This is a genomic window from Micromonospora sp. HK10 (genome assembly GCF_000982955.1).
Lineage (GTDB): Bacteria > Actinomycetota > Actinomycetes > Mycobacteriales > Micromonosporaceae > Micromonospora.
In genome coordinates this window covers 115,344-173,014 of record NZ_KQ058829.1, presented here as the reverse complement: position 1 = coordinate 173,014, position 57,671 = coordinate 115,344, and the positions used below count along the sequence as shown (strand labels likewise).

The 57,671-nt window shown below is 67.7% G+C and carries 38 protein-coding genes and 2 pseudogenes (2 of these 40 cut by a window edge); 32 read left to right on the top strand and 8 right to left on the bottom strand.

The genetic code is table 11. The features are described 5' to 3' along the window. Positions 1–184, bottom strand: the 5' end (the start) of a protein-coding gene (locus LQ51_RS16860) for a hypothetical protein (protein ID WP_231605775.1). 353 nt of this gene lie to the left of the window's left edge; only the first 184 of its 537 coding nucleotides appear in the window; it begins with the start codon at positions 182–184; its stop codon lies beyond the left edge, outside the window. Between the two features lie 1,408 nt (positions 185–1,592). On the opposite strand from LQ51_RS16860, the gene LQ51_RS16855 reads away from it, so the two are divergent. From LQ51_RS16855 to LQ51_RS16825, 8 genes are all read left to right on the top strand, one after another. Further along, a complete protein-coding gene (locus LQ51_RS16855) occupies positions 1,593–1,946 on the top strand; it encodes a hypothetical protein (RefSeq protein WP_231605774.1) in 354 nt (117 codons plus the stop codon). Positions 1,947–2,024: 78 nt separating this feature from the next. Further along, a complete protein-coding gene (locus tag LQ51_RS16850) occupies positions 2,025–2,747 on the top strand; it encodes a tryptophan 2,3-dioxygenase family protein (RefSeq protein WP_082159482.1) in 723 nt (240 codons plus the stop codon). A gap of 125 nt (positions 2,748–2,872) precedes the next feature. Beyond that, a complete protein-coding gene (locus tag LQ51_RS16845; protein WP_052744939.1) occupies positions 2,873–3,901 on the top strand; it encodes an aminotransferase class V-fold PLP-dependent enzyme in 1,029 nt (342 codons plus the stop codon). Then, positions 3,898–5,127 (top strand): tryptophan 2,3-dioxygenase family protein, encoded by a 1,230-nt coding sequence (locus LQ51_RS16840; RefSeq protein ID WP_046566890.1) that lies wholly within the window; start codon positions 3,898–3,900, stop codon positions 5,125–5,127. Before LQ51_RS16845 ends, LQ51_RS16840 begins: the two co-directional genes overlap by 4 nt. 105 nt (positions 5,128–5,232) lie before the next feature. Next, positions 5,233–6,162 (top strand): nitric oxide synthase oxygenase, encoded by a 930-nt coding sequence (locus tag LQ51_RS16835; protein WP_231605772.1) that lies wholly within the window; start codon positions 5,233–5,235, stop codon positions 6,160–6,162. Between the two features lie 187 nt (positions 6,163–6,349). Beyond that, positions 6,350–6,817, top strand: a complete 468-nt coding sequence (locus LQ51_RS16830) for a hypothetical protein (RefSeq protein ID WP_046566822.1) — start codon at positions 6,350–6,352, stop codon at positions 6,815–6,817. 686 nt (positions 6,818–7,503) lie between these two features. Further along, entirely contained in the window at positions 7,504–8,541 is a 1,038-nt protein-coding gene (locus LQ51_RS32090; protein WP_082159480.1) for a tyrosine-type recombinase/integrase, read from the top strand. A 180-nt stretch (positions 8,542–8,721) separates the two neighbouring features. Further along, positions 8,722–10,158 (top strand): IS1380 family transposase, encoded by a 1,437-nt coding sequence (locus tag LQ51_RS16825; RefSeq protein WP_082159479.1) that lies wholly within the window; start codon positions 8,722–8,724, stop codon positions 10,156–10,158. A 1,043-nt stretch (positions 10,159–11,201) separates the two neighbouring features. On the opposite strand, the gene LQ51_RS31355 is transcribed toward LQ51_RS16825, so the two are convergent. Together LQ51_RS31355 and LQ51_RS31350 are read right to left on the bottom strand one after the other, a co-directional pair. Beyond that, complete coding sequence (locus LQ51_RS31355) at positions 11,202–12,656, bottom strand: argonaute/piwi family protein (RefSeq protein WP_052744931.1); 1,455 nt, start codon at positions 12,654–12,656, stop codon at positions 11,202–11,204. Further along, positions 12,643–13,920, bottom strand: a complete 1,278-nt coding sequence (locus LQ51_RS31350; protein ID WP_197087790.1) for an HNH endonuclease — start codon at positions 13,918–13,920, stop codon at positions 12,643–12,645. The genes LQ51_RS31355 and LQ51_RS31350 overlap by 14 nt, the downstream gene beginning before the upstream one ends. A 404-nt stretch (positions 13,921–14,324) precedes the next feature. On the opposite strand from LQ51_RS31350, the gene LQ51_RS32085 reads away from it, so the two are divergent. The 7 genes from LQ51_RS32085 (at position 14,325) to LQ51_RS16785 (ending at position 32,297) form a co-directional block, all read left to right on the top strand. After that, positions 14,325–14,429 (top strand): hypothetical protein, encoded by a 105-nt coding sequence (locus tag LQ51_RS32085; RefSeq protein ID WP_231605777.1) that lies wholly within the window; start codon positions 14,325–14,327, stop codon positions 14,427–14,429. Between the two features lie 138 nt (positions 14,430–14,567). Continuing rightward, positions 14,568–18,785, top strand: a complete 4,218-nt coding sequence (gene pglW / locus LQ51_RS16810) for a BREX system serine/threonine kinase PglW (protein WP_046566818.1) — start codon at positions 14,568–14,570, stop codon at positions 18,783–18,785. Positions 18,786–18,787: 2 nt separating this feature from the next. Next, on the top strand, positions 18,788–22,339 hold the full coding sequence (gene pglX / locus LQ51_RS32080) for a BREX-2 system adenine-specific DNA-methyltransferase PglX (protein WP_082159477.1): 3,552 nt from the start codon (positions 18,788–18,790) through the stop codon (positions 22,337–22,339). A 31-nt stretch (positions 22,340–22,370) separates the two neighbouring features. After that, on the top strand, positions 22,371–26,114 hold the full coding sequence (locus LQ51_RS16800) for a DUF6079 family protein (protein WP_046566816.1): 3,744 nt from the start codon (positions 22,371–22,373) through the stop codon (positions 26,112–26,114). Further along, positions 26,111–28,876, top strand: coding sequence for a BREX-2 system phosphatase PglZ (gene pglZ / locus LQ51_RS16795; protein ID WP_156313123.1), 2,766 nt, complete (start codon positions 26,111–26,113; stop codon positions 28,874–28,876). Before LQ51_RS16800 ends, pglZ begins: the two co-directional genes overlap by 4 nt. Continuing rightward, complete coding sequence (gene brxD / locus LQ51_RS16790; RefSeq protein WP_046566813.1) at positions 28,873–30,180, top strand: BREX system ATP-binding protein BrxD; 1,308 nt, start codon at positions 28,873–28,875, stop codon at positions 30,178–30,180. Before pglZ ends, brxD begins: the two co-directional genes overlap by 4 nt. Further along, positions 30,177–32,297 carry a DEAD/DEAH box helicase gene (locus tag LQ51_RS16785; protein ID WP_046566811.1) on the top strand — a complete coding sequence of 707 codons (2,121 nt, stop codon included), beginning with the start codon at positions 30,177–30,179 and terminating at the stop codon, positions 32,295–32,297. The genes brxD and LQ51_RS16785 overlap by 4 nt, the downstream gene beginning before the upstream one ends. Before the next feature lie 398 nt (positions 32,298–32,695). Here LQ51_RS16785 and LQ51_RS34570 read toward each other — a convergent pair. Beyond that, positions 32,696–32,892: pseudogene (locus LQ51_RS34570) on the bottom strand (hypothetical protein). Positions 32,893–33,007: 115 nt separating this feature from the next. On the opposite strand from LQ51_RS34570, the gene LQ51_RS34565 reads away from it, so the two are divergent. The 4 genes from LQ51_RS34565 (at position 33,008) to LQ51_RS16770 (ending at position 40,631) form a co-directional block, all read left to right on the top strand. Beyond that, positions 33,008–33,886 carry an O-acetyl-ADP-ribose deacetylase gene (locus LQ51_RS34565; protein ID WP_046566809.1) on the top strand — a complete coding sequence of 293 codons (879 nt, stop codon included), beginning with the start codon at positions 33,008–33,010 and terminating at the stop codon, positions 33,884–33,886. A gap of 1,252 nt (positions 33,887–35,138) precedes the next feature. Then, entirely contained in the window at positions 35,139–35,297 is a 159-nt protein-coding gene (locus tag LQ51_RS32805) for a hypothetical protein (protein WP_156313122.1), read from the top strand. Beyond that, complete coding sequence (locus tag LQ51_RS16775) at positions 35,294–39,043, top strand: GTPase (protein WP_046566807.1); 3,750 nt, start codon at positions 35,294–35,296, stop codon at positions 39,041–39,043. The genes LQ51_RS32805 and LQ51_RS16775 overlap by 4 nt, the downstream gene beginning before the upstream one ends. Then, the gene (locus tag LQ51_RS16770) at positions 39,036–40,631 is read left to right on the top strand and encodes a GTPase domain-containing protein (RefSeq protein WP_046566806.1); all 1,596 of its coding nucleotides are present in this window, start codon (positions 39,036–39,038) and stop codon (positions 40,629–40,631) included. Before LQ51_RS16775 ends, LQ51_RS16770 begins: the two co-directional genes overlap by 8 nt. A gap of 185 nt (positions 40,632–40,816) precedes the next feature. On the opposite strand, the gene LQ51_RS32800 is transcribed toward LQ51_RS16770, so the two are convergent. Further along, complete coding sequence (locus LQ51_RS32800) at positions 40,817–40,963, bottom strand: hypothetical protein (RefSeq protein ID WP_156313121.1); 147 nt, start codon at positions 40,961–40,963, stop codon at positions 40,817–40,819. A gap of 35 nt (positions 40,964–40,998) precedes the next feature. Here LQ51_RS32800 and LQ51_RS16765 point away from each other — a divergent pair, with 35 nt between their 5' ends. From LQ51_RS16765 to LQ51_RS16740, 6 genes are all read left to right on the top strand, one after another. Beyond that, complete coding sequence (locus LQ51_RS16765) at positions 40,999–41,577, top strand: DUF4352 domain-containing protein (protein WP_156313120.1); 579 nt, start codon at positions 40,999–41,001, stop codon at positions 41,575–41,577. Between the two features lie 456 nt (positions 41,578–42,033). Then, positions 42,034–43,452, top strand: a complete 1,419-nt coding sequence (locus LQ51_RS16760; RefSeq protein WP_046566803.1) for a hypothetical protein — start codon at positions 42,034–42,036, stop codon at positions 43,450–43,452. Continuing rightward, positions 43,427–46,183, top strand: a complete 2,757-nt coding sequence (locus LQ51_RS16755) for a phospholipase D-like domain-containing protein (protein ID WP_046566801.1) — start codon at positions 43,427–43,429, stop codon at positions 46,181–46,183. Before LQ51_RS16760 ends, LQ51_RS16755 begins: the two co-directional genes overlap by 26 nt. 601 nt (positions 46,184–46,784) lie before the next feature. Then, complete coding sequence (locus LQ51_RS16750) at positions 46,785–46,970, top strand: hypothetical protein (RefSeq protein ID WP_046566800.1); 186 nt, start codon at positions 46,785–46,787, stop codon at positions 46,968–46,970. Between the two features lie 77 nt (positions 46,971–47,047). Continuing rightward, positions 47,048–47,353 (top strand): hypothetical protein, encoded by a 306-nt coding sequence (locus tag LQ51_RS16745; protein ID WP_231605771.1) that lies wholly within the window; start codon positions 47,048–47,050, stop codon positions 47,351–47,353. Positions 47,354–47,591: 238 nt separating this feature from the next. Continuing rightward, positions 47,592–48,590 (top strand): alkylmercury lyase family protein, encoded by a 999-nt coding sequence (locus LQ51_RS16740; RefSeq protein WP_156313119.1) that lies wholly within the window; start codon positions 47,592–47,594, stop codon positions 48,588–48,590. Between the two features lie 231 nt (positions 48,591–48,821). Here the strand turns inward: LQ51_RS16740 and LQ51_RS16735 are convergent, their stop codons facing one another. Then, positions 48,822–49,193, bottom strand: a complete 372-nt coding sequence (locus tag LQ51_RS16735) for an ArsR/SmtB family transcription factor (RefSeq protein ID WP_046566796.1) — start codon at positions 49,191–49,193, stop codon at positions 48,822–48,824. 165 nt (positions 49,194–49,358) lie between these two features. After that, positions 49,359–49,511: pseudogene (locus tag LQ51_RS16730) on the bottom strand (heat-shock protein HtpX); the annotation flags it as partial. Between the two features lie 63 nt (positions 49,512–49,574). Here LQ51_RS16730 and LQ51_RS16725 point away from each other — a divergent pair. Then, a complete protein-coding gene (locus tag LQ51_RS16725) occupies positions 49,575–49,913 on the top strand; it encodes a hypothetical protein (protein WP_046566885.1) in 339 nt (112 codons plus the stop codon). 151 nt (positions 49,914–50,064) lie between these two features. On the opposite strand, the gene LQ51_RS16720 is transcribed toward LQ51_RS16725, so the two are convergent. Then, positions 50,065–50,844, bottom strand: a complete 780-nt coding sequence (locus tag LQ51_RS16720) for a transposase family protein (RefSeq protein WP_082159475.1) — start codon at positions 50,842–50,844, stop codon at positions 50,065–50,067. Between the two features lie 294 nt (positions 50,845–51,138). On the opposite strand from LQ51_RS16720, the gene LQ51_RS16715 reads away from it, so the two are divergent. From LQ51_RS16715 to LQ51_RS16690, 6 genes are all read left to right on the top strand, one after another. Next, positions 51,139–51,945, top strand: a complete 807-nt coding sequence (locus LQ51_RS16715; RefSeq protein ID WP_046566883.1) for a hypothetical protein — start codon at positions 51,139–51,141, stop codon at positions 51,943–51,945. A 36-nt stretch (positions 51,946–51,981) separates the two neighbouring features. Then, on the top strand, positions 51,982–53,097 hold the full coding sequence (locus LQ51_RS16710) for a hypothetical protein (RefSeq protein ID WP_231605770.1): 1,116 nt from the start codon (positions 51,982–51,984) through the stop codon (positions 53,095–53,097). Then, a complete protein-coding gene (locus LQ51_RS16705) occupies positions 53,094–54,584 on the top strand; it encodes a hypothetical protein (RefSeq protein WP_046566794.1) in 1,491 nt (496 codons plus the stop codon). The genes LQ51_RS16710 and LQ51_RS16705 overlap by 4 nt, the downstream gene beginning before the upstream one ends. Beyond that, a complete protein-coding gene (locus tag LQ51_RS16700; protein WP_046566880.1) occupies positions 54,581–55,897 on the top strand; it encodes an AAA family ATPase in 1,317 nt (438 codons plus the stop codon). Before LQ51_RS16705 ends, LQ51_RS16700 begins: the two co-directional genes overlap by 4 nt. A gap of 93 nt (positions 55,898–55,990) precedes the next feature. Then, the gene (locus tag LQ51_RS16695) at positions 55,991–57,256 is read left to right on the top strand and encodes a metallophosphoesterase family protein (protein ID WP_046566793.1); all 1,266 of its coding nucleotides are present in this window, start codon (positions 55,991–55,993) and stop codon (positions 57,254–57,256) included. Then, positions 57,253–57,671: the 5' end (the start) of an AAA family ATPase gene (locus tag LQ51_RS16690; protein WP_046566792.1), read on the top strand. It continues 2,584 nt past the right edge of the window; the window shows 419 of its 3,003 coding nt (coding positions 1–419); the start codon lies at positions 57,253–57,255; its stop codon lies beyond the right edge, outside the window. The genes LQ51_RS16695 and LQ51_RS16690 overlap by 4 nt, the downstream gene beginning before the upstream one ends.

Below are 57,671 nucleotides of genomic sequence, written 5' to 3'. Positions count from 1 at the left end.
CGGCGAACTCGGCCAGCTGCTTCGTCGGGATGTGGCTGCGATTGACGCTGGCCTGACGCTCGGCGAACGGACCTTCGGCATCGCCTTTGGGGCGGTCCCTTGGCCTCTCCGAGGATGTGGGTGCAAACCAGCTCGCGAGACCGGTGCCGAGCCCGGCGCCGGCAAGGAGCACCGCGAGGATCATGGCCACAAGCCGGGCGCGGCTGGTTCTTGGTCGATCACTGTGCGGGATGGCGGCGTGGGCTGGAGTGGAGACGCCACCTGCAGGGTGTACGGGAGTGACGGCAGGCGCCCGGCCAGGCGCCCTCGCCGGCACGTCGCCGTGACCGATGGGCCAGATCGCCTGGTCGGGGCGCTGCCTCGTCACAGTTGCCCTCCCTGCCTGTGTCGTGAGCGTCAGCCAATCTTGCGTCGACGGCCAGCAACGACCAGACCGACGCCGATGAGGACTGCCCCGGATCCGACCGCCGTGATGGTTGCGACGCGCGCCCCGGTCACGGGCAGCCCTGGTTCTTGATCGGCATTGCCAGTGGCGACGGCGGCGTGGGACGTCGGGGTGGACGTGTTCGAGACGCTGCTGGACGGCCGCGAGGGCTTGAGCGGGGGCGGGGCCGTCGGCGATTTGCTCGGTTCAGGGAGCGGTGGCGTGGGGGGCTCAGGGCCGGGAGGTGTGGTGGGTTCTGGATCCGGCCGCGGGCCGGTGGGATCGGGCTCCGGCGTCGCGGTGGGATCCGGCACGGGCGGGTTCGCGCCGGCGCTGGTCGCCTCCGCAGTCGCGGCCTTCGTCGCAGCCGCGTCCGGAGTGGGAGTGGCATCGGCGAGTGCGGGTGAGGCTGCGACCATCAGGCCGACAGCTGCGCTGGCCGCCGATATTGCCAGCGCGTTCCACGTTCTAATCGATCCAAAATGCACGAGTGATTTCCTCCCCGTTCGAAGTGTTGAACTCGGCCTTGACGGAAGGCGCGACGCCCCGCCGTGCTGTGCGGGAGGAACCGTAGCTTCTTGCTGTGTCCGCTACCAGCGTGATGCGCGCTGGAGGATTGCATTCCGTTGGACATACGCCCAGTTCAGCCGTGCCTAGATGATGCAGTGAGTGGACTGGTGAAAGCGACTAGTGGTGGCCGGAAACGTAGACACTCCGGTTGGGCGTGTGCTGAATTGATCGCGTTGTTGGCGCAGACCTCACAACGGGGGAGCGGGTCTGCGCCCGGAGCCCGCGACATCATCTGCGCCGGCTGCTAGCTCGCACCCCCGGATAGGTGCGTCAAATGACTTCGTCGTCATTTCCCTTCGGCTGTCAGTCGCGTCGTCGCCGGCGGCCGATTCCCTATGGCTTGACACTTCGCGCTGCGGCCGCAATGTGGGGCCTTGCCGCAGTGGCGCTGGCGGTGTCCGGCTGTACCGGCGCCGCTGAGTCTTCGCCTGCTTCCGACGCGACCTCCACCGCCATAGTGAGCGCCTCGGCGACGTCAGCCGTGCCATCCTCGACCGCGACCCTCTACCGCCCGATTGACGCGCTATGCACCAAGCTGGACCTCCGCGCCGTCGCCGACATCATCGGGCCGGTAGGGAGCCGGCAGGACACCTCCCGCGTGAGCGGCAGCACCGCCAACCTCGCGTGCACCGCCACCGTGGGGCGCCTACCCAACGGTGTCGTGATGACGGTGCACGTCGACATCGTGGAGCCCGACTCGGCCCGCCTGATGTATGAGGGCATGCGGCAGGCGCAGCAGGACGCCGGCCCGGTCACCGATCTGCCTGGCGTCGGCGCCGCCGCCTACACCTACACGGACGAGTCGACCGGCTTCAACGTGGCCACCTACGACGCGAACCTCTACCTGACGATCGCGGCCGCACCGCTGCGCCCCGGGGCTGCGCTGCCCGGCGACCTGCCCGCCCGGCTCACGGCCGTGGCGGCCTCGACCCTGGCCGCCCTGCACACCTGATCAGGCTGCCGCGACGTAACCCCCGATCCCGATATCGCCTCGCCTGCGCATCGGTCCGACCGTCCTTGGAGATTTCCTGTGCCAACGACACCTCTACCCGCTGTTTTACCGGGAGCGGGCGACACCGACTACGCCCGCTACATGCGCATCGACGACCTGCTGTCCTTGCAGAAGGGACCGGGGGAGTGGGTACACCCTGACGAACTGTTGTTCCAGGTCGTGCACCAGAGCAGCGAGCTGTGGCTCAAGCTCACCCGCTCGCATCTCGCCCGGGCCCTCGCGCACATGACCGCAGATCAACCGTCCGCGGCGGAACTCCTCCTCGGTCGGGCCGCGGAAGCGCTTCGGCTGATCACCGAGCACCTGCGCATCCTGCGGTCACTGCAACCGGCGCAGTTCGCCGTCATCCGGACCGCGCTCGGCAACGGGTCAGGGTTTGAAAGCCCCGGGTGGCGGCTTCTCCGCGAAGCGACCACGGAGCTGGACATCGCGTTCGCCCGGCTGCTTTCCTTCCTGCGCCTCACCCCCGTCGACTTGTATCGGGGACAGCCGTCGGACCCGCTGTACCGGCTCGCCGAGGCGCTGGTGGAGCTAGACGAAAGGATCGCGCTGTGGCGCACCGAGCACTACAACGTCGCCACCCGCGTCATCGGTCAGGGCGTGCTCGGCACGCGCCGCACCCCGGTTGACAGCCTCACCAAGCTCATCGCCCACCGCCGGTTCCCGACGCTGTGGGAAGCCCGCAGCGAAATCACCGAAGCGGCCTCGCGCGTGGCCTGTCCCCGGCAGGTACAGCCGTGACCGCGGCGGCACTGGCCCGACCCGCGCTGCTCCGGCAGCGGTTGGCCACGCCATCCGGCAGCGCCCACCTGGCCGCGTGCAGCATCGCCCCCCGCACCCTCGACCTGGAACAGGCCGTCGCCCGGATGCTCAACGACCTCTCTCGGCCCGGCTTCTGGCAAGCATGCGAAGAGCAGGTCGCCCACGCCCGCCAGCTGTTCGCACGACTCATCGGCGCCGACGCCGACCAGGTCGCGATCCTGCCCAACGCCAGCATCGCCGCACACCAGGCGGCAGCCGGCCGCCGGTGGCGACGACGCCGGGAAATCCTCACCACCGCCGCCGAATTCCCGGGCATCGCACACACCTGGATGGCCCAACCCGGAGCGCGGGTGCGCTGGTGTGGCACACCGGACGGGGCGGTCCACACCAGCGACTACCTATCGGCGATCACACCCCGTACCGCGCTGGTGTCGGTTCCCGCCGTCACCTACCGCGACGCCACCCGCCTCGACGTCGCACGCATCGCCGATGCCGCGCACGACACCGGTGCTGCCGTATTCGTCGACGCCTACCAGGCCGCCGGCGTCATCCCCCTCGACGTCGACGCCCTGCGCTGCGACTACCTCGTCACCGGCACCGGCAAATATCTGCTCGGACTGCCCGGCCTGGCGTTCCTTTACGTCCGGCATCCGGGCGGTCCGCCGCCGGCGCTCACCGGCTGGCTCGGCCGCACCGACCCCCACGCCTTCCGCACCACCGTCCTGGACTCGCCCCCGCACGCCCGGCGCTACGAGACCGGCACCCCCGCCGCAGCCGCCGTCTACGCCGCCGTCGCCGGCCTGTCCCTGATCGGTGACCTCGACCTGCGGCAGGTACGCCACCACACCCAGCGGCTGATCGCCATGACCGCACAGCGGCTGGCCGCCCAGGGCGAACTCGTGCGCCTGGCCACCAACGTCGACGCGCAAGGCGCCCACCTGGCGCTCGTCGAGCCACACGCGGAGGCGATGGCCGCCTGGCTCGGGCACCACGGCGTCATCGCCGCGCCCCGTAGCGGTGTCCTGCGTCTGGCCATGCACGCCTACACCACGAACGAGGACATCGACGCCGTATGCGAGGCGATCGCCGCGTACCGGTGCCGCAGCCGCACCCGCCCCGGAGCGGCCCGATGAATCCCGAGCTGCTGCACCGCTGGCTGGCCCACCGGCGGCCCACCACGCACCGCTTTCCCTACGACGCTGTCGTCGACGCCTACCTCTACTACGGCAAGCACTTCATCCCTGAGGCGTGGACGACGCTGCTGCGCTCGGCGCGTGAGCGTCTGCCCGAGGTGTCCGGGTCGCGCGCATACCTGGCCGACTTCCTGGCCGTCGCCCTTGACAAGGTCGACGGCAGGTACGACTACCGCACCTACCTCGCCCTGCCCCTCCTACCCATACCCGACCCCGACAGCAACGCCGAACCGGCAGACCAGCTGCTCGCCCGCCGCGACCACCTCCACACCTTGCTCCTGACCGACCTCATCTCCTTCGAGCTTCGCGCCCTCGACAGCACCGGGGCGCCGCTGCCCCAGATGCGTCCCGACGCGCTCGTGGTGAGGAAGCGGGTGCGACACGCGGTGCGCGCCGCTGCTCCCGCACTGCGCCGGCTCAGCTTCGCCCTCCCTGCCGCCGACGATCCGATGGCGCTGGCCCGCCGCCTGATTGCGCTGACCGCAATCGATCGCACCGCAGCTGACCGGCTGATCCTGCGGACCACGATGCTGCCGGTCGAGCGCGTCCACGACGAGTACCTGTTTATCCGGGTCCTGCAAGCCTTTGAGTCCACCCTCGCACTGCTCGCCGTGGACCTCACCGCGGCCATCACCGCCGTGGACGAAGAACGTTTGCCCGCGGCCGGCACGCGCCTGTCCTTCGCGGCCTCGCTCCTGCGCGAGACCGCACCGCTGTGGTCGCTGCTGGCCACCATGCAACCGGAGGCGTTCCACGCCTTCCGCGTCTACACCGACGGGGCAAGCGCCATCCAGTCCCGCGCCTACAAGCTGGTCGAATCGCTGTGCCGCACACCCGACCCACAGCGTCTGCACTCAGTGGCGTACCTGTCCGTGCCCGACGTGTACGCCCGCGTCAGCAACGGACAGCGCAGTCTCGACGACGCCCTGGACGCCATCCGCGCCGACCATCGAGCTCTCGCGCAAACGCCCATTCTGGCCGACGGAATGCGGCAGTTCGCCGCCGCCGTGCACCAATGGCGGCGCACCCACTACCGCCTCGCCGTGCGAATGCTCGGCACCGAACGACCAGGCACCGGCGCCACACCCGGAACCCCCTACCTCCTCCACGGCCGCGACCAACACGTCTTCCGCAACCGCGACGCCCACGATCCTGAGGAGCGGTGACCGATGACTGCCCCATCGACCGTGCGCCGACGAGCGGACATGCCCCACGATCAGCTGCCAACCCAAGCCCACGCCTTCCTCCGCCAACGGCACAACGAGTTAGGGATGCCCGGCCTCGCGCGCCGCTGGCGAGAAGTGCGCGCCGAAATCCGCGCGAACGGGACGTGGCGGCCGACCTACGACGAGCTGACCTACGCGGCGCGGGTGGCCTGGCGCAACTCCGGCCGCTGCATCGGCAGACTGCGCTGGCCCAGCCTCATCGTTCGCGACCGCCGCCACATCACCACCCTGCAGGATGTGGGCCGAGAACTCGCCGCTCACCTCGACGAGGCCACCAACGGCGGACGGATCCGCTCCATCATCACCGTCCTCGCACCCGCCACACACACCGGCCCGCCACCGGCGCGCATCATCAGCCCGCAGTTGGCCCGCTACGCGGCCTGGCCCAGCAGAGACGGCATCATCGGTGACCCCGCCAACCTGGCCTTGACCAGCCTGGCCACCGACCTCGGCTGGTCAGGACCCACTCGGCGAGGCCCGTTCGACCTCCTGCCCTGGATCGCCGCCACCAACGACGGGGGACTGCACCTGCTGCCGACCGACCCAGCGCACATCCTCGAGGTGCCGATCCACCACCCCGACTACCCGTGGATCGCTGATCTCGAACTGCGCTGGCCAGCGGTACCCGTCATCAGCAACATGGCGCTCCACTTCGGTGGCCTGCGGTTCCCCGCCCCGTTTAGCGGCACCTTCATGGCCTCCGAGATCGCCACCCGGAACCTCGCCGACGAACACCGCTACCACCAACTCCCCGCCATCATCGCCGGCCTGGGCCTCGACGACCGCGACCGCCTGCGCGCCGACAAAGCCCTGCTCACCCTGCACGAAGCCGTGCTGTACAGCTTCGAAGCGGCGGGCGTGTCAATCACCGACCACCACCGCGAAAGCCGGCCTTCGCCCGCTTCGTGCAGCACGAGGAAGCCGCCGGCCGCGTCGTGGTCGGCGACTGGAGCTGGCTCAACTCCTACCCGATGACGCCCCAGGACCCCTCCTGGAGCCGCTACTACAACACCAGCCAGCCCACCCCGGCTCTTCTTCCGGACCCGTACTGCCTCGCCCTCACCGCCGGCCACCGCAGGACCGGCCATGAACCCTCACCGCGTCAGCGCGCCGACGTCCCCCCGGCCGCTGCCGCCACACCCAACCAAGCAAGGGAGGACACGTGTCCACACGCACACCCGCCAAGGCACACCGGCGACTGACGCGCCTGGCCGCGGCAGTTGTCACTCTGGCAGCCGTCACCGCCGGTCTCGTCGGCGTCTCCGGTGGGCCCGCCCAGGCCGCCGGCTGCCGCGCCGCGCCCTACAGCGCCAAGTTCGGCGCCGCCGACGCCTTCATGCAGTACAACGGCGTGGAGATCATCAGCTACCCCAAATACCCCAGCTACTACCGCACCACCAGCCAATGCAAGGACATCCAGGTCCGCAACACCGGCAACGGCAAGGACTACGGCCCGTTCGACGCCTGCATCAACTTCTACGGACGCGCCACCTGCAACTACTGGACGCACGTGCCCGTCGGCCAGTGGCGCAACCTCGCCACCAACGTCAAGGACGGCACCAAGTTCTACGTCTGGGTCCGCATCGACCTGGGCAAGTACTACGGATTCACTGCCGTCGGCGACTGGTAAGCCGAGCTTGGGGCCCGCGCTTGCGCGGGCCCCAAGCTCCCGTGCCGCCAGTAGTCGCTCAAAGGAAGCGTGCTGCATCGATGCGATGAGACCTGAGAGCTCGATTCCTGAGCAGGTCACCAACATCCTAGGATGCCCAGGGGATGTGACCTCCTCGAATCAGCAATTTGGCGGCTGAGGTCGCCGAGAGCCAGATTCAGTGAACTATGTGTGCGGGGAGTCATGGCGATGATGCTTGCGAATGCGGCATCCGGAGGTGGCGAGGACGCGAGGCGGCCGGCCCCGCCATCATCTTTGCTGGCAGCTATCGGTCTCCATGCTCCTCAAAGACGTAGGCCCGCGAAAGGTAGTCATTGGCAATACTGCCTCACCGTCATGGACGCGCGAGGGCGGCTTGCGGATCGAACCCCGGTTCGCGCAATGGGCTGGAGCCCGGACGATTCGCTGAACGGCAAAGTAGGGGAGGGCTTCGTCATAATCCAGCGCGGCGAGGGCGGGACGTGTCTGGTTACAGCACAGGGCCACCTCCGCGTACTCTCTCCTATCAGGCTTTCGGCCGAACTGTCCACAGGCGTACGACTCTTAGCGGTGGCGCGGAGGGAAGAAGGAGTGGTCATCCTTTGCACCATTGATCTTGTGGAATCTGCGCTCGCGGCTGTCATTGACATTGGCTCGGGTGGTGTTACATGACCGGGCCGTTGCCGAACGGATTAACCAACCAAGAGGTAGCCGCCCTGCGGTCGATTCTTGCGCGGATTCCCAATGAAGGGTTGCGTGGACCGTCGGCAATCGGCGAACCGCCGGGAATCCCTACCTTTCGTGACTACATCCAGCGCGTGGCGGTGGCCGTTGCTCCAGGCTCCCGCCGACTTTATGAAAGCTACTGGAAGCGAATCGAGCAGTGCTGGGGCGAGCGCAAACTGAACGACCCAACACCATCCGAAATCTCGGCGCTTGTAGAGCAGATCCGCGCGAGTGCAGTCGTCCGTAGCAACTCACGCGGCGGTCGCTCAGCGGCTGAGCACACGGTCTCTGCCCTTCGCTGCCTCTATGCATTCGCGGTTGCCGACGGCTTGATTGCCGAGGCGGAAGATCCAGCTCGACGAGTGGCAAAGCCCCGAAGGCTGCCGAGCAATCGACACGCTCTAGCGGAGCGTCAGCTTGCGCGGATAGTGGAACTCGCAGGGCGTACGGGAAATGATCCGCACCTAGACTCCCTCATCCTGCGACTTCACATCGAAACAGCCTGCCGGCGGGGTGGAGCACTGGGCCTGGACCGAGCGGACTTGGACCTCGATAATTGCTGCATCCGTCTCAGCGAGAAGGGCGGGACAGTTCGCTGGCAGCCCGTCTCCCCTTCTATGCTGCGTATGCTTGTCCGGCACTACGAAGAGCGTGGGAAGATCGGTGGCGGTACGCAACTGCTCAGATATCGGTCGGGCGCTCCATTGACGAGCCGTCGCTACGATCATCTCTGGCAGCGATTGGGCCGTCGCCTGCCTTGGATCCAGGCCCAGCAGGTTTCTACACACTGGCTACGGCATACCACGTTGACCTGGGTTGAACGGAATTTTGGATACGCCATCGCAAGAGCGTACGCTGGCCATACCGGTCGCTCGGACGCCGGTGTGACGAGTACGTACGTCAAGGCAGATATTTACGACGTTGCTCGGGCGTTATCTGCGCTGTCGGGCGAGCCGCATCCGCTCCTTGCCGAGGAGTAAGCCCCGGGTGCTTCGGTAAGTCGTCGGCAAAGGCTTTATCGACTTCTGTTTGCATCAGGGTCGGCATTTGTGTGCCTGAAGGCAGGTTAACCTCAGCCGTTCAGTAGGGCCGTCCGTGGTTCATGATCAGAAATGAGGAAGTGCCTCCCGATCTGGGATGATCTGGCTTGTCGAAGGCCCATGATCGCCCGCACGGAAGGCACTTACCGAGTGAAGGCTACCGGAGCGCGCCCGAAGGTCATCGTGAGTGCCGACGGGCGTGGCGTGGTCGGCCATGCCGGCGCTCGTCTCCTCGCTGACGTCGCGGAGGTGACCGGGCTGACCGAGGCGTTCGGCGACGCCCTCGCCGGTCTGCGGCGGCGGCGTGGCCGGCACGACCCAGGCCGGGTCGCGGTGGACCTGGCGGTGATGCTCGCCGACGGTGGTGAAGCGATCTCGGACCTGGCCGTGCTGCGTGACCAGGCGGGCTTGTTCGGTCCGGTCGCGTCGGACCCGACGGCGTGGCGACTGCTGTCCGGCGTGGACCGTGAGGCACTGGGCCGGTTGCGTGAGGCTCGAGCACGGTCTCGCCAACTGGCGTGGGCCCAATTGGCCGAGACCCGGGGCGGGATCCCGCAGACAACCGCGGCTGGCCAGCCGGTCCCCGGCCTGGTCCTCGATCTGGACGCCTCGATCGTGCTGTGCCACTCGGACAAGGAATCGGCGACGCCGACCTGGAAGAAGACCTTCGGCTACCACCCGTTGTTCTGCTTCCTGGACAACACCCGCGAGGCCCTGTCCGGCCTGCTGCGGGAGGGCCGGGCCGGGTCGAACACCACCGCCGACCACATCACCGTCCTCGACGCCGCCCTGGCCCAGATCCCGGACGCCCACCGGCACGGCACCCCGATCCTGATCCGCACCGACTCGGCCGGCTGCACCTACGGGCTCCTCGCGCACATCCGCGACCTACGCAAGCAGGGCGTGGACACGACGTACTCAGTCGGAGTCGCCATCACCGAACCGATCCGGCAGGCGATCCTGCACGCCAAGCAGCACGGCACGTGGGTGCCCGCCCTCGACACCGACGGCGAACCCCGCGACGGCGCCTACGTGGCCGAGCTGACCGGCCTGGTCCCCGCCGACGGCTTCCCTGCCGGAACCCGGTTCATCGTGCGCCGCGAGCGGCCGCACCCCGGCGCGCAACTGAGCCTGTTCGACACCATCGAAGGTATGCGGCACCAGGTCCTGGCCACCGACACCCCACCCGGCCACGGCGCCATCCAGTACCTGGAAGCCCGCCACCGCGGTCACGCCCGCGTCGAGGACCGCATCCGCTGCGGCAAGGACACCGGCTTCGGCCGATTCCCCTCCCGCCTGTTCGCCATCAACGCCACCTGGCTGGAAGTCGCCCTCACCGGCATCGACCTGCTCGCCTGGACCCAACTGCTACTCCTGGACGACGAACTCGCCGCAGCCGAACCCAAGAAGCTGCGCTACCGGCTACTCCACGTCGCCGCCCGGCTCACCCGCTCGGCCCGACAGACCCGGCTACGCATCGCCGAGCACTGGCCCTGGGCCAACGACCTCGTCGCAGCGTTCAACCGCCTCGCCGCGCTACCCCGACCGGTCACCTGAACCCCGGCACCCCAACCCGACGAGAACCCTTCGGAGGAACCCGGCCCCGCGCCGGGCCACCACCATGCCCACATCACGACGGATCATCCCGAAAAGATCAACAGCCCGCCCACGGCCCTTGATCAACACCTAACGAAAGACCGAGGTTAACCCGGACCCCTTCGTTAAGGGCTGCCTGGTGGTCACTCAGCACGGCCAGGTCCGAGATCGCCCCACCACCATCGGCGCCCATCACCGCCAGGTCCACCGCGACCTAGCCCGGATCGTGCCGGCCGCGCCGCCGCCGCAGGCCGGCGAGAGCATCGCCGAACGGCTTGCTCAGCCCGGCCACCTCCGCGATCTCAGCGGCAGACGAGCGCCGGCATGGTCCCACGCCATGCCCGTCGGCACTCACGATGATCCTCGGGCGTGCTCCGCTAGTTAGGCGCCACTTCGGCTGCGGGGACGAGGGCGGCCCGGCCTCAGTATGGGCTATCGACCCTGACACCTACGTCTGCGACATGCAGGCGCGCCGCAGTTGGGCTCGCGACCTGCGCGCCTCGGGTTCCTCGTCATCGCCTCCGCGGTTCAGGTACTGCGGCTCGGGTGCCCATACAACTTGAACACGTCCTGTACCTGGCTCGCCCAGAACACATAGGGCTCCCGTACGTCATAGCCAGTGACCTGGCCATATCGTAGAAGCCTGCCCCGGGCTCCTTGTCGCCGTACTTGTGCGTTCCGATTGAGGCAAGGGCCGGCCGGCCGGCAAGACGTTCGTCCTCAGCGCCTTGGGCGAGATACGTGAGGAGATCCGCGGCACGGTCCTGCACGGCTTGGGACCGGCCATGCCCACGAGAAGGCCTCAACAACCGCGGCGGCGCCGGCCGCCGCGGCCGGTCAAACCGCAGCGGCGCCAGGCGGAGGTCCGGCACTTCTGACGGATGAGGACAGTCCTTCCGCCGGGGCGGCCGTCTTGGGCATTGCGGTATTCGGTGGCCGGGTCGGTGAGTGGGCGGGATCCGTAGCACGGGCCATCCTGGGCCCCGCGCTCGTCGCATTCGGGGCTACATGTAGTAGCTGTACTTGGTGGCGGGCTCCTGGTCGGCGGGTACCTCGCGTAGGACTGCGCCGACGAGCCTGCTGAACCTCAGGGTGATGGGCAAGGCCTCGGCGTATTCGGCGGAGTTCCAGTTCATCTTGGTCAAGAGGAGGATCTCTCGGAGTAGCCGGTCGTGCGGGGTGTCGCCGACGTGGTCGGCGACCAGCAACGGTGTGGGCACGTGACCTTGAGGGTAGTAGCCGAGCGCGGGGATGTAGCCGGTCGCGTAGAGGTAGCTGTCGTCGCCGAGAGCGAAGGTGGTTCCGCGCAGCGGCGGGTATTGGCCCTGGCGCATGAGGCGTACATCGCTGCGCGGTGCGAGGCATACCAGGTCGTGTTCGGCGACCTGGTCGAGGCCGTCTTGGAAGCCAGCACGTTCGGGGCCGGTGAACAGCGAACTCTTGTGCACGACCACGCGGCGCGGGGTCTGCTTGCGTTCCTTCCGGTAGCGGTCGAGGACCATGCGGACCAGGTCGGCCGCGAGGTCCTCAGGAAGATGGGGGGACCGGCCGTCGCGGGCCTCATCCCAGCGGAAGTCATGACCCCGCAGGACGAGGCCGTCACCGTTTTCATCGAAGGCTTGCACCACGGAGGTGCGCAGGGTCTTGTCACTGCCCATGGGTCGGAAGAAGCTGACCCCGATGAAGCAGGTGCCGGGGGTGATGTCCGCTGGTGACCACGGCAGTCCGCCCGCTTTGAAGTACAGGCCAGTGAACAGGTTCCAGGCGATTTCGGAGGGATGGTCCATCTGTCGGCGTGTGTCGGTGAGGCCGGTGGTGGATTCGCGCAAGAACTGGGTGGGGATGCGGTACCGCATCGCCATCGCCTTGAATGCCCGGCGGAGGTCGCGTTCGACGAGTTGGCTGTTCTGCCGGTACTTGACTGACCGGCATGCCTTGAACAGCGACTCCGGGATGACGATGAACACGCAATCCAGAGGATGGTCGCGGTCCTGCAGCAGCGCCATCTTCTCATCGAGTAGCGCCAGTGCACGTTCGAACCGCTCTCGGGTCTTGGTGATGTCCAGCAGTGCGTGCATCTCCCGTGTGGTGATCCGCTCGACGAGGTCGTCGTCGAGCCGTAGATCGCTTCGGAAGCCCTCGCCAGGTTCGCATCCAGGGAACGGGTGGTGTTGCGTGTCGCCGTCGACGCCACCCGCTGCTTGAGCAAGGAACCGCTGGGCTCGGTCGACGGCCTCGGCGGTCCCGACGAATCCCACGTGGATCTCGGCCGGGTGCCGGCCGGTGCCGAACGAACGGGGTCCGTACAGCGGGATTCCGACCTTGGGATCGAGGTGCTCGGCGTCGCCAGCGAAGCGGAGAGACGGTTCGGGCAGCCACCGAGCGCCCAGGGTGGGGCGCGCGAGCGTGGGCAGATTCCTCGGCGCAGTGGCCAGCAGGCGCGGGTCAGCCTTCATCATCGTCCCAGTCGTCGTCGAAGTCGTCATCGAGGTCCGAGGCGAAGTCCTCGGCGTCGAGCAGGCTGAGCAAGTCGTCCGGAACCGGCCCGGCGGCCAGCGCAAGCACGTCGTTGGGGACACCGGGCCAAGTGATGTCGCAGCCGAGCAGCTCGTTCTCGATGACTAGGCGCTGGCCACCGACACGCAGCACCCTTCGCGGGCGACCGGCGGTGATGACCTCTCGCCAGAACTGGATGCCGTCGATGTACTGGCCGTTGTAGATGCGGGACTTGCGGCGTGTAACCCGCCGGCCGACCAACGGCCCGTCGAGGGGCTCGCGGCCGTCGTTGGTTAGGTGGTACTCGGGGCGTACCGACAACACGCAGCCCCGTCCGCGAAGTGGGAGGAACCGCAACGCGACCGCTTCGTGCCACCAGAAACCGCGGGACGTGCCGTCGCGGCGCACGGCCTCGCGAACCACGTCTCGGGACATCGCCCGGCCGGTTTTGGACCGGTAGTCCATACGCGGACTGGACCCATCCTCGCGCAGAGTGAAGTAGTACCGGTTGTGCCCCTGGTCGAACCGCATCCCGAGGCTGCGCAGATGCCATGACAGCGTCCGGTTGAGCAGCTCCACGTACCAGCGCTGCCCGTCTGATGTGCTGCACAGGTCCCGGGCCGTCAGTAACTCGACCGCGCCCCGGTCGACTGAGCGGGCGAACGGACCCGACGCCGACCGCAGATCGTGGAAGGCAAACAAGCGCCGCTCACGGGTGATAAACGCGACCGGGCCCTCGTCGGCATCCCAGCGGACCGTGGCGGCCACCTCCTTCGGGCTGGCGGCCACGTACGGCGCCGACCGGATCTGCTGCGGCAACTCCGAGACGACCAGCAGGCTCGACAGCAACGTCTCGGACACAACGGGGGCTGCGGTGGCTTCAGTCGGCGCGGCGAGGAACGGAGCCTCGTGGCGGCGCTTCATTTCTGTCAGCACATCGACCGTGTAGGTGCGCGGCCTACGGTCGACGATCTTGTGGTGCCGTTCGCACAGCAAGATCAGGTTTTCGGCGCTGTTCCGCTCGTCGTCGGTGAGCACCCCGCGCCCGCGCGGTCCCTGCCTGCTCGCGGCGACGATGTGCGCCATCTCGCCGGTGACCACTCCGGGCTCTCCCGAATCGCCCGGCTCGCACAGCCGCTGTTCACAGCCGGTGAAGGCGCAGAGGTTTCCACTGACCGCATAGAGGCGTTTGACTTCCCGGTCCGGTATCGCTCCGCGGCTCGCCAACCGGATCCACCTCCTCAAGGTCGGGCCTGACTGTAACGGGCCGGTACGACACTCCCGCTGCCGCGAACCCTAAGCAGCGGGAGCTGGTCCAGGGCTGCGGCAAGACCGTCAGCAGGCACAAGCACGCCGTCTGCCGCCGAATTGACGGCTATGAGGCACCCGCGGAAACGATGACTGCCGTGGTGCGCCGGCTCCCACAGTTCAATCCATCGGCCGCATGGTCGTCGTTCGGACCACGGAACATGTCGATGGCCGCAGCGGCCCGGCAGGCCGTTGGACTATGCACCGGCTCGCGCGACGGCTACCTTCTGATCCGTGTCGGCCACGCAGGGTGACAACGATCTGCCGGATCCCGTGCCCGTCGCGGGGTGCGGTACCAGCTGACGGTCGTCGTCACTGCTGCCATGTGTGCCGTCGTGGCCGGCTACCGCTCGTGCGCCGCGATCGCTGAGTGGGTCGCTGACGTCCCGGCCGCGACCGCGCTGGGCCGTCCCTTGTCCTGGTGGTGAGGTAGCCGCACTCATCAGCGCTGACCCAACGCTCGGTGAGTCCTGCCGAATGAGACGACGACCGTCGGCTACTGACCGGATATGCTGCTGCGGCCGGAGCGGTGGGGACGAACCGGGCGCGGCGCGGAGGGTGGAACAGTGGCAGAGGCTGGGCAGGACCGGTGGGTCGACGTCTCGCCCTCGCAGTTTCCTCACGAAGCCGAGGGACTGGCCCTGGTCCGGGCGATCATGCCCGACGAGACGCCGTTTCGCGCCTGGTCGAACTTCGAGTTCCGCGATTCGCGGGGCCGATGGCACGAGGTCGACCTGCTTCTTCTCGGTCGTAAGCAGCTGCACCTCATCGAGCTCAAGTACTACTCCGGCACACTCCGGGGTGACGATCAGCGCTGGGCCCGTGACGGTCGGCGGCCGGAAGATTCCCCGCTCAAGCTGACGCGGCGTAAAGCGCAGTACTTCGCGAGCAAGTTGAGAGATGAGCTGCGGCTGTGGGCGCAGGAGCAGAACGTTCAGATCTCCGACGAGCGGGAGGTCATTCCGTTCGTCCAGGAGGCCGTCTTCCTGCACCACCCCGACCTGCGCTGCGTTCTCAGCCCGGCGAGTGCGATCAACCTCTATGGCCTCGACGACCGCGTCTCGCAGAGCCACCTCACCGGCATCTCCGAACTCGTGCTCGAACCTGCAGGGCGGCGGGCGATCGGCCCGAACCAGGAACACATCCTGGTCAAGCTGCTGGAACGCATCGGCCTCGTGCAGCGCCGCGAACGCGAGGCGGGCTCGTGGGTCATCGAGGACCAGGCCATCGACTCCGACGAAGGCTGGCAGGACTGGCTCGCCTACCACCGGGTGGTCCAGCAGGACCGTGCCCGGATCCGTTTCCGGGTGCTGCCGCCGACAGCGAGTCAACCGGAACGAGTCGCGGCCCGTCAGATCGCGGAGCACGAGTTCCGCATCATGTCGCGGCTGCAGCACGACGGGCTGCTGCGCCCTCGCGACCTGGTCGAATCCGAACTTGGCATCGGGCTTGTCTACCCGTACGACCAGCAATGGCAACGTCTCGACCTGTGGCTGGCCGGGCAGGAACAGGGCGTACCGCTGGCGACGCAGCTGTCGATGATCCGCCAGATCGGTGAGGCCTTGCAATACGCCCACAACAACCGGGTCGTCCACCGCGGGCTGATTCCGCCCGCGGTGTGGGTGCGTCCGGTCCCCGGCACCCAGGGTGACGTCAAAGTTCGGGTCGGTGACTGGCAAGGCTCCGGAAGTCTTCAGAGCCTCTCAGCCACCAGCGGCACAGTTCATGGCGTGACGTCGCTGGTCGACGTGTCCTTGGACGATCACGGATCAGGGGCGGCCGAGGTGTTCACCGCGCCCGAGGGGGCCTGGAGCGCGGACGCCGACCGCATCCGGCTTGATGTGTTCGGTCTGGGCAGCCTGGCCTTCTATCTGCTCACCGGGCGATCGCCGGCACCGAGCCGGAGTGCCCTGAAGCAGCGCCTGCGCGACCAGCAAGGCCTCGACTTGGCGATCGAGCTGCCGCAGATCCCCTCGACGCTGCGCTCGCTCGTCCTCAAAGCGACCGATCCGGCACCCAGCCGGCGGACGGCCGACGTCACGACCTTCCTCTCGCAGCTCGGCGCGGCCGAGCGCGACGCCGCCACCGCGAACGAGGAGACCGACCCGCTCGAGGCGGCACCCGGCACCGTTCTCGACGGAAGGTTCCGCTTGATCCGGCGGCTCGGGCAGGGCTCGACGGCCGTGGGCCTGCTCGTGCAGGATCTGCTCGCCGAAGGAAACCCCGAGTGCGTCCTCAAGGTGGCCCTCAACGATACGGCCGCGACGCGTCTCGACGATGAGGCGGAGGCGCTCAAGCGGCTCGACCACCCCCGTATCGTGAAGGTTCTCGATCCGCACGTGGTCGTTGGTGGCCGGCGGGCGCTGCTGCTCGAAAGCGCGGGAGCGGAAACTTTGACCAGCGCTCTGCGGGCGCGTACCCGGCTGTCGTACGACCTGCTTGACCGCTATGGAAAGGACCTTCTCGACTGCCTCGTTGCGTTGGACAAGGCCGGGATCGATCACCGTGACATCAAGCCGTCCAACCTGGGCGTACGGGAGAGCCGCGGCGACCGCACCAAGCACCTGATCCTCTTCGACTTCTCCCTGACCCGCGCTGCAGCCTCCGCCACGCAGGCCGGGACCCCGCCGTACCTCGACCCGTTTCTGACCGGCGCCCGGGATCGATACGACTCGGCGGCGGAACGCTATGCCGCAGCCGTGGTTCTCTTCGAGATGGCGACCGGCAGCGTCCCGGTCTACGGAGACGGCAAGGGCGACCCGGGAAGCACCCGGGACGAGGCCACCATCAGGCCGGAAATGTTCGACCAGACGTTGGCCGGCGATCTGGTCGACTTCTTCCGCAAGGCATTGGCCAGCGACGCCGGCGCCCGGCATCACACCGCCGAGGCCATGCGCACCGCGTGGCTGACGATCTTCGCGAAGGACGACACCATCGAGCCCGGCGAGTCGTACGACGAACTTGCTGCCAAGGCCGCTCTGACCACGCCGTTGCGTGACTCCGGGCTGACCGGCCGGGCCCTGTCGGCGCTGGAGCCCTACGCCGTCGAGACCGTCGGCGAGCTGCTGACCGTCGACCCGGTCAGGCTGTCCCGGCTGCAGGGGGTTGCGAACTCGACTCGCTTGCAGATCACGTCACGCATCAAGGAGTGGCGCGCCCGGCTCGGTTCCGAAGTCCGTACGACCGACCGAAGCGGTCCGGCGCTCACTCCCACGGCCGCCGCCGATTTGTTGCTGCGTGTCGTCGCCACACCGCGTTCACCGTCACGCGGCGGAGTCGTCCGGCTGGTCCTGGGGTTCGACACAGCGCTCGACGCATTCGCCACGCACGCCCAGCTCGGGGCGAACCTGGACGAGCCGGTGCAGCCGTCGCGTATCACGACACTGCTCGGAACCCTGCAGGAGCGGTGGGCGGGGGACGATCACGCGCGGGCCCTCCTTGATCGGCTGGCGGAGGCAGTCTCAACCCGCCTCACCGAGCTCGGCTCCGTCGCGACGGTCGCCGAACTGACCCGTACGGTGCTCGAAACGCTCGCACCCGAGCCCCATGTGGACCAACGGTTGGCACGTGGCCTGCTCCGCTTCGCCCTGGAACGGCGCAAAGCGATGAACAAGGCCGACGGCTCGCAGCTGCCGGTCTGGGTTCGGCGACGTGCCGGCGTCGTCACGCTCCTAGCCGAGGATCAGATGCTGTGTGACGTCGCCGAATCGCTGGCAGCGGAGGCGGACCGCCTTGTCGGTGCAACCGGCGACGCCGCGAACGCGATCATTCCGGCTCAGCGTGTGCAAGCCCGCCTCGAAGCGGCCGTTCCCGCGGAGAGCAGCTGGCCGGCGGCCCTCGCCGATCCGCTGCGCCGCGTGACTCTGGCCGCAGCCGCGTCGACTCACGCAGCCGCCACCGGTGCCGGCGACCTGCACCACCGCGAACTCACCGCGGTGGCGGCCCTGGCTCAGACTTTCGCGGACTTCGGCGGGCAGCAGCTCACCCCGGACGAAATCCGCGAACGAGTACGGGTCCGGTTCCCCGCGGTGCCGGCGCTGCCGCAGCGGCCGGCGCTCGACAGCCTGATCACGGACGCGGGTCTCGGCCTGACCTTCGACGACCGGCTGCGCGTCTATCGAGCCCTGCAGACCGGCGCGGCGACAACCGGGCTGGAGTCCCGGTCGGTGACCAGCCTCGCGGTGACGACATCTCCCGTCGGCACGACCGGCGCATTGGGAGCGAGGCTAGAAACGTCTATCGGCAGCCGGTCGTTCCTCGCGCTCGGCACCCGGGCCGACCGCCTGGGCCGGTTGATCGATGCTGCCCAGGCCCGCTACGGCGCTACCACGGTCGACCTGACGGGCGCGTTGCTGGAGGCGCTGCGGTCGGTGTCCGCGGCTGCCAACATGCCTTGGGATCTGGTACGCGCCGCGGACGCCGAACGCGAGTCGAGCCGTCCCCGCCGGGGTTTGGAAGAGCTGGTTCGTCGGTCCTGGCCCGAGGTCGAGGCGGCCGTCGAGCGAGCCCTTGCCGACGGGAGCGCGGACTCGCCGGTGCTGCTCACGGACGCGTCGCCGCTGGCGCGCTATGACAACATGGCGCTGCTGACCCGCTGGACCGACCTGGCCGCGCCGCGCCGCCGGGCGGTCTGGCTGCTAGTGCCGCAGCTCAACGGCAACCACGGTCCTGTGGTCGACGGCCGGCCGGTCCCGCTCGCCGCACCCAACCAGTTCGTCAACCTCGACAACGAGTGGATCGACAGCATGGCTGCCCTGAGCGCAGCTACGCAGAAGGAGCAGTAGCAATGGCGGTCTCAACGGGGTTGACGGCAGCGCTCAAGAAGGTGGTCCTCGATCTGGAGGACGACCTTCGCGATCGCGTCGCCTCGCAGCCGGACGTGCTGGCAACGTGGAAGCAGGAGCACAAGGCCGCGGAAAGCCGCGAGCGAACGGCTATGTCGTGGCAGGAATGGCGCGACGACCGGGTGACACAGGCCGCCGTCGCCTGGGTGCTGACCACGGTCTTCGTACGGTTCTGCGAGGACAATCGCCTGCTCAAGCCGGTCTGGATCGCCGGACCCGCCGACCGCCGGCAGGAGGCGCTGGACGCAGAACTCTCCTACTTCCGCACCCATCCAGAAGACACCGACCGCGAGTGGGTGCTCCAGGCAGTCGAATACCTGCGGAACACGAAGGCGACCCGGGATTTGGTCGAGTCACATTCGCCGCTGTGGACGGTCTCTCCGTCGGGTCAGGCCGCCAAGCGGCTCATCGCCTTCTGGCGCGAACGCACCGCCGACGGCGAGCTCGTCTGGGACCTCGCCGATCCCGATCTGTCGACTCGATTCCTCGGTGACCTCTACCAAGAGCTCTCCGACTACGCCAAGAAGACGTTCGCGTTGCTCCAGACGCCGGAGTTTGTCGAGGAGTTCATCCTCGACCAGACGATGGAGCCAGCGCTCGCCGAGCGACCGGTCGAAGGTTTCAAGCTCATCGACCCCACCTGCGGCTCCGGTCACTTTCTGTTAGGCGCTTTTGCCCGGTTGAATGACCGATGGTCTGCTTGCGCCCCGGGCATGGAAGCGCAGACCCGTGTGCAGAATGTACTCGATGCGATCCATGGTGTGGACCTCAATCCGTTTGCCGTCGCAATAGCGCGCTTCCGACTTCTGGTCGCGTCATTGCAGGCGTGCGGGCTGAAGTCGCTTGAATCCGCCCCAGCTTTTCAGCTTAACCTAGCCGCCGGTGACTCCTTGTTGCACGGCCGTTCTCAGATGGAACTCGAACTTCCTGGCGTAGCCGATACCGATTCATTGCTAAGTGGATTCACTTACAAGACCGAGAATCTCGCTATCCTTAACTCAATCCTCGAGCCACGTCAATACGATGTGGTAGTCGGCAATCCGCCCTACATCACTGTCCGGGACAGCAAGTTGAAGGCCGCCATTAAGGGCCGTTACGCGACATGCGCTGGATTGTGGGTTCTATCGGTGCCCTTTATGGAGAGATTCTTCCAACTTGCTCGGCTGGATCGCAACAGGCGTCCTGCTGGATGGGTTGGGCAGATTACATCCAACTCCTTCATGCAGCGCGGCTTTGGGCGTCACCTGGTAGAAAACTTTCTTCCGACGCAAGATGTGAGAATGGTTCTGAACAGCGAAGGCGCATGGATTCCGGGCCATAACTCAGATGGTACGCCAACGGTGATTTTAATTGGCAGGCCAGGGCCTCCCTCGTCGAGCGTGGTACGCCTCGTTCTAAGTAAAGGTAGGCGGGAGTCGCGTTCTGTTGGAGATAAGGGCGAGGGGCCCTACTGGACTGCTTTATCGAGATGGTGTGGGATCGTCGGGTACGAGGACCCGTTCATCAAGGTGATTGACGCCCCTAGATCATCCCTCGCGCGGCACCCTTGGGTACTCGCCGGGGATGGCTCCGAGGAACTGCTGAGGTTGATGGACAAGTTCCGGAATCTCAAGCAAATCACCTATCGGGTCGGCTTCTACGGCGATTCTCATGCGGATGAAGCATTTTTTATCCCGAAGCACACCGCCGTCCGGTGGAAAATACCGATTGAGCTGATTGAGGATGCTGCTCGTGGAGACGGAGTGCGCGACTGGAATGTCTCGTATGCAGAGTCCGCGATGCTGCCGAGAATTCTCCCCGGCTGGTCCAGCATCGAGGGTGGTCTCGGCGCTGCCCTCCGCCATTATTGGCCATTACGTACCGAGCTGTGGGCGCGAGCGTTCGGGGAGGGAGACTATCGCTCCGAGGGGCGAGAGTGGCTTGCATGGCACCAGCTCCCGCTGGATCGTCATGCACATCCGTGGAAGATCGCCTTTGCTGAAGTCGCATCTCAAAATAGCTTCTGCCTGGATAAGTTCGGGAGGGTTTTTAACCGAACGGCGCCGATAGTAAAGCTTCCAGCTTCAGCGACAGAGGAGGATTTCGTTTCGTTAGTTGGCCTACTCAATTCTTCCGCAGCGTCATTCTGGCTTAAGCGCAAGTGCAAACCCAAGGGAGGCGCAGCCGACATTCCATGGCTGCGAACCTATCAGATGACCTCGACAATGCTCGCGCAGTTCCCTGTTCCAGATAATCTGCCGACAAATCGAGCGCAGAAACTAGACTTCTTGGCTGCGCGGCTAAATGAGCTGCTCCCCGAGACTGTATTCCTTTCTGGTGGTGATCCTCCAACGCAGCAGCGGATAGATGAACTGCGCGAAGCATATGCAGGCACTCTTGGTGAACTTATCAGTAATCAGGAGGAGCTTGACTGGGAGGTGTACAAGTCTTTCAACTTGACGGTTGACGATAACTTGGTCTTCCTAGATGAACCGCCTGCAATCAATTTGGGTGACCGAGCATTTGAGATAGCGCTAGCTCGGCAGGGCGACAACCTGTCTGGCCCCGATAAGGCATGGTTCGCCCGGCGGGGCATCGCTGTGCAACCGGACCTTCCGGAAAGGTTGCCGGCAGACTATCAAAAACTTTTGAGTGCTCGCCTATCTGAAATAAACAATAATCCTCTCATACGGCTTCTCGAACGGCCGGAGTTTAAGAGGCAATGGGCGCTTCCTTCCTGGGATGAGCGCCTCTCGTCAGCGCTTCGAGCATGGCTTCTCGACAAGTTAGAGGAGCGAAAATACTGGTTCGACATGTCCGGACGGCCAATCGCGCGGTCGGTCGCTCAGCTGGCCGACATCGTGACCCGCGACTCCGACCTCGCCTCCGTTCTGCAGTTGTGGGACGGCCGCAAGGACCGGTCGGTTACCCAGCAGCTCACCACGCTGCTGGATACGGAGAGCGTGCCCTTCCTGGCCGCGTACCGGCTCAACGATTCGGGACTCCGCAAGCGTGAAGCTTGGGAGCACATCTGGGATCTGCAACGCCGTGAAGACAAGGGCGAGAGAGTCGGCGAGATTCCGGTGCCGCCGAAGTACACGACCGCGGACTTCCGGAAGCAGTCATGGTGGCAACACCGGGGCAAGCTTGACGTGCCTAAGGAGCGTTTCATCCTCTACCCGGACGCCGGCCGCGAGACCGACTCCACCCAGTTGCTCGGCTGGGCCGGCTGGGACCACTCTCAGCAGGCCCTCGCCCTGAACGCGGTGATCGCCGAGCGGGAGGCCGAAGGCTGGGCTGACGATAAGCTTGTCCCCCTGGTCGCCGGCCTCGCAGAGCTCCAGCCCTGGGTGCGGCAGTGGCACGACGAGACTGACCCCACCTACCAGCTCAACCTGGCCGACTACCTGGAGGAGCAACTGCGCGGTCGCGCTCACCAGGTGGGCATGACGGTCGAGCAGCTTGGTGCCTGGAGGCCGCCGGCCGCCAGCCGAGGACGCCGATCGAGGTCGTGACAGCCATGACGATGCAGCTTGAGGAGAAGGCGTGAGTACCCCGCTCCGCGACGTCATCACCATTCCCGAGCGTGCCGGCGCGGAGGACTACGTCCTGCGTCTGACCGACTCGGTCGGGCACAACGCGGTCCAGCGCACGCTCGATGAATACGTCGTCACCGATGCGCTGGTCGAGGCATTCGACGCGGCTATGGGCCTGGTGGCCGAGGGAATCACCTCCGGAACGAGCCGCGGCTCGTTCCTCACCGGCTCGTTCGGTTCGGGTAAGTCGCACTTCATGGCCGTGCTGCATGCCCTCCTCGAACACGAGCCGGCCGCCCGGTCCAAGGCTGAGCTTCAGCCCGTTGTGGCGCGCCACGATCCCGTCCTGGCCGACCGGAAGATCCTGCCGCTCGCCTTCCACATGCTCGGGGCGCGGACGATGGAGGAGGCCCTCTTCCAGGGTTACATACGCCAGATCGCCGAGCGCCGCCCCGGTGCGCCGTTGCCCGCCGTACACAAGTCTGACGCCCTTCTCGAAGACGCTGAACGTTACCGGGCCCAGCTCGGCGACCAGCAGTTCTTCGCCGGCCTCAACGGCGAAGCAGGGGGCGAGGGCGGCGCGGCCGATCCCTGGGCTGCTGTGCTGGGCGCGGGGGAGTGGGATGCTGTTCGCTACGCCGAGGCGCGTGCCGCCTCGGCCGCAAGCCCCAGCCGGCAGAAGCTGGTGTCGGCCCTGGTCGAAACGTACTTCCGCTCCTACACGCAGCAGGCGGAGTACGTCGACCTGGACACCGGCCTGGCGGCGATCTCGACGCACGCCAAGAGTCTCGGCTACGACGCCGTGGTTCTCTTCCTCGACGAGCTGGTCCTGTGGCTGGCGTTCTCGGTGCAGGACCGGGAGTTCTTCCGCCGCGAATCGCAGAAGCTCACCAAGCTGGTCGAGTCGTCCATCGGTGGTCGTCCGATCCCGCTCATCTCCTTTGTGGCCCGGCAGATGGACCTGCGGCGCTGGTTCGCCGACTCGGGTGCCAGCGGCGCGGAGCAGGACGCGCTCGACCGCGCCTTCCGCCACCAGGAAGGCCGGTTCGGTGTCATCCCGCTGGGCGACGACAACCTGCCGTACGTGGCCAACCGCCGCCTCCTGCAGCCCAAGGACGCCGATGCTGCCGCCGTGCTCGAGGGCGCGTTCGGTGCGATCGACCGCCGGCCGGCGGTGTGGGACGTGCTGCTCGACGGCGTGAACACCGATGAACGGCATCGGGGCTCCGATGAGAAGGCGTTCCGCCTCACCTACCCGTTCTCTCCGGCCCTGGTGTCGACCTTGCGCAGCCTGGCCAGCGTCATGCAGCGCGAGCGGACCGCGCTCAAGGTCATGCAGCAGATGCTCGTCGACCGGCGCGAGACTCTTACGATCGACCAGATTATCCCGGTCGGTGACTCCTTCGACCTCGTGGTGCAGGGGCAGACCGGGCAGGCGCTGGACGCCGAGGCGGCTGCTCTCTTCCGGTCGGCCAACAAGCTCTACACGGACAAGCTGCGGCCCTTGCTGCTCGGGATCCACGGCATCGACGAGCGGACCCTGCGCGAGGAGCCCGAGAAGGTTCCGTCGGGATTCCGCACCGACGATCGGCTGGCCAAGACTCTCCTGTTGTCGGCCGTCGCCCCGAAGGTTCCAGCCCTGATGGCGCTGACCGCGGCCCGGCTCGCGTCGCTTAACCACGGTTCCATCGTGTCGCCGCTGCCGGGTGGTGAGGCGGCTGTCGTGCTGTCCAAGGTGCGTACCTGGGCCCGGGACATTCCGGAGATCCATCTCGACGGCGACGACCGCAACCCGACGATCCGGGTGCAGCTGTCCGACGTCGACTACGAGTCGATCGTGGAGCGGGCCAAGGCGGAGGATAACGAGGGCCGGCGCCGTGAACTGTTGAAGGACCTTGTCAGCGAAAGCCTGGGCATTACGCTGGCGTCCCAGGACCTGCAAGGCGCCTACCCGTACGACTTCATCTGGCGTGGCTCGAAGCGCAAGGTCGATGTGCTCTTCGGCAACGTTCGCGACCGCAGCTGGTTGTCCGACGACCACTTCCGGGCGGCCCCGGACACCTGGCGCATCGTCATCGACCACCCGTTCGACGACCCGGGCCACTCGACGGCTGAGGACCTGCAACGGCTGGACGAGATGGTGGCGCGGGGCGTGCAGGAGCGGACCGTGGTGTGGCTGCCGCGGTTCCTGTCGGACGACAAGATCCGCGAACTGCGACGCCTCGTCATCCTCAACTGGCTGCTCGACGGCAGCACCGAGCGCTGGCAGGGGCACGCCGACCACCTCAACGAGACCGACCGTGCCCTGGCCCGGTCAATCCTGGAATCCCAGCGCAACACGCTGCGGCGCAGCCTTGAGGACGCGGTGCAGCAGGCATACGGCGCCGCGTCACCGCGCCCGGGTGTCCTCATCGAGGACGCGTCACACGAGCGGACGCTGTTCTCCTTCGAGCGTCGCTTCGCCCCTGTCAATCCGGTCGGCGCCACGCTCGGTCAGGCCTTCAACAACCTGCTCGACCAGGCGTTCAAGGCCCTCTACCCCGCGCATCCGCTGTTCGAGCCAGGCGACGTCGAGATCAAAGTCCGCGACCTCAAAGCCGTTGCTCGGTACGTCGCACAGAGCGCGGCGGACAGCGAGAAACGCGTCGAGCTTCAGGCCGACGCCGCCGTGGTACGACGGATCGCGGAGCCGCTCGGCGTCGGCAAGGCCACGGAGATGCACTACCTCTTCGGCGACGATCGGTTCACCCCGTGGGGTCAGGAGATCGAGCGAGCACTCGGCCGACGAGCGCAGGAACAGGGCAAGCCCGCCGACGGTCCGGTGACCGTCGCGGAGCTGCGACGCTGGATCCGGGACGTCTCGCCCGCCCATGGGCTGCGGGACGAGGTCGCCGACCTGGTTGTCATCGCGTGGGCGGCGCTGCGGCAGCGGGCTTGGTTCCAACAAGGGACGGCCCTTCCGGTCGTACCGGAGCCTGGGTCGCTCACCCCGGTGATGGAGCTGCGCACCCAGGAACTGCCGTCCGCCGGTGATTGGGAGACGGCGCGAACCGTGGCCGGCGCGATGCTCGGCATCACAGCCGGGGCGTATCTCACCGCGCCCGCTGTGGCTGATTTCGTCGGACAGGTCGCCACCAAGGCAGCGGAACTATCGAAGACAGCGCCCGGGTTGGTGGGAGCGATCGAGGCGGCGTACCGACGTCTGGCGATTGCAGAAGGTAGCCGGCTGAGGACCGCCAAAGCCTGTTCCGCGCTGATGCAGCAACTGCGTCACCTGGACGGCGTCAAGCTCGTCCAGGTGTTGGCGAAGGCGGATCTCGGCGGTGCGACTCCAGTCGCCGCGGGTAAATCGCTGGCTTCGGCGGACGCTGTTGACAAGGCACTCACTGCGTTTCCTTGGCACCGGCTCGACCCGCTTCGCGAAGCTATGAAGGGCGAGGGAAACCGCGCCGCGGATGCTGCTGCCGTCGTGAACGGCCTACGGGCCGCTCTGGAGCAGGACGAGTTGCCAGTCCCGATTGGACGGGCGCTTGCCTCCTGTGAGGACGGGATCTTCAGCTGGTTGGCGGAAAGCACCGCGCCCCCGGCGGGTCCTACGCCCAAGCCAAAGCCGCCGGTGGTGTCGGGCCCCAAGGCCGGGAGTTCCAGCCGGGCAGGCGGAGCGGGAAACAGAGACATCATGGACCAGCTGCAAGCCTTCTTGAACGACAACCCTGACGTCACCGTTGAGGTGACGTGGCGAGTGCTGCCGTGACCGTCGCCATGGCCACAACGCGGGTGAGCGCATCGATGGTGCTCGCCATCGTTGACGAAGCCCGCGCCAAGAACTACGGCAGCGGCGTCATCGGCATCCGTGGCGTCCCCGACCGCGCCATCACCGCGGACCTCCAACACCAGGGCCAGACCGTACGGGTCCGAGCGGCCGAGTCAGCGCTGGCCGCCCGCGATCTGCTCGGCGACCACCGCGACGGCGACTGGCTCGTCGTCGTCACCGACCGTGACGACGCCGACCTCGGCGCCGGTATCCTCGCCCACTTCATCTGGCAGCGCTTGCGCAGCCCTGACCCCTGGGAGGCAGTGCGGACTCGATTCGCTGCCACCGGAATCGACCCTGCCCTGACCAGCCGACCGGACAACCGAGAGCTGGCCACCGCGTTGGTCGCTGCAACCCCGCAGGCGGGCTGGCCCGCAGCCCCGGCCGGGGTACTCACCCGCACCCACGCGCTTGGTGCCGTCGCCGCAACCCACCTCGGCTTCGATACGGACACCGCCGACGTCCTCGGCGTCCTCCGCTGGTCGATCGCTGCGCAGAGCGTCGCCTCCCTCGGTGCTTTGCGCCGAAGCGTCGGAGACCTGCTCGCCGACACCACACTTGACTGGATCGCCCAGCGGGCGGGCTCGGCGGCAGGCCCGATACGTGCGCTGCTGTCTCGTGGCGAGCTCGCCGACGTCGTACCGCTCGGTCTGGTCCTTCGCTTGCTGACCGCTGACCGATATGACCCGCCGACAGCGCATCAGGCCCAACTTGCTCTGGTCCGGCTCGAACCGCGGTGGGGCGATCCCAGCCCTTCGCAGACCGCGTTGGCCGCACTCGGGCAAGCAGCGGACACACTGTTGTCCGACCTGATTCACGATCGGCGCGCCGACGACGACGTTGCACGCTCCCTCGACCGGGCCGACGTGATTCTCGCGCAGATCCAGGCCGAGCCGCTGGCCCGCTACTCAGACCTTCTCGCCGGCGGATTACGGGCACGATTTGTCGCGCTTGCCGACGCCCTGCGTCGGGCAATCGCTTCACCTGGCCATCTCGACAATACGAACACCGTCGAGACCGCCTGGGCAGCGGTTCAGACGCACCGGCTCGGAGCGAAAACGCCACTTCGCGTTCCCTTCGAGGCCGCGGTACGACTTGTCCGGTGGCTCTCTGAAGTTGATCCTCCGCCCGGCGCTGCCTCGGATGCCCGTGCGCTCGGCGCTCTCGTGCGCCAGTACCTCGACAACGCGGCATGGGCTGACGCGGCGATCAACGACGCGTTCGGCGGCGTTGACGATCCGAGCCTGTCAAGCGCACTCCACGCCGTCGTCACGGCCGCGCAGAAGCGACGTCGCGCACAGGAACGTCGCTTCGCCCGGGCGCTCGCCTCAGCGCCAATCCCCACCAGCCGCGGCGTGCCCGCCGACTCGGGAACCATCTGGTACCTAGAGCAATTGCTACCAGACTGCGTCATCCCGCTCGCCCGCAAGGCCCCCGTGCTGCTGCTCGTCCTCGACGGTATGAGCGCCGCTGTCGCGACGGAGATCCTGTCCGACGCGACTACACGTCTCGGCTGGCTCGAGGCTGCCCTGCCAGGAGCCGGCAACCGCCGGAGGACCGCAGCGCTCGCGGCGTTGCCGTCAGTCACCGAGGTGAGTCGTGCCTCTTTGCTCTCCGGCCGCCTAACCCGCGGGCAGCAGTCCGAAGAACAGCACGGGTACGCGGAAATCACCGCCAAAGGCGGAAAGATCACTGCAAGGCTCTTCCATAAAAAGGCAGTGGATACGACGGCAGCAGGCTGGTCGGTCAGCCCGGACGTCGGAAGCGCCATCGATGACATCGAGCTGTCGCTGGTGACCGTCGTCCTGAACACGATCGACGACGCACTCGACCGCAGCGACCCTGCGGGAACGGTTTGGACCGCTGACGCTGTCAAGCATCTTGAACCGCTTCTCGCTCGGGCTGCAGCCGCAGGGCGGACGGTCGTCGTGACCTCCGACCACGGTCACATCGTCGAACGCCGCCAAGGCGCACAACGTTCGTACCCGAATATTTCCAGTGCTCGTTCTCGCCCGGCGGCCGCTCCCGTCCAGGACGACGAGATCGAGGTCAGCGGCCCTCGCGTCCTCACCGACGGACACCGAGCCGTCCTGGCCGTCGACGAGACCCTCAGGTACGGACCCCTGAAAGCCGGCTACCACGGGGGAGCGAGCGCAGCGGAGGTCGTCGTCCCGGTGGCCGTCCTCGTACCTGATGAGACCCGCAACCGGGCCGGCCTGGACTTGCTGCCGCCGCAGGAACCCACTTGGTGGCTCACCTCCGCAGCCGCTCCGCGGCTGCCTGCCGAGCCGCCAGCCCCGAAAGCCGTGATCACCAAGAGCCGCGGAGATCGACAGGACAGCCCGGCCCTGTTCGACCTGGGCCCACAGGCCACCGAGCAACCGGCGGTGACACTCGGCCAGGCCATCGTGACCAGCTCGGTCTACAAGGCACAGCGGAGGATCAACGGCCGCCTCATCGTCACCGACGATCAGATTGCGAGCATCATCGACGCGCTGGTGGGGGCAGCTGCCAACCGGCTGGCACCAACCCTCGCAGCCCAAGCCCTAGGAGTGGCACAGACCCGGCTCCGGGGTGCGCTGACGCAGGTTCAGCAACTGCTCAACATTGAGGGGTACGCCGTTCTGTCCGTCGAACCAGCGACCGGCACGGTCACGCTTGACGTCACGCTCCTGTCCGAGCAGTTCGAGGTGCCCTCGTGACACTGGACGTCTCCCAGCGGCGTCGACGCGAGGTGATCGATGCGCTTCGCCGTGGAACCGTTCCGGAGAGCGGACTCGACCTGCTCGCGGTCGGCCTCGACCGTTTTTCCGCCGCTCTCGACGGCGAGCTCGACACGGTCAGTTCTGGCGGCGCCGTGTTCAAGGCGGTGCGGGGCGAATACGGCGCTGGCAAAACCTTCTTTACTCGACACTTGGCCGAGCGGGCGCTCCGCCGCGGTTTCGCCGCGGCCGAGGTGCAGATCTCCGAGACCCAGACGCCGTTGCACCGGTTGGAGACCGTGTACCGGCGCATCACCGAGTCCATGCGGACGGCGTCGATACCATCCAGCGCGTTCCGCGCTGTTCTTGACTCCTGGCTGTTCACGCTGGAGGCCGATGCGCTCGAAGCTGATCCCGCCGCGGAGGCAGACGTGGGCGCGGCGGTGGATCGGCTCCTCGAACAGCGGCTCGCCCAGGTCAGCAAGCACTCCCCGCTCTTCGCACTGGCGTTGCGTGGCTACCGGGCGGCGTTGAGCTCGGGCGACACCGTCGTCGCCGACGGACTGGCCGCATGGACGGCCGGACAGCCACAGGTCGCGGCGTCGGCGAAACGAGCCGCCGGAATCCGTGGCGAGCTCGACCATTTCGGCGCCATGGCCTTCCTCCAGGGGCTGCTCACCGTCCTGCGGGACGCCGGCCATCCGGGGTTGGTCGTTGTCCTCGATGAGGTCGAGACGCTGCAACGGGTCCGTGGCGACGTCCGGGACAAGGCACTCAATGCGCTGCGCCAGCTGATCGACGAGGTGCACTCCGGACGCTTCCCCGGGCTGCATCTCGTCATCACCGGCACGCCTGCGTTCTACGACGGGCAGCAGGGCGTGCAACGGCTCGCCCCGCTGGCGCAACGGCTTGCCGTCGACTTCGGCACGGATCCCAGATTCGACAACCCCAGGGCCGTGCAGATCCGTCTGCCGGGCTTCACGATCGGGTCCCTGGTCGAGCTGGGTGGCCGCGTTCGGGATCTCTACGCCGCCGGGTCAACTGCTCCCGACCGGATCCGGACTCTGGTCGACGGCGCGTACCTTGACCAGCTGGCTCGTGCCGTTGCCGGCGGCCTGGGTGGAAAGGTCGGCATCGTGCCGCGCCTGTATCTGAAGAAGCTGGTGGGCGATGTCCTCGACCGGGTCGACCAGTTCCCGGACTTCGACCCTAGGCAGCACTACGCGCCGACCATGTCCGCAGCGGAGATGACCGACGTGGAACGCAACGCCGCAAGTGCCGACGACATTGCACTAGACGTGTGACTGCCGCCGACCCGCTACATCCCGTGCTGCTGCACCACATCGTCAACTCCCTGCAATGGCCGGGTCTGCGACCCCTGCAGGAAGCTGCTGTGGAGCCGCTTCTGGCTGGCGAGGACACGCTCCTCCTCGCCCCGACCGCTGGGGGCAAAACCGAAGCGGCAGCGTTTCCGCTGTTGTCCCGGATGGCAGCCGAGGGCTGGTCCGGAACCTCAGTGCTGTACCTCTGCCCGCTCAAAGCCCTGCTCAACAATCTGCTGCCGCGCTGGGAACGCTACGCCGACTGGCTGGGACGGCGAGCCGCACTCTGGCATGGCGACGTCACCGCGTCGCGACGGCGGGCCATCCTGGCTGCCCGCCCAGACGTGCTCCTGACCACGCCGGAATCCCTGGAATCGATGCTGGTCAGCCGTAACGTCGACCATCGGGCGTTCTTCGCCGGCCTGCGTACCGTGGTCGTCGACGAGGTGCACGCTTTTGCCGGCGACGACCGTGGCTGGCATCTGCTCGCCGTCCTGGAGCGTCTGACCCACCTGATCGGCCGTCCCGTTCAGCGGATCGGGCTCTCGGCAACCGTGGGCAATCCGGATCGCTTGCTGACCTGGCTGCAGGGCTCCAGCGCGGGTGTTCGGGCAAGACGCGTCATCGCTCCTGACGTGCCGGTCGCCGCGACAGCGACTGCGGCGACACCTCCGCCGGGCGAAATCGAACTCGACTTCGTCGGATCCCTGCAAAATGCTGCCACTGTGCTCGCCGGGCTGCACTCCGGTGAGAAGCGGCTGGTCTTCTGCGAATCCCGCCAAGCCGTAGAACAGCTCGGCAGTCTCCTGCGGGATCGCGGCATCACCACCTTCCTGTCACACGCCTCGCTGTCCGCTGACGAAAGAAGACGCTCGGAAGAGGCGTTCGCCGAGGCGCGTGACTGTGTCATCGTTTCGACCAGCACACTCGAACTGGGAATCGACGTCGGTGATCTCGACCGCGTCATTCAGATCGACGCACCCTCGACCGTGGCCTCATTCCTGCAACGACTCGGGCGCACAGGTCGGCGGCCCGGCAGCATCCGCAACTGCCTCGTTCTCACCCGCAGTGGCGATGCCCTGCTGGAGGCAGCGGCCCTGCTGGTGCTCTGGGGCCGCGGATGGGTCGAGCCGGTCGTCGCCCCGCCAGAGCCACGGCACATCGTCGCCCAGCAGATGCTCGCGCTCTGCCTGCAAGAACAGCGAGTGGGAGATCAGAACTGGCCGCAGTGGTGGAACGGTCTCGACCCCTTCGGCCGCGGCGCCACCCCGATCATTCGCCATCTGATCGATCAGGGCTACCTTGACAGCGACAGCGATATGCTCTATATCGGTCCCGAAGCTGAACGGCGCTTCGGGCACCGACACTTCATGGGCATGACAGCGGTATTCGTCGGAGCACCCGAGTTCACCGTCCTGGTGGGCCGCGATGAGCTGGGCCGCGTCGACCCCGCGCTGCTCACGGAGGAGGTGCAGGGCGACCGTCGACTGCTACTCAACGGGCGAAGTTGGCGGGTCACCTACATCGACTGGCGGCGCCGGCGCTGTTTCGTCGAACCCGCCGAGAGTGGCGGAAAGGCTCGCTGGATGACCGGGGGGTGGGCAGGTCTTGGATTCGAGCTGAGCCGCGCCATGCGGGAGGTACTTCTTGGTGCTGATCCCCCTGTGAAGCTCACTCAGCGAGCAGCGAAGCGGCTCGCTCACGAACGGGATGAACGATCCTCGCTGGTACATCCGGGAGGCAGCGTCATCCTCCGCGATCGGAATGGTGGTGACCTACGGTGGTGGACCTGGGCCGGTTTCCGCGCGAACGCCACCTTGGCGGCCACGTTGACCGAGGTGGTCGACCCGGTCCAACGCTTCGATGACTGCCAGGTCCGCCTACGGGCGAATCTCACTCGGGAAGAATGGCGGACACTCATCGCCGACGCAGATCAGCGTCTGTGCTTGCCCGAGGTCAACAAGAAAGCTCTTGACGGACTCAAGTTCAGCGAAGCGCTGCCGGAGCGGCTCGCGCTGGCGACGTTGGCGTCTCGCCTCGCCGACCTCGGCGGCGCAACCGCTGTCTTGCAGGAGCCGACGCGGTTCGTTCAGGCATAGCCGGGCAGTGTGTCAGCCTGGCTGTGTGACGTGTTCGAGTTCGGCTACGAGGTTCGCGAGTGTGGCCTCTCCAGTCTCGGGCTCGATGGGGACCTCCGACGCGACGCTCTGGCCCTCCAGCGTGCTGAACCTGGCACACCTCATCCTCACCGACCGGGCCCAATGGCTGAGGGACAGCGACGGGGGCCTGCACGTGCAAGCACTCGTGGAGGTGTATCAATAATTGTTATTCCTTCGCCGTGGCGCCCGGTTGGATGGGCCGCACTGATCGTGTCGCCGTTGCTGGCCACCCAAGCCGACCTCTTGTTCCCCAGTGCTGGCCGGCGACGTGGGCGTGCAGCGGCGCGGGGGAGCCAACCATGATCTTGGCTGCCGCTTCGTCTCGGCGGGCTGCCGGGTCATTCGCGGCGGTCCTGGGCGCCTCGGGGGTAGGGCTGGCAACAGTCAGGGCGGTGTCGGTAGACGCGTGGGTCACGGCCGCGCCGGTGGCCGTACGCGGGTTTGATCTCGTGCAGGCAGGCCTGCCACACGGCCTTCTCCCCACGTCGGGCACCACCTGGCCCGCATTGGGCCCGCCGCTCAGCAGCACCTCCACGCACTGACAGTGCGAAACGTAGTCAGCGGTCCGGCTGCACCGCGAGCGGCAGGAGCGGGAAGCTTTGTGCCGGGGTGGTCGCTGCTCTGTCGGTGCCTCCGGGCAGACTGATGCCGTGCCAGTTATCACCCCCGTTCTCGGGGACATCACGACGCAGGACGTTGACGCCATCGTCAACGCGGCGAACAAGGCTATGCGCGGAGGCGGCGGTGTGGATGGCGCGATCCATCGCGGCGGAGGCCCGGCGATCCTGCATGACTGCATCGCCCGGTTTCCTGACGGCCTCGCCACCGGCGACGCCGGATGGACCACGGCAGGCGACCTGCCCGCCCGGTGGGTCATCCACACCGTCGGCCCCAACTACCACGCCGGGCAGCGCGACCGCTCCCTGCTGGAGTCGTGTTACCGGCGCGCGCTGGAGGTCGCCGACGAACTGGGCGCGCGCAGGGTCGCGTTCCCGCTGATCAGCACCGGCGTCCGCGGCTGGCCACACGCCGATGCCATTGAGGCGGCGATCGAGACCATCGCGGCCGCCGAGACGGGCGTCGACGAGGTACGGCTCGTCGCATTCGACGAAGCCATGCACAAGCGAACCCGGGCGGCCGTCTGGGTTCGGTGTCCGCCGCCCGTCGACACAGACAGCGTCGGCTCCTTGTTTGAGCGCGAGCCGATCCAGTACTCGCTGCGCGGCGATTTCTACCTGTGGCGAGAACTTCGCGCGCGGTTCGCCGACACGCCGCTGCCAGACGACTGGTTCGACTTACGGACGCTCATCATGGACACCATCGAGCAGGTTGTCGGCGAACATCTCACCAGCCGCGAATCGGCACCGTGGCACGACCACGCCGGAGCGATATACGTCCCCGAGTTCGACCCGGGCCACGGCATGTCTGCCGGCGCCGTCCACGTTCCATGGTGGGTGCACACGGGCGTGCCGATCCTGCTCGACCGCTACGCCGCGCGACGCGAACCCGACACATTCCCGGCTGACTGACTCAATCCACCTGCACCAGGCACGGCCCGGGCATCGTGGTAGGCCAGCGGACGGCGTGGACGGCGCTTGGTCCACACCACACAGACTGCCCTCAGCGCACGGCAGTGGACGCGGCCGCGTGCAGGATGACTTCCCACGCGACAGCTGGCATCCTGGAGTCCCGATGGCTGCTTCGAAAGGGGCGCGGTGGTCAGGGGCCGCACAATCAACGATTGGTACCTCGGTCGTGGCTCGTCCTCGGCGGATGACAGGACTGACGACGAAGCTCCCGGTCACGGGCCTGACACGTGGCTGGACCGGGCTCTGGCCACACCTGATCGCTCTTCCGCACCCCTGGCTATGAAATCCAAGCCCCCTGCCCGGCGACGAGGCAAGGCGGAGGCGACCGCGGCTTCGGCAGGCATCCGTCGCGCACCAAAGCCGTCGGTTCGTGAACTCGAGAGTGAGATTGCCGTCATCCTGCGCTTGAAGGCGCAGGAATCCGTGCAAAAAATTCTTCACCGCAAGGGCGACGGTTGGGCTCGCCTGACATCGAAAGAAATTTCTCTTGCCGTACGCCGGGTACAATCCCGAATCAAGCGCATCCCGAAGCCCCGCAAGGAGATAGTGGTCGCTGCGACACCCAGACCTGTTGAGGTTCGCCCTCCTCTCGAGGAAATTCGCCGGGCGGTTCTTCATATTCATGCGCGCCGGCCGTTGTGGGCCACCTGGGAGATCTCGCGTCACCTCCGCAACATGGGATGGGCGAATGTATCGACCGACCTGGTGAGGAGCATTCTTCCGCCGCCTGGTATCTCGATACCTGGTACCGAGAGCCTGGCTGTCAAACGGCGCCGCGCTAAGACCAAGAAAGAGCGAATCGGTCCGAAAACCCGCAAAGCGCTACAGCAAGCGGCTTCGCCCCGTAAGGCGAAATCCGATGGAGCTCCGCCATCCCTGACAAAACAAGCGCCACCCGAGGTTGCCACACGAGGGACGGCGTTCTGCCCTTCGTGCGGCGTCCGGATCTCGGTACTGGGGTCGTGCCGCTGCTCGTGAACATCGTTCTCCCTGCGGCGAAGATCCAGTGGCCTTGCGCCGCAGTGGTGGACCCGACCGGATCCCGACCCTGACCGCCGCCGGGCCTCGGGCCTACCGAATCCGCGTCCCTGTCCGCGGACGAGACGCGGCCACCGACGCAGCCGTTTCCGACCCGGTCGAGCATACTCGATCATCGCTTGGCCGGCACCGCTGCACCTGATCAGGTGAAGCATTGGAATTCTCCCCCCGGCAGACGGGCTTTGATCTCAGCTTCACGCTGGACAAGATCGCCATGCATCCCGTAGACAACTTCTCGGTGTGTGGTCGCCGGCAAGTTGAGGGTGCAATCCGAGCCGTGACCCGTCAGGCGGCGAAAGTGATGATGAGTTGACGACAGAGGTGCGGTCATTCGAGGAGTCCGTTCGGTCGGCCGTAGAGCAGGGACGCGCGGAACTGGTGCACCTGGACGACATCACGGACGGCTTGGTCGCCGCCTTCACCGAAGGGCAGGGCCCGGGCTCGATCGCTCGGCTGGAAGACTTCGTCCAGGGGTTTCCGGCGGAGCTGCGGCGTCACCTCGACCGTGAGCGGGAGTCGCTCGGCACGTTCAACATCGCGTTCTTCGGGCGGACCGGCGCCGGGAAGAGCACCCTGCTGTCGGTGTTCGGCCGGCTCGACGGGGCGTACGTCTCGCCCGGTGACAACGATTTCACCACTGAGGTGCGCCAGGTCGGGTGGCGGGACTGCCGGCTGTTCGACACACCCGGGATCAACGGCTGGGGCGCCTCCGAGAGTCGTGATGTCCTCGAAGCCCGGGCCCGTGCGGCGGTTGAGATCGCCGACATCGTGCTCCTGTGCTTCGACAGCCAGTCCCAGCAGGCGATGGAGTTCAAGAAGATCGCCGCCTGGGTCCTCGACCGGGGAAAGCCGGTGGTGGCCGTCCTCAACTCCCGCAACCGGCGCTGGCATCACCCGGCGGTGGTCCGGGAGTCCGGCCGCCGGCATCTGTCCGAGACGGTTCGCCAGCACGCCGACAACATCCGGACCCAGCTCGCCCAGATCGGGATGTTCGACCTCCCGGTCGTCGCGATCCAGGGCCAGCGGGCCCTGTACGCGCGCGCCGCGACCCCGTTCCGCGGTCCGTTCCCCGAGGACTTCCAGAACGAACGGGAGCGTTTCGGTACGGACTACCTCGACCGCTGGTCGAACTTCCCCGAGCTGGAGCGCCTTATCACCGCCTCGATCGCGGAGGGCGGCGCCGATCTGCGGCTGACCGCGCTGCGCGAGGACATCCGATCACGGTGCCGCCGCGGGATCGGCGAGCTCGAAAACCTGGCGGCCGAGCTCGAGCGGGAGGCGGAGTCCCTGGAGCGGCGGGTCGAGTCGCTGTTCGCCGTGCTGGGCTATCCGGAGGACGCCGAACGTGCCCAGTGGCTGCACGACGCGGCGCTCAGCGGAGATCTGGTCGATCTGTCCGAGCAGGCGCGGGGCGGCCCGTACACCTCGCCGCCCAAGGGGTCGCTGGACCGTTTCGTCCGGCATCTGGCTGCGTCGCACCTGGCGGGCTGCCACCGGCAGGCGAAGGTCAACGTCGACGACGCGATCCAGCGGGCCTTCGCCGAGCGCAAGGCGTTCGGTGAGCCGGAGTTCCGGGCCGCCACGTACGACGAAGGAGCCATGGCCACCGCGGCGCAGGCCGTGTGGGCGGACCGTCAGGTGTTCCTCCAGCGTGAGCTGGAGATCGCGGTGGACGACGAGTCCGCCGTGAGCGGGCCGGCCGCGGTGCACGCTGCGACGATCGCCGGTGACAAGGGCGGCAGCGTGGCGGGTGACGCCGCCCAGGGCACGAGCATCGCGGTGGGTCTCGGCGCCCTTGCGCTGCCGCTCATCTGGAACCCCGCGGGATGGGTGCTCGCCACCACGCTCGCCGGCATCGGCATCGTCACCCAGGTCGGGAAGTACTTCGGTAAGAAGGCGAGCGAGCAGGGGGCGGAGCAGACCCGGAAGGCGAAGGCCGACGCCATCGCCGAAGGTCATCGGGCGGTGGACCGGACGTTCGTCGCCTACGAGGACGCGCTCGTCCAGGACAGCCGCAGAGCCGCGTGGACGTCGCTGGGGCCCGCGGTCGGCGAGTCGCTGAGCGCCGCGATCGAGCGTCGGATGGCGCGCGCCCGGATCACGCGGCTGCTCGACAGCCTGCGGACCTACGCCGACGCGGTCCGGCCCGCGCCGGCGGTGACCGACGTCCTGCGGCGGGCACAGCGCCGGATCGGGGAGACCCCGGCCGAGGTGACCCGGGTGTTGCTGGGCGAGGACTGGCTGGAGTCCGGCGTCGACTACCAGCCGGTGCGGATCGGCGAGGCGGTGCGCGAGGCGTACGCGAGTCGCCAGGAGGCGGACCGGGCGCGGCTGGCACACGCCGTGACCGCCGCGTGGCGGTCACCGACGCCGGCGCAGATCTACTCCTGGCGTCACGACCTGGAGGACGCGGCCCGGCGTGACCCCGCCCTGGCCGACGTCGTCGGAACCTTCTGGCGCGTCCGCGGGGCGCGGCCGGTCTTCGCCGTGCTGGGGGACTACAACTCGGGTAAGTCGTCGCTGGTCCACCGGATCATGGTGGACGGTGGCCTGCGGCCGGACACCGCGTTCGACATCCGGGCGCTGCCGGCGACCACGGTCGCGAGCCGCTACCGGTTCCCCGGGCTCGATCTCGTGGACACACCCGGCCTGCAAAGCGGACACGACGAGCACGACGCCACCGCGCTCGAGGCGATCACCGAGGCCGCTCTCGTGCTCGTCGTCGTCCACGTCAACCTCCTGGTCGGCAACACCTCGATGCTGGAGGAGCTCCTGCACGGCACGGAGATGACCGCCGCCAAGGGCGGGCGGACGGTGTTCCTCATCAATCGGTGCGACGAGCTGGGCGTCGATCCGCTGACCGCACCCGATGATTTCCTCAATCTGCAGAACCGCAATCGCGAGGAGCTGCGCGCGGCCCTCGCCGCTCGTTGCGCCGACGTGGAGCTCGACCGGATCCACTGCCTGTCCGGGGATCCGTTCGGCCTGGTCGGTGGGGCGGCGACGGCGCAGCCCGTGGACTTCGACGAGCATCGGCTGTGGGACGGCGTGGCCGCACTGACGAGCGCCCTGTCCCGCCTCTCCGACGAACGGCTGGCCGATGCGGCGTCCTCGGCCGCCCTCGACGCGGCCGTCACCGCCCTCAAGCGTCACCGGCACACGCTGCACCAGGTGCTGGCCGAAGGCGAGAAGGAGCTGAGCCACCTGGAACCGCTGATCGCCAGCCTCCGGGACGCGGTGCGCGACGCCATGATCGTCGAGAGCTCACTGCGCGAGGACGCCCGCCGCATGGTGGACCGCCACGCGGTGCCGGCGAAATCCGCGGTCGCGGACCTCGACCGCAAGGACGCCCAGAAGCTGACGAGCCTCGTCGAGTCCTGGTGGAAGACACCGCAGTTCGAGGCTGATCTTGAACGCTACCGCGACGACGCGGCACGCCGGTTGGCCGAGTGGCATGGCGATCACCTCCCGACGATCGGACGCGAGATACGCGCTGCCGAACTCCAGGTGGCACCCGAGCTCGCGGCAGAGTTCCAGGCCCAGGGAACCGCCTGGTACGAGGAGGTGGCCGCGGGCGCCGGCAGTGTCGCAGGAGCCGTTGCGCCGCTCGCGAAAGCCCTCGGAAACCGGGACGCGTTCTACACGGTCCTGAAGCAATTCAACTACAAGTTCAAACCGTGGGGCGCGGTCAAGGGCGGCGCCAACGTCGCTCGGGCCGGGCTCGTCCTCGGGGCTATCGCCTCCGCCTTGGACATCGCGGAGATGGCCACCGACGCCCAGAAGGCCGGCCAGCACCGGGAGCAGCAGGAATCGGCGTGGCAGAAGATCGACGAGACGGCCGCCCGGATCGTCGATCTGATCATGCGCGATGAGCAGTGGGGAGGTCACGTCGCCTACCTCGAGCAGCAGACCGCGGACCTCGAAGCGCTGCTCGACGAACGCCTCGCCCGGGAATCGTCGATCGCCGAGGGGACGGACTCGGCGAAGGTACGGGCCGAGGCAGCCGACGCCCTTATCGTGGCCGCGGAAGAAATAGGAGGAACGGATCACAGTGGTTGACATCGACGCGGTGCGCGACTGGCTGGGGCGGCTTCCCGGTGGATCGCCCGGGCGGCACGCCGACGACTGGGACGCCTTCCAGAAACGGGACCGACCGGTCGTGACCCTCTTCGGGTCCTACGACACCGGCAAGAGTTCCCTGCTCCGCCGCTTGCTCGTCGACTCAGGCCGGGACGTTCCCGACTGGCTGACGATCAGCGCACGCCACGAGACCTTCGAGGTCAACGACGTCGAGTTCGGTACGTGCATCGTCCGCGACACCCCCGGATTCGACGTCGGCGCGTCCGGCGTCCGCGAACAGAACAGCTCCCGCGCGATGGCCGCGGTCGGGCTCACCGACGTCGGCATCGCGGTGCTGACCCCGCAGCTGGTGACCGCCGAACGCGACGTACTCCGGAGGCTGTTCACGCAGGGCTGGCCGGCCGGGACGATGTGGTTCGTCATCTCCCGATTCGACGAGGCCTACGGGAACCCGGAGTACAACCCCGCGGGGTACCGGGAACTCGGCGACCGCAAGGTCCGCGAGTTGCGGGAACTATTCGGCCTGGACGACCGCGTGCCGGTCTTCGTCGTCTCGCAGGACCCGTTCCAGACCGCCGGGCCGGCCACCGATCTCGGCCGCGACACCTGGGACGAGTTCCGGGACTGGGACGGCATGCAGGACCTCACGAACGCTTTCGGCGCGGTGTCGCCGTCAGCCCTGCCCGGATGGCGGCACGCGGCCGGGCAACGGTACTGGTCAGCGGTGCTGGACGAGACCTTGTCCGTACTGCGCGGGCAACTGGCGGACTACGCCGAACAAGCCAGGGTGGCCGCCCACGGCGTCGATCGCCGCGACCAATGGGAGAGGCAGCTCGGCAACCTCGACCGGGCCGCCCATGCCGGCCTCGAAGGCCTCGTCGACGAGGTGCTGCGGCGGTCGTGGGAGTCCGGCTCCGCCGCCGACGAACTGCAGCGCACGGTCGGCGAGTGGTTCATCAAGCATGAGGGCCACCTCGATCGGCTGCGGCAGTCGATCCGCAAGGGCAAGGAGCGAGACCGCGCCCTCCCCACCTGGGCCGGCTTCGCTTCGCTGGTCGGGACACTCAAGTCCGGGGAGAACGCCGCCACCGCCCCGGACGGGCCCGGCCAGATCTCGGAACACACCAACAACATCGGGAGCATGCTGCTCGGCGTGCTGAAGACCATGACCAAGGACGTCGGACAGACCGCCGGCAAGGAGACCAAGACGTTAAAGATGGCCGAGAAGGTGAAGCCGTACCTCGGCACCATCGAAGCCGCGCTCCCCCTCACCGTCTACCTGACGAAGTTCGTCGACCAACACCTCGCGAATCGCACGCGCCTGAACCAGGACAAGGCCGCGGCCGAGATGCGTCAACAGGTCATCGCCGAATGCACGCGGCTCGCCCGCGACACCTGGCAGCCGTTCGTCGACGACGTACGCGACGAGATCATCGCCCAGACGAAAGACCAGGTCGACCTCGACGCGAGCCTGCGCCAACTCGTCAGGCAACTGCAAGAAGCCATCGTGGAAGGCGAGGGTCTCTCTCGAGCGGCTGCAAGGCCGCTGCACGAGACAGGGGCGTAAGCAAGCGGGCTGCTGATCGTCTGTCTCGTCCCGTCATGGCTATTCTCCTCCCCGGGTCGCCCTTGGTTTTCCACGGCACCACCCGAGGTACTTCACCAGCGACCAGCGTCGGCTCGCCCAACGGATCATCGTCGCAGGGGCGCCGAGGGAGGGTTTTGTAGTCACACACGAATCACCGTGCTGCATCAGGCCGCCGAAGGTTCGTTCCAGGACCCACCGGCGGGATGAACGCGGAAGCCCTTCCCGGCGTGGCGGCGTACCCACTCGACGTCGATGCAGAGCGCGGCGCCGTTCGTCCGCACGACGGTGTTGTAGCCGCTTGAGGCGTTCACTGCGACACCCCGCAACGGACGGTAGGTTACGGGTCATGAAGGCAGGCTCACTTTCTGCCGTCGCCACGGCAGCGGTCCTCCTTGCCGGTTGCGGCAACAGCGCCGATACACCAGCACCCGGGGGTCCAGTTTCGCAGGCCAGTTCGGCCGCGCCTGCCACGAGAACCCCGACCGCTGTGGACAGGTCGCCATCCCCGACTGAGGACCAGGGCCCGGCCCGGCTCAAGATCGGCCAGACATTCACCGGCGCTGGTTGGAAAGTAACCATTTACTCGGCCAAATTTGACGGACAGGCGGACTCCGAGCCCGACAAGGGCAAAGTGTGGGTGCCGGCCGATGTGAAGATCTGCAACGCCACCACGGGGGAGAGCCTGCCGACCCCGAGTTGGAGTTCCTGGCAGCTCAAGACCACCGACGACTACCAACTACAGCCCGCCGACATGACTCCCGAACCGCGGCAGCCTGCCCTGCCTTACTCCGCCACAGTCCTGCCGAAAGACTGCGTTCGCGGCTGGCTTACCTTCGAGCTGGATAAGGGAAGCAGGATCAAGGAGATCCGCCTCATCGAGGACCAACTGTTCGGTCCAGGCCCGGCCATAGCGATCTGGGGCTAAGAGGCGGATGTCTCTGCAGCGAGTATGGCGCTCAACGACCTTCTGTCCCATGAGGGCAAGAGCGCGGCGCCCATGGTCTCATGCACCTATGGAGCGTTGCGCCCCGATGATCGTGTCCTCTGCCGGAAGATCAGTGATTTGGAGTGCCGGAGGACGAGGCCACAGGCGGCTTGCCGCTTCTGACTGAGATGTCCCCAGGGTGGATACCTCCCGCAGTCCATGGCGCGATGACGAGGGCCGGTGCCGAGGCCACTCGACGAGCTGGCCCCGGGATGTACGGCGTCGGCGGCGGCCAGCCGGAGAGACTGTCTCCAACGTCGTCACCCTGGCTATCACCTCGACGCTCGTCCGTGCTTGCGCCGAGTCGGAGCCGGCGGCAGACTGGCGGCCGTGGTGACTGGTCCTGGGTGGTCGTCTGCAGGATCAAGGACTTACGCGGGCCGGTTTCCGCTGTCGGTGGAGCGGTTCACCATGAACGTTGTAGATCGGCTTGTCCCCGGGGTCACGACGGTTACTCTCAACGCCCGCTACTACGCGCTTCACGGACTGATCTCCGCGGAGGCGCAGAGGCGGGGCTTGCCCCGCAGCGCGGCACAGAGCCTGTTGCGCCGGGCTGAGGTCGTCGTTGGGGCGGTGTCGGCGCGTCACTACCGCGCCGCCGGCTTCGCCCACGAGGCGCTGTCCCGACCACACGGATACGACGAGATCCTGAGGCGGGGGTCCGACGGCGGCGTGGATGTGGCGGAGTTGGCCGCGCCGGGTATCTACGCCAAGCCGAATTGGGGTTTCTGGCCGGCGTACCGGGGCTCCGAGGTTCTGCTTCGAATCGTGACCAGAGCCGACGACATCGGTCCCGGTGACCAGATGGATACCGGTGCTGTCGCTCAGGGGCTCGGCGACGTGCTCGACCTGGTCAGCAGGCGGACCCTCGACGACGCGACGCTCGACGCCTACGAGTCGCTGTGCATCTGCCATTCGGCCACCAGCGCGGACGGCGCTTGGCTCGCCCGACTGTTCGCCGCCTCGGACGCCGAGACGCCCGCGACGCGGGCCGGTGTCCGCCGGCAGACTCTGCGCATGATCGCCCGCGTCATTCAGCTGACGGAGGTCCGCCGGGTAACCCGTGACGTGTCGCGATTTCTTGCATACGAGCCGGAGGCGATGAGCGACCCGGTCCTGTCCGCATTGGAGCTGTCCGACGAGTGGCGGGGCCTCATCCTGCGCAACTACTCCGTCACGGCGTGGCGGAGCCTCTGGGCCTGGCTTGTCAACGGCATCCAAGGGCTCACGCCCCGCGCGGAGCTGGCCGCACACCTCGCGGACCTGCTACCCGACAGCACCGTCGGAGCGTTCCGGGATGGGCTGCCACGAACCATGGACAGCACGGGACGGCCGGTGCCCGCCGAGCACGATCCGGGGCTGTTGGGCCTGGAGACTCCCGTGCGCGACCTCAGCGTGCTGGCCCTCGGCGCTCGCCGTGTGCGTGAGCTGGCCGGTCGGGAGCTGCACGGCTTCGAGGGATACGAGGCACAGGACCGCTACGAGCAGCTGGCGCCGCGGTGGTTGGCCGACCAGCTTGACCGATGGCACGACAGGTCACTGCGCGACTTCGCCCGATGGCTCACCGACACGATGGTCGACCGGTCGCAGCGGCTCGCGCTGGCCAAGGCCCGCCTCGATCCCCGAAAGGGCGTTCTCAAGATTCCCACCCGGGTGCATCTGCGCGATGACCTGCTGTTCCGCGACTCCGACGAGACGGCGGGTTCCGCCTCGCTGCGGTGGGACCAACTGGCCGGCATCCTCGCCGGCATGGGCCTGCTCGCCCGCACCGACGCCGTGTGGGGGATCGGTGACCGGGGTGACCTCATTGCCTGACCAGGCCTTCGACGTCGGCGGCGGCGACTACCAGAACGCCGGCGACGTCGTGACAGTGCCGTCGCCTCTGCCGTACATCTTTGCCGAGGAGAAACACGCCGATCGGCAGGCCCGTGAGGCGCTCTTCTGCACCTTCAACGCCGACCTAGGCTTCTTCGAGCGTGCCGTGCTGGGCGTCACCCAGGCGACCGGTGCCCGCGTCACGGTCGTCGGCGATCTGCGCATGTCCAACCCGGACCCGCGGGCCGCCCGAAACGCCGGCACCCGCTACGTGCACGGCCTCGCCGTACCCCCAACCGCGGGGAGGGCCTTCCATCCCAAGCTCACCGTCATCGTGGGGCCCGCGCGAGCGCTGGTGGCCGTCGGCTCGGGCAACCTTTCGGTCGGCGGCTGGCACCTCAACGCCGAGACCTGGACGATCGCCGCCGCGGATCGGGACAGGTGTCCCCGGCTGGTCGTCGACGCGGCGGAATGGCTGCGGAGCGTCGCCCGGCTCTGCGCGATCAGCCCGCCCGCCGCCGACGCGATGGGTCGCACCGCCGCCGCCCTCGAAGCCTTGAGCGGAGGCCAGGTCGTTGACACGGGCCACCGGCTGGTGCACACCTCCGACGCTCCCATCATCGACCAGCTTCCGGTCACGCCCGTGGAGTGCCTGCGGCTCTATGCGCCGTTTCACGACGCGCGCGCCGAGGCAATCCAGGAGCTGACGCTGCGTCTGGCCCCGGCACGTGTCACGCTCGCCGTGCAATCCGGGCACCGGACCGTCCTGCAACCCGAGGCGATAGCCCGTGTGATCGGCGACCTCGGCATCGACCTCGAGGTGGTGGAGGACCGGCACCGCTCCTACCGACACGGCAAGCTCGTCGAAGCCATCGGCTACGACGGCGCATGCTGGACGCTCACCGGCAGCCCCAACCTGTCCTCGGCAGCTTTGCTCAAGCCAGTCGCCGACGGCGGAAACGTCGAGCTCGCCGTTCTTGCCCGGCCCTCCGCACCGCTGTTTCCCGGCGGTGTGCCGATCCGCCTCGACGAGGTGCCCGCCGTCCGGATCAGCACGACCAACCACGTCGACACGGCCACCGGGGCCACGCTCCTCGCGGCGACCCGCGCCGCCGGCGGACTGCACCTCACGTTCGCGCACCCCACACCCCGCCTGGTACGGATCGTGGCCTCCTCCCACACCGATTTCGACACCTGGGCCGACGTCGGTGCCGTCCCCGAAGGCGCCGTCCAACACCTCATCGCCGGCGTCGACCTGCCCGGCGGATCCCGGGTGCGGACGGCATGGACCGAACACGGCGTCACGCGCGACGGAAACCTGGTGTTCGTCACCGATCCCGAACGGACCATGTTCCGGGTGAGCGACGAGCCGCGGGGAGGCTCCCAGGGACCGATCGAGATCCTCGCCGACGCGCGCCTGGCCGAACGGTGGCTCCACGGGGTCCGGCAGCTCGCCGCCTCCCGCGCCAGCATCGCCCTACCCGCCGCAGGCGGCACCAGCGGGCCCACCGGCGAGTCGGAGACAGCCACCGGCACGCCGAGGCTCGACACCGACCCCGAGGACTGGCTGCGCTACAGCGACGACGCCAAAAGCCGGCTCGGCACAGCCATGTTCCACTTCTCACTCGGCGGGTTTGCGGCCCTTTCCGCCACCAGCACGAGCTACGGCAGCGACCTGCTCCAGCCGACCGACCTCCTCAGCGACGAACGCGCCGCCGGACTCGACGGAGACGACGCGAACACCGTCAACGACGACATCGACCCCTCGACCGGGCAGAACGCCGAGCTCGGCGGCTCCCGCAACGCGGACGACGAGAGCGACCCGAACGACGACAACGACGAGCGAGCGCTGCACGAGTTGCGCCGCGTCGGCCGCGCGCTCACCCGTGCCGTTCGCGTCGACCTCGCCCACCTGCCCGCCATCGACCGGTTGGCGGTCGGGACGCTCGTGCTCGTCGGCGTCGAACTGGGCGCCTGGGAGACGCCGCACGGTGAGCAGGGGTGGATCACCGTGCTCGCCCAGGTGGTCGAGACGCTCGACCTGGACGACATGCCAGCGGCCATCGAGGCCAACGTCGCGAGCGTGGCCGCCGTCGCTCTCTACCTCATCCGCGACCACCTACCCACGGCGGGCCGCCCCGCCGAGTACCTGCGCTACGAGGAGGCCGCCGAACGGGCCGCGCACCTCGTGGTCGCCGCCGACGCCACCCTCGTGGCTGACTACGCGGAGGCCATAAGCAACAGCCGCGGCTTCCCCATCGACCCGGACGACGTCATGCGCACCGCGGTGATGATCGTCGACGACGACCCGCTCGCCACCGCCATCGACAAGCTGGAGGACCGCCGGCCGGCCTGGCGGGTGAACCGGCACGCTGACACCGCACTCCACGTCGGCGGCACCTTCACCAACCCGTTCCACGCGGCCGCCGAGGCTCTCGATGCCATCGACGGCGCCGGCGTCGTCGCCGTGTGGGCCACCGGCGCGAACGGCAGATGGGCGATCGCCGCCCGGGCCGCAGATGACCTGATCCGGGTAGAGCAGCGCGACGGAGCGGTGCGATGGTGGCACTACCGGCTCACGGTGCTCGGCGACGCCACCCGCATCGCCCGGGACAATGAACTTGCTAGCCGCGTCCGCATCAACCACGGCCCGCTCAACCGCGCCTTCCCGGAGGCACTGACCCTACTGGCCAGGGCCGGCATCGACGTCGCTGCGGGACCACCGGAGTAGGCGGTCGCGGCGGCGCCGGTCCGGATTAGCGGCGTATACCGGCCCGCGACGCAGAAGCCCTGCGTCGCTCGGCACTGTCCTGCCCGGCACCGGTCGTCGATCTGGGCGCGGTGCGGGTGCGGACCTGGTAGAGGCGGGGAGGGCGCCGTCAGTACAGGGCTCGCCACGCAGCGTTGGCAACTCCATTCCGTACCCCCGCAACTCGCTCTCGCAGCACCTCCGCGAACGCCGGGCTGTCTCCAGCTCGCCGCAACGGCCCGGTTAGCTGGGAGGATGTCGCCGAGGACGGCCGGGGGCATCTCGACGGCCAGGTGAACCAGGGGCGGCAGCGCGGTAGCTGCTGGGCTGGAGGCCGAGGCGTTGGAGCCGGTGGGTGATGGTGGCGGACAGGACCGGCCGGTCGGGATGCTAACCGGGAACCAGGCATGGGCCGGAGTCGGTGATGCGTTTGGCGACCGGGTGCGCCTCTCCTCGAGGTCGCGCTCCCGCCGTTCGCGTGCCACGCTCAACTGCCCCACCAGCACCAGTAGCCCCAGCGCCCGGCAGCAGCGCCGGCGGCGTGCTGGTGACTCCCGCGCCTACCAGGGGGTATCCTGCGGGCATGGCCGACAGGAGCCCCAACACCGGCGCCCGCAGCGAGGAGATCCTCGCCGCCGCCGGCATCGTCGTCTCCGACGAGGGGAAGGCTCGCGCGCGCCGCCGCCTGGACGAGGCCCGGGAGCGGTGGACGGCGGAGCTCGACGCCCAGGCTCGCGAGCAGCTTGGCCTGCCGGCCCGCGCCGCGTGACCGAACCGGCCGTCCGGGTCGTCCTCGACGCCTCTGCGATCATCGCCTTCACTCGAGGGTCGATTGACGTCGGTGAGGTGATCGCCGAGGTCGCCGACGAAGAGAACTGCGTGTTCGGGCTGCCGGTACTGTGCGTGGCCGAAGCCGCCCGGGTGGTCGTCGACAGGGACCGCCTGCAGCTGCTCGTCAACCACCCGATCGCCGAGATCCTCTCGCTTACGCCGGACAGTTGGGAGTCCCTCGCGGTCACCCTCGACACGGTCGGCAGGGTCGACGCCGCCACCGCGGTGCTCGCCGCGATCGACCTCGGTTGCAGCGTGCTGACCGGCCAGCCCGGCCTGTACGGCGGCATCGCCGGCGGCGGCCCGGTCATCCCAATCTGACCCAGGTACTACACGGCGTGGACCGCCACCGCGACGGCGAGCAAGACCCGATGTGCACCGGTCAACGCGGCCGGCTCACCATCTCCGGCATCACGCAAGTTCCCCCGATCCGCATCTGGCGTCTATCGTCGCGCCTTGACCTTCCCCTGACTGAAAGGTTCAGTCAGGTACGGGTAGAGCCGTGCCGGCCAGTCGGCGACGCGTGATGCCACCCGGGCCGTTTGTTAGGAGGGCTGTGATGACCGCGGCAGCAGATCGCACCGCAGAGGGCCGGGTGGCTGTTGAGCTTCGTTCGGTGCCGGACTGTCCGAACCTCGCGCCGGCTCGGCATGAGCTGCGCGCGGCCCTGGCCGACGTCGGTCTGCCCATCACGGTGGTCACCGAGGTCGTGGGCGACTATCTGTCTCCGTCGATCCTGGTCAACGGCGTGGACGTGATGGGCGCCACCGGCGACGGTTCAGCGGCCTGTCGCTTAGATATCCCCACTGGCGAGCGCATCCGCGCTGCCCTGCGCCAGGCGATAGGCGCCGGACCCGCTACCACCGCAAGGGAGCAGAGCCGGGTCGATTGCTGCCAGCAGCCGGGCAATGCGATCCGGACAGATCGGCCCCACCGCGCCGAGCAGCTCCCCGACAGCCTCCAGCAGGTGCATCGAGCGATCCTGCATCACTTCGCCGCCACCGGAGCTGCCCCCACTGATGCCGACATCCGCGCTGCCGCCAGCGAGGCGGACCTGGACACCGCGAAGGCGCTGCGGGAACTTGCCCGGGAAGACCTTGTCGCCCTCGACAGCGGCGGGCGTCTGGTCGCGGCCTACCCGTTCTCCCCAACGCCGACGCCGCACCGGGTGTCATTCGGCGATGTCGAGGTGTACGCGATGTGCGCCATCGGCGCGTTGGGCATGCCGTTCATGCTCGGCACCGACGCGACCATCACCTCCGCCGATCCGCACACCGGCCAACCGGTCCGCGTGACCATCACCAACGGTGCCGCCACCTTCCAGCCGGCCGAAGCGGTGATCGTGTACGCGGCCACCGGAGACGCCGGTCGCTCCGTGGACACCTGCTGCTCCACCATCAACTTCTTCACGAGCGCATCCGGCGCTCAGGCGTGGATCGACGCCCACCCCAGCCTGGCCGCCACTGTTCTCGACCAGGACCAGGCCGTCACCCTCGGCCGCGACATCTTCGAACCGCTGCTCGCCCCCCACACCGCCCTCGACCACCGCTTGGTCTGACGCCCGGTCGGCTATCGCCACCGTTAAAGCGGCTCACGGCCAGCGGCGCCGGCTGGCCGACCACGGGCAAAACTGGTGTCCCTACTCCTAACCACGGTGTCGCCACCGATCCGACCAGCCCGGCACCGTGGATGAGGCAAGACCTTGCCGGCGTGGCCGACGCACCCGCGACCAGAGCGGACGCCCGTGCCGGCACCCGCAGGATTGGGCGCCGGCCTTCGCGGGTGCCGCTCAGCGGGCCTTCTTCGTCGCTCGCTTGCGGGGTGGCGTCAGCAGGTCGGCGATCGCCGCGATCGCGGGCGGCACGAGCCGGTAGTACGCCCAGACGCCGCGCTTTTCGCGTTCGAGCAGGCCGGCCTCGGTGAGGATCCGAAGGTGATGACTCACGGTCGGCTGGGAGAGACCGAGCGGCGCGGTGAGGTCACTCACGGACGCCTCGCCCTCCGGGGCGGACTGGATCAGACTGAGCAGTCGCAGCCGGGCCGGGTCGGCGAATGCCTTCAGCACTCCCGCGAGCCGCTCGGCATCGGCACGCTTGATCGGCTCGCCGGCCAGCGGCGAGACGGCAGGTGTAGCAGTTTTCGCAGTTGGCACGCCGTACATCGTTGCACCAACACCATCGATGCGCCGGTTGAACCAGTACCGGGTCACCGTCAGTTTGCGGGCAGGGAGCCGTGTTGACCTGTCCCGGCCGTGTCAGCGGCCGGATGAGCGAGTTGTCGGCCCCGCCCGACGGGTGACTAGCGACGGGCAGCGCCGGCGGGTTGGTCAGGCGGTGGGGCCCAGTCCGGTGAGGAGCTTCTCCACCCGGGTGCGGATCTCGTCGCCGATCGGGCGGACCGCTTCGACGCCCTTGCCGGCGGGGTCTTCGAGATTCCAGTCCTCGTAGCGCTTGCCGGGAAAGACGGGCCGCCGCATGCCAGGGCACCCAGCCCCGTGGCGCGACCGGACCACACCCTGCGACGCATTGCGGCGCGTGCCGTGATGCGCGACCCCCGGTTCTGGATCCTCGTTGCCGCCCTGATCGCCCACGGTGCCGCCACCAGCGCCATCGGCGTCCCCGTGGTCGGTTACCTCATCAGCCGCGGCCACCCGGCCACCTTCGCCGCCACCGCCGCCGGCCTGCTCGGCGTTCTGTCTGTCACCGGACGACTCGTCCTCACCGGCGCCCGACGCCGCCTACCGGTCACCACGATCGTCGTCGCGGTGTTCGCGATCCATGCCGCCGCAGCCCTCGCCATGCCCCTCGCTGCCGGCACACGGATGGGGGCCGCAGTCGAAGAAGGAGGAGCGACGGTCGGGCCAGGAACCCTATCCTCCTAGGACGTCTTAGAAGGCGTGTTCCTGCCGCGGGCACGGAAATCCTCGCCCGCTCGCTGCCAAGTCCGGGCCAGTCACACCTCATCAGTGCATGACGTCACCTAAGGGACGTCTCGTAACTGGGTGAAGGCGTTGCTTGGCGCCAGACCGGCGGTCAGCCGGCCAGGATGATGTTGTGGAGGTTGGCGATGCCGGAAGCGGCGTCAGTCAATGTGTGGGCGGCGCGGCGGTAGTCGCGCAGGATCTTGAAGCACTTCATCCTGGCCAGGGCGTGTTCGACCCCGGCGCGGACGGTGCGGTGGTGGGTGTTCAGCTCTTCCTTCCAGTGCGGCAGGTCGCTGCCGTCGGCGGGCCTGCGGTACGGGATGATCACCTCGGGGTTGCCGCGGTATCCGCCGTCGGCCATCACCGGCCGCCCGTCCAGCTTCTCCTCGATGCCGGACGTGCGGTAGACGATCGTGTCGTTGCGGTTGCCCGGCTGCGGGTCGCCGACGGCGATGACCAGGCGGGTGCTGGCGTCGATGGCGACCTGCAGGTTGGTCGAGTACCGGTAGTTCTTGCTCCGGGCGGCCAGGCGGTGATCGCGGGTGGGGATCAGGGTGCCGTCGACGATGGCGATCTGGTCAACCGGCCGCCGGCGCACCGGCGCCAGGGCCAGCAGCGGGCCGAGGGTGTCGATGACCCGATGCGCTGCGGAGTGCGACACCCCGAACAGCGGGCCGATCTGCCGCATGGTCAGGTTCGTGCGCCAGTAGGTGGCCACCAGCAACACCCGATCCGCCAGGTCCAGAGCCCACTGCCGGCCCGGCCGGCCGTCGGCGATGGCGTCACCGCCACGCTCGGCGACCAAGCGGACCAGCTTGCGGAACTGGGCGGGCTGCAGCCCCGTGAACGGAAAGATCCACTCAGGGTGAGCTGCGGTGATCACCTGCACCCAGGCATATCGAACGATCGTCCTCAGCAGACAGACACCGGGGTTACGAGACGTCCCTTAGGCCAGCAATGTCAGGCGCCCAGAGAAGCAGCGCCTGAACAGCGCACGTGAGCGCAGCGTGGAACGGAGCGTCGAGCCGGGTCCAGCGTGCCTCCTATGGAGCGTGGCGGAGTGCTGATCGGCTGAGTCGCCTTCGTTGCAAGCTCTGCTGGTCCAGTCGATGTTCCGTCCACGGCGGACTCTTGGAGAAAACTGGAACTTGCTGGAACGCGTGGAAGCGGCTACGGTGTGTCCGTGGCTGAATCTCTCGACGATCTCGAGGCGCGCATCGACGAGCTGCGCACAGCCGTGCGTCGTGCCCTGATGGCCGGTGATCGGGCCGAGGCGCGGCGTCTGCGATCCGACCTTCGTCAGGCGGAGGTGCAGTGGGATGACGCGCTTCTGGCGATCGAACCGGAAAAGCTGGCTTCGCAACCGCGGACCGAGCCGCAGGACGCCGGGAGCCTGCTGTCGATTCGTGACCAGGTCCACCAGGCCTTGACGTTCCTGGGCGTCCCGGCGGCGCCGAAGCTCATCGTCGCCCTGCACCAGGCGGTCTTCGCTGGAGCCTTGAACGGGCAGCAGCTGACGAGCCTTCGCCGAGACGAGGAAAGATCCTTCAAGACGGCGCCGTGGGCTCGGCCGTACTACTTGTGTGCGGCCCTGACCGCTGACCGGCTCTCGCCTGCCCGCGGTCTCCTGGCTGTCTCCACCTGGCCGCTTTCCACCCGTATCGTCGGGCCGCTGAGTCCCAGGGTTCACTTTCTGACCTCGGCGATCCGTATCGCCGAGCACCTGAGCCACCCGGACTGGGCGACTCTGCCCGCCCGGCGTCTGTTGTGGCAGTTCGCCGCCAACATCCCCGGCGGTGCCACCTCATTCGACACGACGAGGCCGGACGCCGTGCGGCGTGCGGCGCAGGCCGAGCTGGAAGTTCATCGTGACGCAGACCTGTCGCAGCGCGAAGCGGCAGCCCGGCGCGCCGTCGACCAGCTCGACGATCTTCACCAGCTGTTCGGCGCCGCTCTCAAGGTGGCGTCGCATGCTGCGAGCGACACCTGATCTTGAATCCGCACTTCCCACGCGAAGGAAGAGCACGTGAAAGAACTGACGGCGCGTCTTGACGCGCTGCGGGGGGACACTGAACCACAGAGCCTCGACGCCAGGGCTATCTCGTCGATTGTCGGCAACCCGGGCTGCGGCCGCCGGAATCTGCTGGATGCAGCCGGTATCGACAAGGACGAGCTGGCCCGAGCCATCCGGCACCCGATGTACGCCAAGCCGTCGCGGATGGTGCTTGCCCGAGGCGCCCAGTTCGAAGCCCAGGTCAAGGCGAGTGGCGGTGCGCAGCTGCTGACGTTGCTGCGGGAGGACATCGGGCTATCCATTCCGGAAGCCGAACACGAGGACTTGAAGACCATCGGCGGCAACGAGGGCAAGCTAGCCCGGTACCGCAACACGGTTCAGCGGCTGACCGCTGTGGCCCGCTCGGCGCAGGATGGCGGGACGCTGTTCGACCACCCGTACTTGAAGATCACGGTCGCGGGTTACGACGTCTTCCTCGAGCCCGATCTGGTGGCTGTGAAGTCGGGCGGGAAGTTCTACATCGTCGAGGTCAAGTCGTTCTCGGTGATCGACGGCCAGGCGCCTGCGGCCGCGGTGGAAGGCGCAGAGTTGCAGGCTGCGGTCTACGTCTACGCCCTTCGGGAACTGCTTCGTTCCCACGGGTTCGACGAGGACCTGGTGGCGGACGAGGCGATCTTCGTGTGCCCGCAGAACTTTATCAACAAGCCGTTCGCGGCCCGGGTCAACGTCCGGAACCAGGTCGCGGCGGTCCGGCGGATGCTGATGCGGATGCATGACCTCGACACGATTCTGTCGAACCTGCCGGCAGGGTTGACGTTCGCTCTGCGTGGCCCGGCCGGTTCCCGCTCCGCCGAGGAGCTGAAGGCGGGCCTGCGTCTGGTGCCGGCACGCTACGCACCGTCGTGCCTGGACACCTGTGAGATGGCGCGGTTCTGCCGCTCCGAGGAACAAGGTTCCACGGCGGTGCTCGGCCGGCAGGTCCGTGAGGAGCTGGCGCTGGACACGATCGGTGAGGTCGTCGGTCTGGCTCGCGGTACGCGCCTTCCTGGCCCGGACCAGGTCGAACAAGCTGAATTGCTGCGGCGGGCCCAACAGTATCGGGACGAGTTGCTCGGGAGCTTGATGTGAGCCTGCTGACGTCCCTGGCCCGCGCCCATGCCAGCGACCAGGCGGTGGCGCAGCGCCTGACGACTGTCCGGCATCTGCATGTGAGCAGTGAGCCGCTGGTGTTCGTGCCGTTGGCGATGGCGGGCGAGGCCCACGCCCCGCTCGCCGTCATGATTGGCACCAGCCCTGATACACCGGAGCTGTTGACGGTTGCGCAGCCCCGGAACCGTGACCAGCAGGTTGCCTTCGCCTATGAGCTGGCCAAGATCTTCGCCGCCTACATCACGCCGCGCACGAACCGGCGTCTTCCGGTGCGCGCCGGCGCGTCCGGCGTGCAGTACCGGTGCGCGGACGCACCGCAGGTCTGGGTGCCGAACCGTGCCGGCGTCGAGTTCATCCGGATCCTCGGGCGCTCCACCCGCTTGCGAAGGAGTACAGGCGAGTGGGCCGTGCCACGCAACATCCCGGTCATGGGTAAATGGCTGACGTTCCTCGCCGACCGTGCTGAATACGCCGGCTCCGCCATGCTGGTCGCGGCGACCGACGCGCTGACCCTGCATTGGGCAACCGGGCAGAGCACCGAGGAGGACCAGCATCTTCCCGCTGTACTCGGCTGGATCGCGCCGCCACCCGGGATGACCGGGCGGGATGCCGCGCGTGCCTGCGAAAATCCGTTGAAGGTACCGCCTGCCGGACCTGCCACGGATCCGTCGTTCGACAACGGCATCCTCGAGCCGCTGCTCGCCGCCTACCACCAGGCGGCGAGCCCGGCGGCGTCGCGCATCGCCGAGGACAAGATCCGCAAGGAGTTGCGAAAGCAGCTCGACGGCACCTGGCATCGGATGTGGCAGGCGATCACCCTGTTGCGTGACCCTAGTCTTCCGGCCGGTGCTCATGTCGGTGTTCGCTGGGAACGGGACCTTGACGCTTTCACGCAGGCCGCCGACTGGATCGCGACCAGCCCTGGGGCGCAGCCCAAACGTGACTCAGCGGTGTACGCCGCCCGGCGCCTGTACTGGTTGGAACGGGCCCAGCAGCAGTATGACGCGGAGCGCGCCTTCGACGACCCGATGGTGATGGCCGAGGCTCGGATGATCGGTGAGGCGTTCGTCGGTACCGTCATCGCCGCCGTCCCGAACCGGCGGGTCGGCAGGAGCCTGCGGCCGCTGATCACCGTATCGACCACCGACGCGATCAGCCTCGCCGCCGGCGAGAGCGGTCTGCGCCGGCCTGAGTTGCTGGACCAGAAGACCACGGTCGTCTCGGTGACTCGTGACGGCGACACGGTGATGGTCGAGCTGGAACTTCGCGAGGGCATGGGCAGCGGGCGTGAACCACGGCCCGGCACCGTCCCCGCCGTAGGGGACTCCGTGTGCTACAGCCTCTTCAAGGACGACTACCGCCGGGCGCCGACGCTGCCGCGCAAGGAGGACACCCCGTGGACTCATGGCGGCCCGCCCAAGCCTTACCTGCCGACGGAGCAGGATGCCCAGGAGCCGTGGTCATGACCGTCACCTATGTCCCGCCCACCGCGGTCCTCGACGTACTTCGGTTATTGACCGAGGGTCCGCAACCTGGCGTGGTGCTCAACTCACCCCCCGGAGCTGGCAAGAGCACCGCCGTCACCTACATGGCTCACCACCTGGCCCGGCACGGCGACCAGGTGCGCGTCGTCGCACAAACCAACTCCCAAGTCGACGATCTCGTCGCCAAGATCGCCGCCGTGGATCCGGGGATCACCGTCGGCCGATACACCGCCTACGGCTACCCGGTGCCGGCCACCCTCGCCGCCTCCAACATCCTGATTGCGAACCGGTTCCCCGATCTGCGTCAGGCAGCCATCGTGGTTGCCACCGCAGCGAAGTGGCTCGACCCCGTCATCACCGAGCGCGGGCCGTGGGCGATCATCGACGAGGCGTACCAGATGCGTTCGGACACCCTGTTGCGACTCGCTTCGACGTTCGAACGGGCTGCGTTCGTCGGCGACCCTGGGCAACTCGACCCGTTCTCCGTCGTCAACGTCGACCGATGGACCGGCCTGGCCTGGAGCCCGCTGCAGAGCGCGGTGGCCGCCATGCTCGCTAACAATCCGGACATCCCGGAACGGCAGCTGCCGCGCTCGTGGCGGCTTGCCCCTCACACCGCGATCCCGGTGTCGGACGCCTTCTATCCGTTCGCACCCTTCGAATCCGCGCCCGAACAGGGCGCGCGGGAGATGTGGATGCCGACCCGCAGCCTCGGCAATAGCCCCGCTGACCGGGCGATCGAACATGCCGCAGCCAACGGCTGGGCCTTCTACGAACTGCCGCGCCGGCACACGGTGCGCACCGACGCTGAAGCGGTCGCCGCGGTCGTTGCGCTCGCTGTGCGTGTTCTCGAGCGCGGCACGATGCTCCGCGATGAACGCCACCCCGATGGTGCCAGGGTGACGGCAGACCGAGTGGCGATCGGTGTGGCACACCGCGACCAGATGGCTGCCATCAAAACCGGGCTGGCCGAGACCGCTTATCCGAACATCCGCGTCGACACCGCGAACCGGCTGCAGGGCAGCGAGTACGACATCGTCATCGTGCTACATCCGCTGTCCGGCCGCCGCGACGCCACGGCGTTCCACCTCGAATCCGGGCGGCTGTGCGTACTGACCTCACGGCACCGGCATGCCTGCATCGTCGTCGCCCGCGACGGCATCCCCGACCTGCTGGACGCCCACCCGTCCGCCGACCCCGTGCCCTTTAACACGCAACCGCGCTTTCCCAACGGCTGGGAAGCCAACCAGGCCCTGCTCGAACATCTCATTGCCCACCGCATCCGGGCACTCTGAGCTCACCCCTGGCACCGTTCTGGCCGGCCCTTGTCGGGTTCACAATGCCGGTCCTCCCACCGATCGCAGCCACTGACGACGAAGAGGTCGCACGTGAAAGTACTGCACACCTCCGACTGGCACCTCGGACGTACCACCTACGGCCACTCCCGGGCGAGCGACCACGAAGCGGTGCTCGCCGAGATCACCGAGATCGCCGCCAGCATTCACCCCAACCTCATTCTCAATACCGGTGACTTGTTCGACACGCAGCGGCCGCCGCTGCACGCGCTCAAACTGGCCACCAGCACGCTGCATCACCTCGCCGAGATCGCCCCGGTCGTGGTGGTCTGTGGCAACCACGACTCGGCTGCATACCTGCACTGGCTGCACGACTTGCTCAACCGGTCCGCGCCGATTCACTTTGTCGCCAGCCACGACAACGCCGCCGGTGAAGTCTTGCGGTTCTCGGCTGGTGAGCACACGATTCACGTCGCCGCACTGCCGTTCATTAGCATCAACCGCATCGTCAACGTCTTCGACGAACCCGGCCAGCGGCGCATCACCTACGCCGAACACATCGCCGGCATGCAGCAGCAGCTCATGCGCGAGCTTGAAGACGGGTTCGACGCGTCCCGCGACGTGAGCGTGTTCGCCGCGCATCAGTACATCGCCGGCGCCATCCCATCTCGGACCGAAAACCCCAGCCACACCTGCAACTTCTACGCCACCGACCCGCAGCACCTGCCGGCGGTGACCTACGCGGCGTTCGGTCACATCCACAAACCACAGCCACTGCCGACCACCCGCGTGACGGGCTGCTACGCAGGCTCACCCCTGCAGCTTGACTTCGGTGAGGTCGGCGAGGACAAGAGCGTCGTCGTCGCGATGCTGCAGCCCGGCCAAGGCGCCGTCCTTAAACGAATTCCGCTAAAGCGCGGCCGCCGGCTGCGCTACATCACCGGAACGCTCGACGAGATCCGCACCGTGGCGGCCTCCGTGACCACGGACATCTGCCTGGTCACGGTCAACACCGAAAACCACATCGACAACCTGGCCGGCCAGATCCGCGATCTGCTGCCTGAGGCCACCATCGCCGACCTGCGAGAGAACGCCGCCGACCGCAGGCTCGAACTACTCACTCCCGTTGACGACGCCACCAACGTCGACACCACGACGTTGTTCAGCGAATACCTCGCCACCCGCGGTGTCCAAGGCGTCTCGGCGCAACAGGTTCTTCAGCTTTTCAGCACCCTGCTGCCGCACGCCAGTGAACACGAACCACCCGAGCTGCCGGAAGAGCAGCTACTGGCGGCCGACCCCGAGATGGCCTTCCCGCTGCCGGCAACCAGCACGGCCACCATCGGAGGGGCGGCATGAGACCACAGACACTGACCTTCTGCGGCCTGGGCACCTACACCGAGAAGCAGACCATCGATTTCACCGACAAGCGCTTCATCGCGATAGTCGGCGACACCGGCGCCGGGAAGTCGACGATCCTGGAAGCGATCTGCTACGCCCTTTACAACCGATGCACCTACGCTGCCAACGCATCCCCGTTGGTCGCCGACGGCGGTGACGGCACCCTCGCCGTCGAACTCACGTTCACCGTCGGCAGCCGCCGATGGCAGGTATCACGGTCCGTCAGCCGTCACACCGCCACGTCAGTGCACCGGCTGACCTGCCTCGACACCGGCGCCCTAACCACCGGGGCCAGGCAGGTCACTGCAGAGATCCGGCGGATCGTCGGGCTCGACTGCGACACCTTCCTACGTGCCGTGGTCCTGCCCCAAGG

Excerpts from the sequence above, each read along its gene's own strand:
- pglX (WP_082159477.1), top strand. The coding sequence starts at position 18,788 with ATGGCGGTCTCAACGGGGTTGACGGCAGCGCTCAAGAAGGTGGTCCTC.
- LQ51_RS16835 (WP_231605772.1), top strand. The coding sequence starts at position 5,233 with ATGCCCGGCCTCGCGCGCCGCTGGCGAGAAGTGCGCGCCGAAATCCGC.
- LQ51_RS16750 (WP_046566800.1), top strand. The coding sequence starts at position 46,785 with ATGGCCGACAGGAGCCCCAACACCGGCGCCCGCAGCGAGGAGATCCTC.
- LQ51_RS16840 (WP_046566890.1), top strand. The coding sequence starts at position 3,898 with ATGAATCCCGAGCTGCTGCACCGCTGGCTGGCCCACCGGCGGCCCACC.
- LQ51_RS16740 (WP_156313119.1), top strand. The coding sequence starts at position 47,592 with ATGACCGCGGCAGCAGATCGCACCGCAGAGGGCCGGGTGGCTGTTGAG.
- LQ51_RS16735 (WP_046566796.1), bottom strand. The coding sequence starts at position 49,193 with ATGTACGGCGTGCCAACTGCGAAAACTGCTACACCTGCCGTCTCGCCG.
- LQ51_RS16825 (WP_082159479.1), top strand. The coding sequence starts at position 8,722 with ATGATCGCCCGCACGGAAGGCACTTACCGAGTGAAGGCTACCGGAGCG.
- LQ51_RS16845 (WP_052744939.1), top strand. The coding sequence starts at position 2,873 with ATGCTCAACGACCTCTCTCGGCCCGGCTTCTGGCAAGCATGCGAAGAG.
- LQ51_RS31355 (WP_052744931.1), bottom strand. The coding sequence starts at position 12,656 with ATGATGAAGGCTGACCCGCGCCTGCTGGCCACTGCGCCGAGGAATCTG.
- LQ51_RS16725 (WP_046566885.1), top strand. The coding sequence starts at position 49,575 with ATGCGCGACCCCCGGTTCTGGATCCTCGTTGCCGCCCTGATCGCCCAC.
- LQ51_RS16765 (WP_156313120.1), top strand. The coding sequence starts at position 40,999 with ATGAAGGCAGGCTCACTTTCTGCCGTCGCCACGGCAGCGGTCCTCCTT.
- LQ51_RS16700 (WP_046566880.1), top strand. The coding sequence starts at position 54,581 with ATGACCGTCACCTATGTCCCGCCCACCGCGGTCCTCGACGTACTTCGG.
- LQ51_RS32090 (WP_082159480.1), top strand. The coding sequence starts at position 7,504 with ATGACCGGGCCGTTGCCGAACGGATTAACCAACCAAGAGGTAGCCGCC.
- LQ51_RS32085 (WP_231605777.1), top strand. The coding sequence starts at position 14,325 with ATGTGTGCCGTCGTGGCCGGCTACCGCTCGTGCGCCGCGATCGCTGAG.